The 57,671-nt window shown below is 72.8% G+C and carries 43 protein-coding genes, 1 tRNA gene and 1 rRNA gene (1 of these 45 running past the window's edge); 19 read left to right on the top strand and 26 right to left on the bottom strand.

The features are described from left to right. A protein-coding gene (locus ACIP5M_RS21105) for a TAXI family TRAP transporter solute-binding subunit (RefSeq protein ID WP_401199170.1) crosses the window boundary here: on the top strand, positions 1-776 show its 3' portion. 220 nt of this gene lie to the left of the window's left edge; the window shows 776 of its 996 coding nt (coding positions 221-996); the start codon falls outside the window, past its left edge; its stop codon occupies positions 774-776. On the opposite strand, the gene ACIP5M_RS21100 is transcribed toward ACIP5M_RS21105, so the two are convergent. Both ACIP5M_RS21100 and ACIP5M_RS21095 read right to left on the bottom strand, forming a co-directional pair. Further along, positions 766-1,854 carry an ROK family protein gene (locus ACIP5M_RS21100; protein WP_401199168.1) on the bottom strand — a complete coding sequence of 363 codons (1,089 nt, stop codon included), beginning with the start codon at positions 1,852-1,854 and terminating at the stop codon, positions 766-768. The two genes, ACIP5M_RS21105 and ACIP5M_RS21100, sit on opposite strands and share 11 nt — an antisense overlap. A gap of 21 nt (positions 1,855-1,875) precedes the next feature. After that, positions 1,876-2,913, bottom strand: a complete 1,038-nt coding sequence (locus tag ACIP5M_RS21095) for a LacI family DNA-binding transcriptional regulator (RefSeq protein ID WP_401199166.1) — start codon at positions 2,911-2,913, stop codon at positions 1,876-1,878. 586 nt (positions 2,914-3,499) lie between these two features. On the opposite strand from ACIP5M_RS21095, the gene ACIP5M_RS21090 reads away from it, so the two are divergent. After that, positions 3,500-4,768, top strand: coding sequence for a glycosyl hydrolase (locus ACIP5M_RS21090; protein WP_401199164.1), 1,269 nt, complete (start codon positions 3,500-3,502; stop codon positions 4,766-4,768). 22 nt (positions 4,769-4,790) lie between these two features. Beyond that, a complete protein-coding gene (locus ACIP5M_RS21085) occupies positions 4,791-6,998 on the top strand; it encodes an endo-beta-N-acetylglucosaminidase (RefSeq protein WP_401199162.1) in 2,208 nt (735 codons plus the stop codon). On the opposite strand, the gene ACIP5M_RS21080 is transcribed toward ACIP5M_RS21085, so the two are convergent. Continuing rightward, on the bottom strand, positions 6,995-8,407 hold the full coding sequence (locus tag ACIP5M_RS21080; RefSeq protein ID WP_401199160.1) for an ATP-binding protein: 1,413 nt from the start codon (positions 8,405-8,407) through the stop codon (positions 6,995-6,997). The genes ACIP5M_RS21085 and ACIP5M_RS21080 overlap by 4 nt on opposite strands. Positions 8,408-8,419: 12 nt before the next feature. Then, positions 8,420-9,136 (bottom strand): response regulator transcription factor, encoded by a 717-nt coding sequence (locus ACIP5M_RS21075; protein ID WP_401199158.1) that lies wholly within the window; start codon positions 9,134-9,136, stop codon positions 8,420-8,422. Between the two features lie 293 nt (positions 9,137-9,429). Here ACIP5M_RS21075 and ACIP5M_RS21070 point away from each other — a divergent pair, with 293 nt between their 5' ends. From ACIP5M_RS21070 to ACIP5M_RS21035, 8 genes are all read left to right on the top strand, one after another. Further along, positions 9,430-10,215 (top strand): amino acid ABC transporter ATP-binding protein, encoded by a 786-nt coding sequence (locus ACIP5M_RS21070; RefSeq protein ID WP_401199156.1) that lies wholly within the window; start codon positions 9,430-9,432, stop codon positions 10,213-10,215. 120 nt (positions 10,216-10,335) lie between these two features. Beyond that, positions 10,336-11,190, top strand: coding sequence for a glutamate ABC transporter substrate-binding protein (locus ACIP5M_RS21065; protein ID WP_401199154.1), 855 nt, complete (start codon positions 10,336-10,338; stop codon positions 11,188-11,190). An 83-nt stretch (positions 11,191-11,273) separates the two neighbouring features. Then, on the top strand, positions 11,274-11,948 hold the full coding sequence (locus ACIP5M_RS21060) for an amino acid ABC transporter permease (RefSeq protein WP_401199152.1): 675 nt from the start codon (positions 11,274-11,276) through the stop codon (positions 11,946-11,948). Then, the gene (locus ACIP5M_RS21055) at positions 11,945-12,838 is read left to right on the top strand and encodes an amino acid ABC transporter permease (protein ID WP_401199150.1); all 894 of its coding nucleotides are present in this window, start codon (positions 11,945-11,947) and stop codon (positions 12,836-12,838) included. Before ACIP5M_RS21060 ends, ACIP5M_RS21055 begins: the two co-directional genes overlap by 4 nt. Before the next feature lie 153 nt (positions 12,839-12,991). Next, on the top strand, positions 12,992-14,575 hold the full coding sequence (locus ACIP5M_RS21050; RefSeq protein ID WP_401199148.1) for an FAD-dependent monooxygenase: 1,584 nt from the start codon (positions 12,992-12,994) through the stop codon (positions 14,573-14,575). Positions 14,576-14,616: 41 nt separating this feature from the next. Beyond that, positions 14,617-14,703 carry a putative leader peptide gene (locus ACIP5M_RS21045; RefSeq protein WP_311318651.1) on the top strand — a complete coding sequence of 29 codons (87 nt, stop codon included), beginning with the start codon at positions 14,617-14,619 and terminating at the stop codon, positions 14,701-14,703. A 79-nt stretch (positions 14,704-14,782) separates the two neighbouring features. Further along, entirely contained in the window at positions 14,783-15,322 is a 540-nt protein-coding gene (locus tag ACIP5M_RS21040) for a cysteine dioxygenase (protein ID WP_401199146.1), read from the top strand. Continuing rightward, complete coding sequence (locus ACIP5M_RS21035; RefSeq protein WP_401199144.1) at positions 15,319-15,708, top strand: rhodanese-like domain-containing protein; 390 nt, start codon at positions 15,319-15,321, stop codon at positions 15,706-15,708. Before ACIP5M_RS21040 ends, ACIP5M_RS21035 begins: the two co-directional genes overlap by 4 nt. Before the next feature lie 781 nt (positions 15,709-16,489). On the opposite strand, the gene ACIP5M_RS21030 is transcribed toward ACIP5M_RS21035, so the two are convergent. The 3 genes from ACIP5M_RS21030 to recA all read right to left on the bottom strand — a co-directional run bounded on the left by ACIP5M_RS21030 (position 16,490) and on the right by recA (position 20,801). Further along, positions 16,490-19,036, bottom strand: a complete 2,547-nt coding sequence (locus ACIP5M_RS21030; RefSeq protein ID WP_401199142.1) for an FtsX-like permease family protein — start codon at positions 19,034-19,036, stop codon at positions 16,490-16,492. 90 nt (positions 19,037-19,126) lie between these two features. Then, positions 19,127-19,693 carry a recombination regulator RecX gene (recX, locus tag ACIP5M_RS21025; protein WP_401199140.1) on the bottom strand — a complete coding sequence of 189 codons (567 nt, stop codon included), beginning with the start codon at positions 19,691-19,693 and terminating at the stop codon, positions 19,127-19,129. Positions 19,694-19,697: 4 nt separating this feature from the next. Continuing rightward, entirely contained in the window at positions 19,698-20,801 is a 1,104-nt protein-coding gene (gene recA, locus ACIP5M_RS21020; protein WP_401199138.1) for a recombinase RecA, read from the bottom strand. 233 nt (positions 20,802-21,034) lie between these two features. Between recA and ACIP5M_RS21015 the strand changes: the two genes are divergently transcribed. Next, complete coding sequence (locus ACIP5M_RS21015; RefSeq protein ID WP_401199136.1) at positions 21,035-21,790, top strand: Clp protease N-terminal domain-containing protein; 756 nt, start codon at positions 21,035-21,037, stop codon at positions 21,788-21,790. Here ACIP5M_RS21015 and ACIP5M_RS21010 read toward each other — a convergent pair. Then, the gene (locus tag ACIP5M_RS21010) at positions 21,744-22,979 is read right to left on the bottom strand and encodes an AI-2E family transporter (protein WP_401199134.1); all 1,236 of its coding nucleotides are present in this window, start codon (positions 22,977-22,979) and stop codon (positions 21,744-21,746) included. The genes ACIP5M_RS21015 and ACIP5M_RS21010 overlap by 47 nt on opposite strands. A gap of 49 nt (positions 22,980-23,028) precedes the next feature. Next, entirely contained in the window at positions 23,029-23,223 is a 195-nt protein-coding gene (locus tag ACIP5M_RS21005; RefSeq protein ID WP_401199132.1) for a DUF3046 domain-containing protein, read from the bottom strand. 80 nt (positions 23,224-23,303) lie between these two features. Here ACIP5M_RS21005 and ACIP5M_RS21000 point away from each other — a divergent pair, with 80 nt between their 5' ends. Next, positions 23,304-24,266, top strand: coding sequence for a hypothetical protein (locus ACIP5M_RS21000; RefSeq protein ID WP_401199130.1), 963 nt, complete (start codon positions 23,304-23,306; stop codon positions 24,264-24,266). On the opposite strand, the gene ACIP5M_RS20995 is transcribed toward ACIP5M_RS21000, so the two are convergent. Both ACIP5M_RS20995 and ACIP5M_RS20990 read right to left on the bottom strand, forming a co-directional pair. Continuing rightward, positions 24,263-24,571 (bottom strand): AzlD domain-containing protein, encoded by a 309-nt coding sequence (locus ACIP5M_RS20995; protein ID WP_401199128.1) that lies wholly within the window; start codon positions 24,569-24,571, stop codon positions 24,263-24,265. The genes ACIP5M_RS21000 and ACIP5M_RS20995 overlap by 4 nt on opposite strands. Then, positions 24,568-25,269 carry an AzlC family ABC transporter permease gene (locus tag ACIP5M_RS20990; protein WP_401199127.1) on the bottom strand — a complete coding sequence of 234 codons (702 nt, stop codon included), beginning with the start codon at positions 25,267-25,269 and terminating at the stop codon, positions 24,568-24,570. Before ACIP5M_RS20990 ends, ACIP5M_RS20995 begins: the two co-directional genes overlap by 4 nt. 107 nt (positions 25,270-25,376) lie before the next feature. On the opposite strand from ACIP5M_RS20990, the gene ACIP5M_RS20985 reads away from it, so the two are divergent. Beyond that, positions 25,377-28,403 (top strand): hypothetical protein, encoded by a 3,027-nt coding sequence (locus tag ACIP5M_RS20985; protein ID WP_401199125.1) that lies wholly within the window; start codon positions 25,377-25,379, stop codon positions 28,401-28,403. Here the strand turns inward: ACIP5M_RS20985 and ACIP5M_RS20980 are convergent. After that, positions 28,339-29,244: an AraC family transcriptional regulator gene (locus tag ACIP5M_RS20980; protein WP_401199123.1), complete on the bottom strand. Its 906-nt coding sequence runs from the start codon at positions 29,242-29,244 to the stop codon at positions 28,339-28,341. The two genes, ACIP5M_RS20985 and ACIP5M_RS20980, sit on opposite strands and share 65 nt — an antisense overlap. An 80-nt stretch (positions 29,245-29,324) precedes the next feature. Here ACIP5M_RS20980 and ACIP5M_RS20975 point away from each other — a divergent pair, with 80 nt between their 5' ends. Both ACIP5M_RS20975 and ACIP5M_RS20970 read left to right on the top strand, forming a co-directional pair. Continuing rightward, a complete protein-coding gene (locus ACIP5M_RS20975; RefSeq protein ID WP_401199121.1) occupies positions 29,325-33,920 on the top strand; it encodes an ATP-dependent helicase in 4,596 nt (1,531 codons plus the stop codon). A gap of 154 nt (positions 33,921-34,074) precedes the next feature. Continuing rightward, positions 34,075-34,761, top strand: a complete 687-nt coding sequence (locus tag ACIP5M_RS20970) for a hypothetical protein (RefSeq protein WP_401199119.1) — start codon at positions 34,075-34,077, stop codon at positions 34,759-34,761. Positions 34,762-34,855: 94 nt separating this feature from the next. Here the strand turns inward: ACIP5M_RS20970 and ACIP5M_RS20965 are convergent, their stop codons facing one another. From ACIP5M_RS20965 to ACIP5M_RS20955, 3 genes are all read right to left on the bottom strand, one after another. Next, positions 34,856-35,563 (bottom strand): NADPH-dependent F420 reductase, encoded by a 708-nt coding sequence (locus tag ACIP5M_RS20965; RefSeq protein ID WP_401199117.1) that lies wholly within the window; start codon positions 35,561-35,563, stop codon positions 34,856-34,858. 156 nt (positions 35,564-35,719) lie between these two features. Continuing rightward, the gene (locus ACIP5M_RS20960; RefSeq protein ID WP_401199115.1) at positions 35,720-36,634 is read right to left on the bottom strand and encodes a PaaX family transcriptional regulator C-terminal domain-containing protein; all 915 of its coding nucleotides are present in this window, start codon (positions 36,632-36,634) and stop codon (positions 35,720-35,722) included. Further along, complete coding sequence (locus tag ACIP5M_RS20955) at positions 36,631-37,245, bottom strand: GNAT family N-acetyltransferase (RefSeq protein WP_401199113.1); 615 nt, start codon at positions 37,243-37,245, stop codon at positions 36,631-36,633. The genes ACIP5M_RS20960 and ACIP5M_RS20955 overlap by 4 nt, the downstream gene beginning before the upstream one ends. A gap of 1,116 nt (positions 37,246-38,361) precedes the next feature. Here ACIP5M_RS20955 and ACIP5M_RS20950 point away from each other — a divergent pair. Continuing rightward, positions 38,362-39,156 (top strand): Fpg/Nei family DNA glycosylase, encoded by a 795-nt coding sequence (locus ACIP5M_RS20950; RefSeq protein WP_401199112.1) that lies wholly within the window; start codon positions 38,362-38,364, stop codon positions 39,154-39,156. A gap of 36 nt (positions 39,157-39,192) precedes the next feature. Next, on the top strand, positions 39,193-39,975 hold the full coding sequence (locus ACIP5M_RS20945) for an SDR family NAD(P)-dependent oxidoreductase (protein WP_401199110.1): 783 nt from the start codon (positions 39,193-39,195) through the stop codon (positions 39,973-39,975). On the opposite strand, the gene ACIP5M_RS20940 is transcribed toward ACIP5M_RS20945, so the two are convergent. From ACIP5M_RS20940 to ACIP5M_RS20900, 9 genes are all read right to left on the bottom strand, one after another. Beyond that, the gene (locus ACIP5M_RS20940; RefSeq protein ID WP_401199465.1) at positions 39,923-40,228 is read right to left on the bottom strand and encodes a hypothetical protein; all 306 of its coding nucleotides are present in this window, start codon (positions 40,226-40,228) and stop codon (positions 39,923-39,925) included. The genes ACIP5M_RS20945 and ACIP5M_RS20940 overlap by 53 nt on opposite strands. A gap of 276 nt (positions 40,229-40,504) precedes the next feature. Next, on the bottom strand, positions 40,505-40,885 hold the full coding sequence (locus ACIP5M_RS20935; RefSeq protein WP_030389368.1) for a helix-turn-helix domain-containing protein: 381 nt from the start codon (positions 40,883-40,885) through the stop codon (positions 40,505-40,507). A gap of 109 nt (positions 40,886-40,994) precedes the next feature. Next, positions 40,995-41,501, bottom strand: coding sequence for a CinA family protein (locus ACIP5M_RS20930; RefSeq protein WP_401199463.1), 507 nt, complete (start codon positions 41,499-41,501; stop codon positions 40,995-40,997). Positions 41,502-41,579: 78 nt separating this feature from the next. Beyond that, positions 41,580-42,239, bottom strand: coding sequence for a CDP-diacylglycerol--glycerol-3-phosphate 3-phosphatidyltransferase (gene pgsA / locus ACIP5M_RS20925; RefSeq protein ID WP_401199108.1), 660 nt, complete (start codon positions 42,237-42,239; stop codon positions 41,580-41,582). Then, complete coding sequence (gene rimO, locus ACIP5M_RS20920) at positions 42,236-43,741, bottom strand: 30S ribosomal protein S12 methylthiotransferase RimO (protein ID WP_401199106.1); 1,506 nt, start codon at positions 43,739-43,741, stop codon at positions 42,236-42,238. Before rimO ends, pgsA begins: the two co-directional genes overlap by 4 nt. A 137-nt stretch (positions 43,742-43,878) precedes the next feature. Further along, positions 43,879-44,775: a helix-turn-helix domain-containing protein gene (locus ACIP5M_RS20915; protein ID WP_401199105.1), complete on the bottom strand. Its 897-nt coding sequence runs from the start codon at positions 44,773-44,775 to the stop codon at positions 43,879-43,881. Positions 44,776-45,011: 236 nt separating this feature from the next. Continuing rightward, positions 45,012-47,786, bottom strand: a complete 2,775-nt coding sequence (locus ACIP5M_RS20910) for a DNA translocase FtsK (protein WP_401199103.1) — start codon at positions 47,784-47,786, stop codon at positions 45,012-45,014. 196 nt (positions 47,787-47,982) lie between these two features. Continuing rightward, positions 47,983-48,663 (bottom strand): two-component system response regulator, encoded by a 681-nt coding sequence (locus ACIP5M_RS20905; RefSeq protein WP_401199101.1) that lies wholly within the window; start codon positions 48,661-48,663, stop codon positions 47,983-47,985. Positions 48,664-48,897: 234 nt separating this feature from the next. Further along, positions 48,898-54,405 (bottom strand): HAMP domain-containing protein, encoded by a 5,508-nt coding sequence (locus ACIP5M_RS20900; RefSeq protein WP_401199099.1) that lies wholly within the window; start codon positions 54,403-54,405, stop codon positions 48,898-48,900. Between the two features lie 168 nt (positions 54,406-54,573). On the opposite strand from ACIP5M_RS20900, the gene ACIP5M_RS20895 reads away from it, so the two are divergent. Beyond that, entirely contained in the window at positions 54,574-57,156 is a 2,583-nt protein-coding gene (locus ACIP5M_RS20895; RefSeq protein WP_401199097.1) for a SpoIIE family protein phosphatase, read from the top strand. A gap of 341 nt (positions 57,157-57,497) precedes the next feature. Here ACIP5M_RS20895 and ACIP5M_RS20890 read toward each other — a convergent pair. Continuing rightward, a tRNA-Thr gene (locus ACIP5M_RS20890) sits at positions 57,498-57,573 on the bottom strand. 5 nt (positions 57,574-57,578) lie between these two features. Then, positions 57,579-57,671, bottom strand: a 5S ribosomal RNA gene (gene rrf, locus ACIP5M_RS20885); the annotation flags it as partial.

Genomic DNA, 57,671 nt, shown 5'->3' with positions numbered 1-57,671 from the left:
TGTCGCTGGAGACCAGCGAGGGCTCCCAGCAGAACCTCCAGCGGGTGGCCGCCGGGGAGGCCGACTTCACGGTGGCGACGGCGGACGCGGTGGCCAAGTACCGCCAGGACGGCCGGCCGGGCGCGACGACGCTGCGCGGCTGCGCGCGGCTCTACGACGACTACGTGCAGCTGGTGGTGCCGGCCGGGTCCCCGGTCCAGTCGGCGCGGGACCTGCGCGGCAAGCGGGTCGCGGTCGGCCAGGCGGGTTCGGGGGTGCGGCTCATCTCCGAGCGGCTGCTGACGGCGGCCAAGCTGGATCCGGCGAAAGACGTCACCGCGGTGTCCATCGGCATCGACACCATGCCGCAGGAGCTGGAGGCGGGCCGGATCGACGCGTTCTTCTGGTCCGGTGGCCTGCCCACGAACGCGGTGCGCGAGCTGTCGGAGCGGTTCGAGATCCGGCTCGTGCAGCTCGGCGACCTGGTGGAGCAGCTGCAGGGGACGGGCAGCCCGGCGCGCTACTACCGGGCGGCGGTGATGCCGCAGGACGCGTACGCCCGGGCCCGCAACACCAGCGCGGTGTCGACCCTGGCGGTGCCGAACCTGCTGGTGACCACCGACAAGACGGACCCCGAGCTGACCGAGCGGTTCACCCGGACCGTGATCCTCAGCCGCGACCGCATCGGGCACGAGGTCCACGCGGCGCAGCTGGTGGATCTGCGGACGGCGATCTACACCGATCCCCTGGACCTGCACGAGGGCGCGCGGCGCTACTACCGCTCGGTCAAGCCGTAGCGTCCTGCGGCAGCAGCATGGTGGCCGCGGCGGCCGCGCCGATCAGTCCCGCGTGCGTGCCCAGGGTCGCCGGGACCACCTGGAGCTCCCGTACGAAGGACAGGGTGGCGTAGGCGGCGAGGTGTTCCCGGATCGGGGCGAAGAGCGTGTCGCCGGAGGCCGCGACGCCCCCGCCGATGACCGCGATGTCCGTTTCCACGAGGGTGGCGGTGGCCGCGATGGCCGCGGCCAGGGCCCGGCCGGCGCGGTCGAAGGCGGCCAGGGCGATGGGGTCGCCGGCCGCGGCGGCCGCGGCCACGCCCGCCGCCGTGGCGTCGCCCGCGTCGCCCGTGGCTCCCTCGGCGCTCTCGGTGCCGGCGCCGTGGCCCGCCCCCGCCGGGGTCCAGCCCTGGGCCAGGGCCCAGCGGGCGATCGCCGTGCCGGAGGCGATGGACTCCACGCAGCCACGGCCCCCGCAGACGCACGGCTCACCGTCGAAGGCCACGCTGATGTGGCCGATGTGACCCGCGTTGCCCGTGGGGCCGGGGTGGAGCTGGTTGTTCAGGACGAGGCCGCCGCCGACGCCCGTGGAGACCACCATGCACAGCGCGTTCGCGTGGCCCCGGGCCGCGCCCAGCCAGTGCTCGGCCGCGGTCATCGCCACGCCGTCGCCCACCAGCACCGTCGGCACGTCCGCCCCGCGCGCCGCGAGCTCCGCCGCGATCCGGGCCTGGACCGGGAACTCCCGCCACGCCCCGATGTTGACCGGGCTGACCGTGCCCCGGGAGGCGTCGACCGGTCCTGCGCTGCCGATGCCGCAGCGGACCACCGAGCTCCACAGGGGCGAGCCGGCGAGGTCGGCGATCACCTCGGTCACCGCCGCCATCACCGCCTCCGCGCCGGCGCCCGGGCCCCCGCCGTGGTCCTCGCCCGCGTCCGCGGCGCGCGGGGTCGGACGCCGCGTCGTGGCCGTCATCGTCCCGTCGGGGTGCACCAGCGCCCCGGCGATCTTCGTGCCGCCGATGTCGATCGCCACCGTCAGGCCTGCGGCCGAGGCGCCGGCGCGCGGTGCGGGGAAGGGGGCGGTGGGGGTGGTCACGGTGGCGGCTCCAGGAAGGGGTCAGGATTCAGTATGCGCCGCGGGAGGCGCCGTACTCTCGCGCGGCTCCAGCCGCGGCCTCTCGCTCTCCCGTACCCCGGGCGGGCCTCCCGCGAGCACGGCGAGGAGTTCCCCGGCGGCCAGCCGCCCGAAGCCGGCGGTGTCCCGGACGAGAGCGGTGAGCCGGGGATGGGTGACCCGGCAGAGCGCGGAGTCGTCCCAGGCGACGATCGAGAGCCGGCCCGGCACGGGGATGCCCAGCTCGGCCGCGACCGCGCTGCCCGCCACGGCCATCACGTCGTTGTCGTAGACGAGGGCCGTGGGCGGCACGGGCTCGGCGAGGACCCGCCGGGTGGCCGCCGCGCCCTCGGCGTCGGAGTAGTCGGTGACCACCGAGCGCACCCGGTCCGGTCCCAGCCCGCGCCGCGCTGCCTCGGCGCGCAGGGATTCCATCCGGCGGGCCGTGTGCGCGAGGCCGGGCAGACCAGCGATGTGGACGATGCGGCGGTGGCCGAGCCCGTGGAGGTGGTCCAGGACCTGGGCCATCGCCCCGGCGTCGTCGGCCCGGACCGAGGAGAGGGTGGCGGAGGATTCGGCCGAACCGACGGTGACCGCGGGCAGGGCGAGCTGCCCGAGGAGCTCCGGACGCGGGTCCCGGGTGCGCGGGTCGACGACGATCACTCCGTCGACCCGCCGCTCGGCCCACCAGCGGCGGTAGAGGGCGCATTCGGCGTCGATGTCCTCGACGACCTGGAACAGCAGGGCGGTCCGGGCGGCGGAGAGGACCTCCTGTATGCCCGAGACGAGTTGGAGGAAGAAGGACTCGACGCCGAGCGTGTGCGCGGGCCGGGCGAGGACGAGCCCGACGGCTCCGGAGCGCTCCCCGGAGAGGGCGCGGGCCGCGCTGTTGGGCTGCCAGCCGAGCTCCTCGGCGACGCGGCGGATCCGGGCGCGGGTGTCCCGGGAGACGCCGGGCCGGTCGTTGAGCGCGAAGGACACGGCGCTCTCGGAGACCCCGGCCTGGCGGGCGATGTCCTTGATGGTGGGTCTGCGGGCCATGGCCTGCCTCATTCATCCTTCGGCTCGGCGGGGACGTGAACGGCAATGGCCGGACCGTACGCCATCCTGCCCGGCCGGGCCGCCGCGACCACCGCCCGCCGACTCCCCTGCGAGACGGCCGGCCGGGAGCCCACCGTCTTTTGTGCGTACGAGACTTCGCGCACGGGCACCCGGCCGGCCCGTCCGCATCTCCCAGGCGGCGGGAGGCGGCCACCCCCCGGCCGAGCCGCGCCGCCGGCCAGGAGTGCGCCCGGACCGGCGAGGTGCCGGACGGCCCTCCGGATACGGGTACGGACGACGCGGGCGGGGGATTCCGGCAAGCCGGCGAAGAGCCGCCGGGCGGCCACGGACGTGACCGGAATACCCCTGCCCAATTCCTCCCCGATCCTCGCGCACCAGGGTGAGCTAAACCGCATTAGCCCGATCGGGTTCAGCGCCCACACCCCTTCCGTCAACGGGACTGAAGCACATAAGTACTGACGCCCGCGAAGGCCGAACGCCCGAGCATCGAGGCCCTGTTGACTTTACGGTGCGGTGCGCGGCAGTTTATGGGTCCGGCGAATTCCCCTGCACTCAGGGACACTTCATGCCCCACGCCTCCCGCCCGCCCCGGACCCTCCGCTTCGGCGCCAACTACACCCCGGCGCGCGGCTGGTTCCACCACTGGCTGGACTTCGACCTCGACGAGGTCAGAGCCGACCTCGACTCGATCGCCGCGCTCGGGCTGGACCATGTCCGCGTGTTCGCGCTGTGGCCGCTGTTCCAGCCCAACCGGACCCTGATCCGGCCGCGCGCGGTCGAGCAGCTCGTCGCGCTCGCCGACGCGGCCGCCGACTGCGGGCTCGACGTCAACGTGGACGGCCTGCAAGGGCACCTGTCGAGTTTCGACTTCCTGCCCGCCTGGACCCGGACCTGGCACCGGCGCAACATCTTCGGCGACCCCGACGTGATCGCCGGGCAGGAGGAGTACCTGCGCACGCTGGCCGCCGCCCTCGCGGACCGCCCCAACTTCCTCGGCATGACGGTCGGCAACGAGATCAACCAGTTCTCCGACGCCCCGCACCCCGACCCCGACCGGATCACGCGGGCCCAGGCGGACCGCTGGCTGGAGCGGATGCTGGCCGCCTGCGAGGAGGGCGCCCCCGGCAGGTTCCACCTGCACGCCGAGTACGACGCCGCCTGGTACCGGGACGGGCATCCCTTCACGGCGGCCCAGGCGGCCCGGCTCGGCGCGGCCACCGCCGTGCACTCGTGGGTGTTCAACGGCACCGCGCAGCGCCACGGCCCGGCGGGGACGGCGACCGAGCACCACGCCGCGTACCTGATCGAGCTCTCCAAAGCCTGGGCCCGCAACCCGCACCGCCCGGTCTGGCTCCAGGAGGTCGGAGCGCCCGCGCCGCTGATCGCGCCGGAGCGGGCGGCGCGGTTCACCGCGGCCACCGTCGCGAACGCCCTGGACTGCCCGGACCTCTGGGGCGTGACCTGGTGGTGCTCGCACGACGTGTCGCGGGAGCTCGCGGACTTCCCGGAACTGGAGTACGGCCTCGGGCTGCTCACCAACGGCCGCCGCGTCAAGCCGGCCGGCGCCACCCTCGCGCGGATCACCGAGCAGTGGCGCGGGCGCCCGCACGAACCACCCGTACGGACCACCGCGCTGGCGGTGGACGTCGGCGGGGCCGAGGAGGCTCCGCGACGCTCGGTGTGCGCCCCGGGCGGCGCCTTCTTCGAGGCCTGGGCGGCGCTCACCGCGCGGGGGGTGCGCCCGGCGGTGGTGCTGGCCGAGCTCGCCGAGGACCCCGCGCACCTGTCCGCGCGCGGCATCACCGAGGTGCTGTGCGTGTCCGACCTCACCTGACCGTCCCCCGCAGAGGAGCCTCATGTCCGGGACCGACAACGGAGTCGACCCTCGTACGTCCCCTGCCGACTCCGACCCCGCCCGCTCGGGGCCGACGCACTCAGGGCCGACCCGTCGCGGGGTGCTCGCCGCCGGGGCGGGGGCCGGGGCGGCCGTGCTGCTGGGCGCGGCCGGGCCGGCGTCGGCAGCCGCCGCGGCGGCCGGGGCCGGTTCCGCCACCCCGTCCGACCTGGCCCCGTACGCCTCCTACTGGTTCCCGGACTCCCTGCCGAAGGGCGTGCCCGGCCCCGGGATCGTGTGGCGCTCGCTCAGGCAGTGGACCCCCGAGGGAGATCCGGACCTGGCCCACAACACCGCGACCGTGCCCCTCGCGCCGCGCTTCACGCCGGTGCCGCCGCATCCCGGCGCACGCGCCGGTCAGGCCCGGATCGCCTCGCTGGTCTCCTTCGGGCCCACTGCGCGGAACCCTTCGCAGGGGTCCCCCACCGCCGACTACTACGCGCTCACGCACTGGGCGTACATCGACGAGCTGGTCTTCTGGGGCGGCTCCTCCGGCGAGGGGATCGTGCTCGCCCCGAACGCACCCGTGGTCGACGCCGCCCACCGCAACGGGGTGCGGGTGCTGGGCAACGTGTTCCTGCCGCCCGTGCCCTACGGCGGCGACCTCCAGTGGACGCGGGACCTGGTCCAGCAGGACTCCCTCGGCCGCTTCCCGATCGCCGAGCAACTCGCCCTGGTGGCGCGGACGTACGGGTTCGACGGCTGGTTCGTCAACGCCGAGACCGACGGCGGCGACAGCCGACTGGCCACGCGGATGCGCCAGTTCCTGCGCGCCCTGCGGGCGGCCGGCGAGCCGCACGGCCTGCGGATCACCTGGTACGACGCGATGAACTCCACGGGCCGCGTCGGCTGGCGGGGCGCTCTCGACGAGCTCAACCAGGAGTTCTTCGAGGACCGCGCCGGCAAGGTCGCGGACACGATGTTCGTGGACTTCCGCTGGACACCGCAGACCCTCGCCGCCTCCGGCGCGCTCGCGGACCGCCTCGGCCGCTCCCGCCACGAACTGTGGGCGGCCGTGGACACCGAGTCCAAGGGCTGGGATTCCACGGTCCCCTGGGACGCGATCATTCCGCGCGAGCCCGACCGCGATCACGTCGTCAGCTACGGCTTCTACCGGCCCGAGTGGACCCGCACCCACCTCACCGACCGCTCCCCCGGCGCCTTCCACCGCGCCGACGACCGGTTCTGGACGGGCGAGTCCCTCGATCCGTCCCGCCCTGCGCCCGAGGGCACGTGGCGGGCGCCGGCAACCGCCGTCGCCGACCGCTCCACCATCACCGCGCTGCCGTTCGCCTGCGCCTTCAACACCGGTCACGGCGAGCGCTGGTACGAGGCGGGCGAGGTCACCTCCGACACCCCGTGGAACCACCTCGGACTCCAGGACCGACTGCCGGGCCGCCGCTGGGTCGTGGACACCGCCGGGGAACGCCCGTCCGTGACCCTGGACTTCGCGCGGGCCTGGCGCGGCGGCTCCAGCCTGCTCGTCGCCGGGCGGCTGACCGCCCCGGCCACCGTGGGACTGCACTCCACCCGGTTGCCGCTGACCCGGTCCACCGTCCTGGAGCTGGTGCACGCCACCGAGTCGGGCCCGGTCACCGTGGAGGTGGGGGTGGCGACCCGCGAGCCGGCCACCGCCGGCGGCCCGGTCCCGTACACCTGGCTGAAGGCGGGGACCACGGCCCCGGGACCGGGCTGGCGCACGACGCGCGTCGGGCTGTCGGCCCTGCCGGGGAACACGGCCTGTGGACTGGCCGTACGGATCACAGGACGCGGAACGAGAGCCGTGGCCTGGCGGCTCGGCGCCCTGTCGGTACGCGACGACACCCAGCAGCGGCGGCCGGGTGCTCCGCGCTGCCTGACCGTGGACGCCTCGGCGCAGCGGGACGGCGAGGCCTCGCTGCGCCTGTCGTGGCGCCGGGCAGCCGGCCCGGCCGGGGAACCGGGCCGGATCCGCCACTACGAGGTCTCCCGCGTCCTGCCCGACGGCACCCGCCGCTTCCTCGGCGGCACTTGCGGCACGGCCCTCTACCTGCCCTCCGTCGCACGGGCGGCCCGGGAGCGGGCGGCGGCCTTCGAGGTCCGGGCCGTGGACGAGCTGTACGCGCTCTCCGGCCCGGCACGCACCACCCTGGACTGGGCCTGCGGGTCCTGGAGGTCCCAGGGGTCCTAGGAGGTGTGCGGGTCGGTGCGCGGGACGGCCACCGTCACCCGCAGCCCGTGCGGCGGGTTCGTCTCGTAGGCGAGGGTTCCGCCGCCCGCGGCGAGCAGGGCGCGGGAGATCGACAGGCCGAGCCCGGAGCCCTTGATGTTCTGGTGCCGGCCACTGCGCCAGAACCGGTCGCCGACGCGGAGCAGCTCCTCCTCGGTGAGACCGGGGCCGCGGTCGGCGACGACCACCTGGACGGTGCCCCCCTCGGCCGAGACCGACACCTCGACCTCCTCACCCGTCGGGGTGAACTTGAGGGCGTTGTCGATGACGGCGTCGAGCGCGCTGGACAGGGCGACGGGGTCGGCCCAGCCGGTGACGGCGGTGCGGCCCGTCCCGGTGAGCCGTACGCCCTTCTCCTCCGCGTACGGCCGCCAGGCCGAGATCCGCTCGGCGGTCAGCGCGCCGATGTCGGTGAGGCTGATCTCGGCCGAGGCGTGCTCGGCCAGCGCCAGGTCCAGCAGGTCGTCCAGGACCTGGGTCAGGCGCTTGCCCTCGGCGCGCACGGAGGCGATCTCCTCGTTCCCCTCGGGCAGTTCGAGGGCGAGCAGCTCGATCCGCAGGAGCAGCGCCGCGAGCGGGTTGCGCAGCTGGTGGGAAGCGTCCGCGACGAACGCCCGCTGCTGCTCCAGTACCTCTTCGACGTTGTCGGCCATCTCGTTGAACGACCGGGCCAGGCGTTGGAGTTCCGGCGGCCCGCCGGCGGCCGCGACGCGCGAGTTCATCCGCCCGGTGGCGATGCCGTGGGCGGCCGCGTCCAGGGTCCGCACGGGCTTGAGGACCCAGCTGGTGAGCCGCAGGGCGGCGCCGAAGGCGAGCAGCATGGCGGCGGCGAGACCGGCCGCGATGATCAGCCAGCCCTGGAGGATCCGGCCGCGCATCTGCTCGGTGGGCGACTCGGTCGCCACGACCGCGACGACGTCCCCGTCGAGGACGACCGGGGAGGCGACGAGGAGTTTGCCGTGGGTCTGCCAGGGCCACACCTGCGGCGGGTCGTGGCTGCGGCGCCCGGCCAGCGCCTCCTCGAAGGCGCGGCGGCCCTCGCCCGCTTCGGGGAGCTCCCACCAGCCGGGGGCGCGGGCCATGGCGTTGTCGTCGCGCAGGAAGATGCCGACGCGGATGCCGTACAGCTCCTGGTAGCGGGCCAGTTCGAGCTGGAGGGTCTCGCGGCGCTCGTCGGCTCCGGTGGATCCGGAGCCTTCGGCGTCGACGACGAACTGGGCGAGGGCGGCGAAGCGGGCGCTGTCGTCGATGCGGTCGACGACCACCCGCTGCTGCTGTCCGGCGGCCAGACTCACGGCGAGCGGGAAGCCGAGGGCCAGCAGTACGCCCGCCATGAGGACGACGAGCAGGGGGAGCAGCCGGGCGCGCACGGCAGGGCCCCGCTAGGGGGCGGCCGGGGTGACGAGCCGGTAGCCCACCCCGCGGACGGTCTCGATGAGGGCGGGCATGCGCAGCTTGGAGCGCAGCGAGGCGACGTGGACCTCCAGGGTCCGCCCGGTCCCCTCCCAGCTGGTGCGCCACACCTCGCTGATGATCTGTTCGCGCCGGAAGACGACTCCGGGCCGCTGCGCGAGCAGGGCCAGCAGGTCGAACTCCTTGCGGGTGAGCGGTACGTCGGTGCCGTCCACGCTGACCCGGCGGGTGGGCAGCTCGATGCTGACGGGGCCGAGCCGGACCGTGGCGGGGGCCCCGGTCCCGTTGGCCGCGGCCTCTTCGGAGGCGCCGGTGCGCCGCGCGACGGCGTGGATGCGGGCGAGGAGTTCGCCGGTGTCGTAGGGCTTGACGACGTAGTCGTCGGCGCCCATGTTCAGGCCGTGGATGCGGGAGCGCACGTCGGCCCGCGCGGTGACCATGATGACGGGCGTGGCGGTGCGCTTGCGGATCTTGCCGCAGACCTCGTAGCCGTCCTGGTCGGGCAGGCCGAGGTCGAGCAGGATCACCCCGTACGGCGCAACCTGGGCCGGGCTGCCGGCCGGCAGCAGTGCCTGGAGGGCCTCCTCGCCGTTGCGGGCATGGGTGACCTGGAAGCCGTGCCGGGCGAGGATCGCGGACAGGGCGGCGGCGACGTGGTCGTCGTCCTCGACGAGCAGCAGTCTCATGTCGTCCCCCTCTCCTTTTCTTCTCGTTTTTCGGACTCCGTCTTCGGATTCCGTACGTTGCGGGCCACCCTGCATCCACGCCGATGCGGAGTCCCACGTCAAGGGGGTTCCGGTCCGGCGCGGCTTCCGTTATCCACCCGGTACGCCCACACGGCACGCCGGACGGGCGCCGCGCACGGAGCGTATCCGGCTGAGGCCGGATCGTTATGCTCAATTCTCCCTCAGATGTAATGACGGTGTGCGCGCTTCGTCACTACTGTCCTCCCAACCGAGGAGGACGGAGCAATGAGCCGATGAGCGGAGTATCAGTGACCAAGGACGTGCAGGATGCGGCCGGTGCCGCGGACGACCTGGTCGTACTGAGCAACGTCAACAAGCACTTCGGCGCGCTGCACGTGCTTCAGGACATCGATCTGAGCATTGCCCGCGGTGAGGTCGTCGTCGTGATCGGTCCCTCGGGATCGGGCAAGTCCACGCTGTGCCGGACCATCAACCGCCTGGAGACGATCGACTCGGGCACCATCACGCTCGACGGCAAGGAACTGCCCTCGGAGGGCAGGGAACTGGCCCGGCTCCGCGCCGACGTGGGCATGGTCTTCCAGTCGTTCAACCTCTTCGCGCACAAGACGGTGCTCCAGAACGTCATGCTGGGCCAGCTCAAGGTCCGCAAGACCGACCAGGCGACCGCGCTGGAGAAGGCGAAGTCGCTGCTGGACCGGGTGGGCGTCGGCTCGCAGGCCGACAAGTACCCGGCGCAGCTCTCCGGCGGCCAGCAGCAGCGCGTGGCGATCGCCCGCGCGCTGGCGATGGAGCCGAAGGTGATGCTGTTCGACGAGCCGACGTCGGCGCTCGACCCGGAGATGATCAACGAGGTGCTGGAGGTCATGCAGCAGCTCGCCCGGGAAGGCATGACCATGGTGGTCGTCACGCACGAGATGGGCTTCGCCCGCTCCGCGGCCAATCGGGTCGTCTTCATGGCCGACGGAAAGATCGTCGAAGAGGCCGCGCCCGAGCAGTTCTTCAGCAACCCGCGCAGCGACCGCGCCAAGGACTTCCTGTCGAAGATCCTGCACCACTGACGGTTCTGTCTGGTAGTCATCCGGGGGCGGACCACTGCCGGACCGGATGCTGCCGGCCCGCGCATGCGCCCGTACGCGTCGCCCGTCGTTCAACAACGTCTCATCCGAGGGAAGTTCACCATGAAGATCTCCAAGGCCGCTGCGGCCGCGGCCGTCGCCGTCGCTCTCGCCCTGACCGCTACCGCCTGTGGCGGCAGCGACAAGGATTCCGCCAGCGACGCAGGTGCGTCGGGTGGGGCCAAGAAGGACAAGATCGTCATCGGCATCAAGTTCGACCAGCCGGGTCTGGGCCTCAAGACCCCGGACGGCAAGTACACGGGCTTCGACGTCGACGTGGCGACCTACGTGGCCAAGGAGCTCGGGTACCAGCCCGACCAGATCGAGTTCAAGCAGGCCGTCAGCGCCGAGCGCGAGAACCTGATCTCCAACGGTGACGTCAAGCTGGTCGTCGCGAGCTACTCGATCAACGACAAGCGCAAGGCGAAGGTCGACTTCGCCGGCCCGTACCTCCTCGCGCACCAGGACCTGCTCGTCCGTGCCGACGACACGTCCATCACCAAGGCCGAGGACCTCAACAAGAAGAAGCTCTGCTCGGTCACCGGCTCCACCTCGGCGCAGAACGTCAAGACCAAGCTGGCCCCCGAGGCAGACCTGCAGGAGCTCCCGGGCTACTCCGAGTGCCTGACCGGCCTGGAGAACAAGTCCGTCGACGCGCTGACCACGGACGACTCGATCCTGGCCGGTTACGCCGCGCAGGACAAGAACAAGGGCAAGTTCAAGCTCGTCGGTCTGAAGCTGAGCGACGAGAAGTACGGCATCGGCCTGAAGAAGGGCGACACCGAGCTCCAGACCAAGGTCAACGCCGCGCTGAGGAAGATGGTGGCGGACGGCGCCTGGGACGCGGCCGTGCAGAAGAACTTCGGCCCTGCCGGTTACAAGAACGAGCCTGCCCCGCAGATCACCGAAGGCAGCTGATTCATCGGTGAGGAGCGTCGCCGCCCGCCTGCCGCGGGCGGCGGCGCCCCTCGCCGGCCATCCTGGGGAGAGCGCAGGGCATCGTGTTCGATTTTCTTGAGTCCGGGCAGTACGACCTGCTCGGAGCCTTCTGGGTGACGGTTCAGCTCACCCTCTACTCGGCGGCCGGGTCCCTGGTCTGGGGCACCGTCCTGGCCGGGATGCGGGTCAGCCCGGTCCCGCTGATGCGGGGCTTCGGCACCGCGTACGTCAACGTCGTGCGCAACACTCCGCTGACCGTGCTGATCATCGCCTCGTCGTTGGGTCTCAGCCAGACCCTCGGCGTCAACCTCGGCGGCGACACCTTCAAGGAGACCGGCTTCCGGCTGGCCGTCCTCGCGCTGACCGCCTACACCGGCACCTTCGTCTGCGAGGCACTGCGCTCGGGCATCAACACGGTGCCGGTCGGCCAGGCCGAAGCGGCCCGCGCCCTGGGCCTGAGCTTCTTCCAGGTACTCACCCTGATCGTGCTCCCCCAGGCCTTCCGGGCGGTCATCGGACCGCTCACCAACGTACTGATCGCCCTCACCAAGAACACCACGGTGGCGGCGGCCATCGGCGTGGCCGAGGCGGCCCTGCTGATGAAGGAAATGATCGAGAACGAGGCGGACGCGCTCTTCGCCGTCTTCGGGGTCTTCGCCCTCGGCTTCGTCCTGCTGACCCTGCCCACCGGCCTGTTGCTGGGCTGGGTGGCCAAGCGAGTGGCGGTGAAGCGATGACCTCCGTGCTGTACGACACGCCGGGCCCCAAGGCCAAGGCGCGCAACTGGATCTACACCGTCGTCTTCCTCGTGCTGCTCGGCCTCGCCCTGTGGTGGGCGCTGTCCCTCATGGCGGACAAGCACCAGCTCGACGCCGACAAGTGGTCCCCCTTCGTGACCGACGGCCAGATCTGGTCCACCTTCCTGATCCCGGGTCTGCTGGAGACCCTCAAGGCCGGCGCGATCGCCATGGTGATCGCACTCCCGCTCGGTGCCCTGCTGGGCATCGGCCGACTGTCCGACCACGCCTGGGTGCGGGTGCCGGTCGGCGCCGTCGTCGAGTTCTTCCGCGCCATCCCGGTGCTGATGCTGATCCTGTTCGGCGTGGCGTTCTACCGGGTGTTCACCGACGTCTCCTCCGACATCCGACCCCTGTACGCGGTGGTCACGGGCCTGGTCCTGTACAACGCCGCCGTCATCGCCGAGATCGTCCGGGCCGGCGTGCTCTCCCTGCCCCGCGGCCAGACCGACGCGGCCAAGGCGATCGGCATGCGCAAGGGCCAGACCATGCTCTACGTGCTGATCCCGCAGGCCGTCACGGCGATGCTGCCGGCCCTGGTCAGCCAGCTCGTCGTCATCCTCAAGGACACGGCGCTGGGCGGCGCGGTGCTGGGCCTCACCGACCTGATGTCGATGAACCGGCAGATCTCGGCGAACTACAGCAACACCATCGCGACCCTCTTCGTGATCGCCCTGCTCTACATCGCGGTGAACTTCGCCCTCACCACCTTCGCCTCCTGGCTGGAGGGCCGGCTGAGGAAGTCGTCCAAGAGCACCGGCGCGGTCGTCGCCGGCGACGTGGCCGAGGTCGACGCGGGCGGCGCGGCCGGCGTGGGCGAGGCTCCCTGACGCCCGGTCAGTACACTGGCGTGACATGTGTGGTGCGGCGGATCTCATCCGCCGCACCACACGGCGTTGTCGCGGCCGGCGTCACTTGACGCAGGCACCTCCAGTGGGTTGCATACGTTCTGTGATCACATACCGGACATCGGGAGCCGCATCATGGACCCGGTGATCGTCGTCGGCGCGGGGCCCGTCGGACTGTCCTTGTCCCTGGCCCTGGCCGGCGCGGGCGTGCCCTGCGTCGTGCTCGACGAGGGGCCCGGCAAGGAGGAGTCCAGGCCTGCCCGGACCGTCGTCCTGCACGCCGGCACGGCGGCCATGGCGCACCGGCTGGGCTGTGCGACCCTGCGCGACGAGGGCGCGTACTTCGCCGCCTGGCGCACCATGCGGCGCGGACGGCCCGCCCAGCGGATCACCTTCGAGGACGGCCCGGCCCCGCTGCACCTGCCTCAGCACGCCCTGACGCGCGGGCTGCGCGACGCCGCCACCGCGCACCCCCTCGTCCAGCTGGTCACCGACAGCAAACTGGACTCGCTCGAACAGGACGATCACGGGGTCACCGCGCACACCCGGGGCGCCGAGACCACGTGGTGGCGCGGGAGTTACCTGGTCGGCTGCGACGGCGCCCGCTCCACCGTGCGCAAGCTCCTCGGCATCCGCTTCCCCGGCCGCACCGCCGTGGAACGGCACGCCGTGGCCGCGTTGCGCACCGAGCTGCCGTGGCCCGGCGAGGCCCTGCTGCACCGCAGCCCGCCACAGGAGGTCACCTCCCGGCCGCTGCCCGACGGGGTGTGGCGCCTGGACTGGCTGCTCCCGGCGCGCGGGGAGCTCGTCACCCCCGACATGCTCGTGGCCCTCATCCGGGACACCCTCGGGGCGTGGTGCGGGGGCACGACTCCCCCGTACGACCTGATCGACACCGGGGTGTACACCCTGCACCACCGGCTGGCCCGGCGGTGGCGCGACGGCCGCGCGTTCCTCGCCGGCGACGCCGCCCACCTGCTGGGGGCCCTCGGCACGCAGGGGGTCGAGGAGGGGCTGCGGGACGCCGAGAACCTGGCCTGGAAGCTCGCGGTGGCCTGGCACCAGGGGGCCTCCGAGGCCCTGCTCGACAGCTACGAGGGCGAGCGGCGCACGGCGGTCGCCTCCCGGCTGCGCGCGGCCGACCAGGCGATGCCGGTACTGCGCGGCGGGGGCGGTCTGCGCACCTACCTGCCAGGCGCCGCCCGTACGGGTGAGAGCCTCCTCACCGACGGGCACCTGGGGCGCGGGCCGTTGGGCGCCGAGCCGAGGTACGCCCCGCCCGTGGCCGTGCGGGAGGTCCCGACGGCCACGGAACCGGGCGGTCCGGTGGCGAACGTACCGGTGACTGCGCCCGACGGCTCGACGGTGCCGTTGCGCGACCTGCTGGGGCAGGGCCGGCTGCTGGTGGTCCTGGTCGCGCCGGGCACCGGGGTCTGGGACCGGCGCCACTGGCTCGGCGCCGGCCTGATGCCGCGCCTCGCGGCGGCGGTGAGCGCCCTGCCGGTCCGTACCGACCTGCTGGTCGCGGACGGCTACCCGGGGGCCCCGGCGCACACCGTTCTCCTGGTCCGTCCGGACGGGCATCTGGCGGCGACCTTCGCGGGGGTCCGCCCGGCCGAGCTGTACGAGGCGGCGGACACGGTCCGGGCAGGGGCCCCCGCCTCCCGGTTGCCCGCACCGACCACGGCCCCGTCCACCACACCCACACCGTCCAAGTGATCGATTGACCGTTCGCGCGGCGTCGTGGTTCACTCGCGGGCATGACCGGCAATGACGTACGCCTGTGGCGGAGGGTCCATATGGACCTGCTCCGCTATGCGGGCTGCGTGTGTCGCCCTTCCTGCTGATTCGCCCTTTCCTCCTGCGCGCCCCGTGCCGTCACCGGCCCGCGCGCACCTCCGCGAACCCAGGAACGGTCTCCACTCCATGTCTGCACCCACGCACGCGCACGCCCCTGCCCTCCCCCTGGCCGGGGGCCCCACGGCGGCGGAACTCCTCACCTTCGCCCTGGACACGGCCGCCAACTCCCGCATCATCGACTCCCTGCCGCTCGACCCTGAAGGCCGCACCTGGATCCGGCTGGACGGGCCCGCCGGCAGCGAGGCCTGGCTGATCGGCTGGCCGCCGGGCACCGGCACCGGCTGGCACGACCACGCAGAATCGCGGGGCGCGTTCGCCACCGCCCGGGGCCGGCTCACCGAGCACTCGCTCGCCGTACGCCTTCCCTCGGAGGGGTGGCGGTCGCTGGAGCTCGCCGAGGGTGTGGACCGCCGTCGCAGCCTCGGCGCGGGCGCCGGGCGGGCCTTCGGGGAGCACCACGTGCACGAGGTCCTCAACGAGTCCCCGGCCGAGCACGCGATTTCGGTGCACGCGTACTACCCGCCGCTTCCGTTGATCCGCCGGTACAGCCGCAGCGGCCCCGTGCTCCGGCTCGAGCACGTCGAGCGTCCGGCGGACTGGCAGTGAGCGGCCCGGTCGGCATCGACGAGCTGCTGGAGCGGGTCCGCGCGGGCTACACCCGCCTCGGCCCGCAGGAGGCCCTCGCCGCCTCGCGCGGCGGCGCGCTCCTGGTGGACATCCGCTACCAGGCCCTGCGGGAGCGGGACGGTCTGATCCCGGGGGCGCTGGTGGTGGAACGCAACGAGCTCGAATGGCGCCTGGACCCGTGGGGCTCCCACCGGGTCCCCGAGGCGACGGGTCACGAGCTGCAGGTGGTGGTGATCTGCAACGAGGGCTATGCGTCCAGCCTGGCGGCGGCCTCGCTCCACGCGTTGGGGCTCCGCCGGGCGACGGACCTGATCGGGGGCTTCCAGGCCTGGAAGTCCTCCGGCCTGCCCGTCACCCCGCCCTGACGCCCCCTCACCACCCGCCGCCGGGTCGCCGCTGCCCCTCCTCCCCCATCTCCGCACCTGCGCTCCAGCCCCGCCCCTCACCCTCCGGCCCGGCGGCCCGCCGCCCGGCCGGAGGCTCGGCCGGGGGCTCGGCCGGAGGCTCGGCCGGGGGCTCGGCCGGGGGCTCGGCTCGGAGCTCGGCCGGAGGCTGGACCGGGGGCTCGGCTCGGAGCTCGGCCGGGGGCTGGGCCGGGGGCTCGGCTGGGAGCTCGGTCTGCGGCTCGGGCGGGGGCCGCTGCGCGGAGCCGTCCCCTACCCGCCCTTCCACCGTTCCCCGGGCTCCGCCCGGACCCGGCCCTCAAACGCCGGCCGGGCTGAAAAGACCTGGGGCTCCGCCCCAGACCCCGCGCCTCAAACGCCGGCGAGGCTGAAGTGTGCCCCCGTCGGGCAACCCAGCCGCGCCAGGGAACGCCAGCAGCCAAACCCAGCCCCCGCGGCAATCGAGCAGCGGGACACGGGGCAGACCCCCGCCTCAAACGCCGCCGAGGCTGAATGTGCCTCGCGGGCAACCCAGCGGCGCCACGCAGACAGCAGCAGCCAAATCCAGCCCCTGCGGCGATTGAGCAGCGGGGCGCGGGGCAGAGCCCCGAACACTGACCCGCACCGGCCCACCCAGCCGCACCACCACCCAGCCCCTGCGGCGATTGAGCAGCGGGGCACGGGGCGGAGCCCCGGTCACTGGCCCGCACGGGCCCGCCCGGCCCCGCCGGGGAGCGCGGAGCAGGGCCGGCTCCGTAGGCGGTCAGGGCTTGGACGAGGCCACGTCCACCGGGCGGACCCGGAGCGCCACCCGGCCCGGGAGGGCAGTGGCGGACAGGGCCAGCAGACCGGCCACCCCCACCACCCCCGCGTAGGCGACGGGCAGCACGGCCGGCGCCGCCACCCCCGTCATGCCGACGCTGAAGGCGGTCAGTACCGCCAGGGCGATCCCCGACCCCAGCACCACCCCGATCAGCACCACGGCCACCGCCTCCGCCCGCAGCATCCGCAGTACCTGCCTGCGCTTCGCGCCCGCCAGCCTCAGCATCCCGAACTCCCGAACCCGTTCGGCGGTCGACATGGCCAGCGTGTTGGCCACCGCGATCGCCGTGAAGGCCAGTACCAGCCCCATCGCCAGCAGGTTGATCTCCGCTCCGGCGTCGGCGCGCTCGGCCCGCACCTCGTCCGCGTCCCGCGCGGACAGCACCGCCACCCCCGGGAAGCCCTTCACGGCGGCGGCCAACCGCTCCCGCCCGGTGCCCGGTTCGGCCGCCACCAGCACGCTGCCGGCCAGCGGATTGTCCACGTGCGCCGCCACCAGCCCGTGCGGCAGCGTCAGGTCACCGAAGCCCAGCCCCCGCGCGTACACGGCGCAGACCGTCAGCGTCACCGGAGTCCCGTCCCCCAGCGTCAGCTCCAGCCGGCTCCCGGGCCTCAGCCCCAGCTGGTCGGCGGCGAGTTCGCTCACCGCCGCGCTGCCGTCCCCGAAGCCGTCCAGGGTGCCGCGCGTCACCTCGGGGTCCCAGGTGCGGGTCAGCCCGGCCGGGGTCACGCCCTGCGCGCCGTACTTCGTCAGCCCCACCCGTACCGACGTGTGCACGATCTCGGTGGCCGCCGTGACCCCGGGGGTGCGGCGGATGCGCTCGGCGGCCTCCCGCGTGACGCCCGGTCCCTGCGCGGCCAGCACCCACCCGGCCCGGACCCCGTCGCGGGCCTGCGTCCGGGCGGCGTCCCCGAGCGTCGGGGTGATGAAGAGCACGGTGCAGGTCATGCCGACCAGCAGCGCGAGCGGGGTGACGGCGGAGGCCATCCGGACGGCGTTGCCGCGCAGGTTCGCGGTGGCGAGGTGACCGCCCGGGCCGGCCAGCCGCAGCGGACCGGCGAGCAGCGCGGTGGCGGCCCGTACCAGCAGCGGGCCGAGCAGTGAGACCGCCCCCGCCAGGACCACCACGGCCAGGAAGGTGACCGGGGTCGAGGCGGGCTCGGTACGCAGCGAGGCGAGCACCACGACCAGGACCGCCCCGCCGGCCAGCAGCAGCACACCGAACACGCTGCGGATCCATGCCGGCCGGCGCCCCTCCAGTGCCGCTTCGGCGAGCGCCTCGGCGGGGCGGATCCGGGCGATCCGCCGCCCGGTGATCCGCGCGGCGGCCCACGCCCCGAGCAGGCTCGCGCCGACGGCGACCACCATCGGGAAGATGCCGGCGGTGCGTTCCAGGGCGGTGGGGACGATCCCGCTGTCGACGAACCGGCCGTACAGCCACCCGGCGAGCGGCAGTCCGGCGAGCGCCCCGGCGATCCCGGCGGCCAGGCCGACGACCAGCGCTTCCCGGCCGATCATGCGCCGCAGCTGCCTGGGCGTGGCGGCGATGGCCCGCAGCAGGGCGAGTTCGCGGTAGCGCTGCTGGATGGAGAGGGCGAAGGTGCCGACGACCACGAGGATCGCGACGAGCAACGAGGTGCCGCCCATCGCGCCGCCCATGGAGACCAGCTTGATCCGGGCGCCGGCGGCGTCGAGGAACTCCACGGGCCCGCGCTCGTCGCCCGTGGTGACCTGCGCCGTGCTGCCCTTGAGCGCCTGGGTGAGCTGCCCGGCCAGCCGGCCGGCGTCGACGCCGGGTGCGGGCAGCACACCGATGGCGCTGAGCTGCCCGTCGCGGGCGGCGAGCCGCTGGGCCTCGGCGTCGGCGAAGAAGAGCGCGCTCTGCTCGGCGAGGTCACCGCGGGCGGTCTGCGCGATGCCGCTCACCCGGTACGTCTTGGGCTCGCCGGTGGACTGCACGGTGAGCTGGGAGCCGGGCTGGAGCCCCGCGCGGGTGGCCAGCGCGTGGTCGACGACGACCTCGTCTGCGCCCTGGGGGGCTCGGCCGGCGGCGAGCGTGAAGGGGGTGAGGACGGCGGAGGTCCAGGCGTGCCCGTACGAGGGCTTCGCGTCGGCCGCCGGTGCCTTGAGCAGCGGGACGGCCTGGAAGGTGAGTTCGGGCACGGCCCGCTCGACGCCGGGCACGGCCCGCACCGTGTCCAGGGTGGCGGCGGGGAGCCAGGCCCGTTCGGCGACGGGCTTGGCCTTGTGCTTCTCCTTCGTCTTGCCCTTCTTCTCCTTGACCGTCGTCTGGTGGACGTTCTGGTCGGCGGAGACGAGGACCGGCGTGGCCGCGTAGCGCTCGGTGCCGATCTTTCCGCGGAGGCCCGTTTCCAGGAGCGTGCCGCAGGCGGTGACGAGGGCGGCCGCGCACAGGAGCGCGACGAAGGCGCCGAGGAAACCGGCTTTGCGGTCCCTGACGGTCTGAAGGGCGTAACGCAGCATCATGCGGTCAACTCTGCTGCTCGGCACGCCTCCTGACATTGGCGTACTCCGGCGTCCGCACCCGGGGGCTACCCCCACCCCGGGCGCTCCGGCTCACTCCCCGGGGTACCCCGGTTCGCCGGCGTCCTCGCCCTCCGACTCCAGCGCGCGGCGGACCACCCGCAGGGCCATGCCCTCGGGGTACCCCTTGCGGGCGAGCATCCCGGCGAGGCGCCTGATCCGCTTGTCTCGCTCGAGGCCCCGGGTGGAGCGGAGCTTGCGCTCCACGAGCTCCCGGGCGGTCTGCTCCTCCTGCTCGGAGTCGAGCCGGCCCAGGGCCTCCTCCACGAGGGTGGCGTGCACCCCCTTGGTCCGGAGCTCCTGTGCGAGCGCCCGGCGTGCCAGGCCCCGGCCGCGGTGCCGGGACTCGACCCAGGCCCCGGCGAAGGCGGCGTCGTCGATCAGGCCCACCTCCTCGTACCGGGAGAGGACCTGCTGTGACACCTCCTCGGGGATGCCCCGCTTGTGCAGGGCGTCCGCGAGCTGGCGCCGGGTGCGGGGGCTCCCGGTGAGCAGGCGCAGACAGATCGCCCGCGCCTGCTCCTCGGGGCTCTGGGGCGGCAGTTCCTGGCGGCCTTCACGGCCTCCGCGGCGTCCGCCGCCCCCTTCCTGCTCCCGCACGGGTTCAGCTCTTGGCGACGGCGGCCTTGGCCGTCGTCTTGGCCTTCGTCGCCGGGGCGGGCACGGCCGCGTCGGCCGGCGCGGTGGCCGCCTCGGCGGCGGCGTCGTCCTTGCGCACGCCCACGCCCAGCTTCTCCTTGATCTTCCGCTCGATCTCGTTGGCGAGGTCGGGGTTGTCCTTCAGGAAGTTGCGGGCGTTCTCCTTGCCCTGGCCGAGCTGGTCGCCCTCGTACGTGTACCAGGCGCCGGCCTTGCGCACGAAGCCGTGCTCCACGCCCATGTCGATCAGGCCGCCCTCGCGGCTGATGCCCTGGCCGTAGAGGATGTCGAACTCGGCCTGCTTGAACGGCGGCGCGACCTTGTTCTTGACGACCTTGACGCGGGTGCGGTTGCCGACCGCGTCCGTGCCGTCCTTGAGGGTCTCGATGCGGCGGATGTCGAGACGTACGGAGGCGTAGAACTTCAGCGCGCGGCCACCGGTGGTGGTCTCCGGCGAGCCGAACATCACACCGATCTTCTCGCGGAGCTGGTTGATGAAGATCGCGGTGGTCTTGGACTGGTTGAGCGCACCGGTGATCTTGCGGAGCGCCTGGCTCATCAGGCGGGCCTGGAGACCCACGTGCGAGTCGCCCATCTCGCCCTCGATCTCGGCGCGGGGCACCAGGGCCGCCACGGAGTCGATGACGATCAGGTCGAGGGCACCGGAGCGGACGAGCATGTCCACGATCTCCAGCGCCTGCTCGCCGGTGTCCGGCTGCGACAGGATGAGGTTGTCGGTGTCGACGCCGAGGGCCTTCGCGTACTCGGGGTCGAGCGCGTGCTCGGCGTCCACGAAGGCGACGGTGCCGCCGGCCTTCTGCGCGTTGGCCACGGCGTGCAGGGTCAGGGTCGTCTTACCGGAGGACTCCGGCCCGTACACCTCGATCACGCGGCCACGGGGCAGCCCGCCCACGCCGAGGGCGATGTCCAGCGCGGTCGACCCGGTGGGGATGACCTCGATGGGGTCGTTCGGCTTGTCGCCGAGGCGCATGACCGCACCCTTGCCGAATTGCCGTTCAATCTGTGCGAGCGCGGCGTCGAGAGCCTTCTCGCGGTCGGTGCCTGCCATGGGTTCCACCCGGTTTGCTTGAGTCGATCGCTTCACGCCATTGACGCTAATGCCTGCCACTGACAATGCGCCTCCACGACCGGTTCGGCTGTGGATAACTCATCAGAATGGATGTTCGATTTCCCTGTCAAGCTCGCCACGCGAGAGCCCCGGAGGCCGCCACGCCGGGACCGGAGGCGCGAAGTGACAACCAACGGTTGACAGCCCGGGACTGTCAACCTACGGTTGCACTCATGACGAACCCATCCGTGGAACCCGTTCGCATGACCCATCCGGTACGCCTCGACGACCTCATCGAGGCCATCAAGCAGGTCCACACCGACACCCTGGAGCAGCTCAGCGGCGCCGTCGTCGCCGCCGAGCACCTCGGTGACGTGGCGGACCACCTCATCGGCCACTTCGTCGACCAGGCCCGCCGCTCCGGCGCCTCCTGGACCGACATCGGCCGGAGCATGGGCGTCACCCGCCAGGCCGCCCAGAAGCGCTTCGTCCCCAAGGCGGACAAGGAGGGCGACCCCGGCCTCGACCCCAGCGCGGGCTTCGGCCGCTTCACCCCCCGCGCCCGCAACGTCGTCATGGCCGCGCAGAACGAGGCCCGCGCCGCCGGCGGCACCGAGATCCGCACCGAGCACCTGGTCCTCGGCCTGCTGGCCGAGCTCGACGGCGTCGCCGGCCTCGCCCTGCGCGCCCAGGGGGTCGAGCCGGACCGGGTACGCGCCGCCGCGGCCGCCGTACTGCCCCCGCCGGAGGCCGAGGTTCCCGACCTCATCCCCTTCGACGCGTCCGCGAAGAAGGCCCTGGAGCTCACCTTCCGCGAGGCGCTGCGCCTGGGCCACGGCTTCGTCGGCACCGAGCACATCCTGCTCGCGCTCCTGGAGCTGGAGAACGGCGAGGGCCTGCTCAGCGGCCTCGGAGTGGTGAAGGAGACCGCCGAGGCGACGGTCACCGAAACCTTGGCAGGCGTACTCGGCGGCGGGGACGGGAAGTAGAGGTCTCCGCGTCCCGCGTGAGCTCGTACCGCTTCACGTACGCGCCGAGGAACGCCTGCAGCGTGGCGACGGCCGGGATCGCGATGAGCGCCCCGACCGCGCCCAGCAGGGCCGTGCCGGCGACCACCGAGCCGAAGGCCACCGCGGGGTGGATGTCCACCGTCTTCGAGGTCAGCTTCGGCTGGAGGACGTAGTTCTCGAACTGCTGGTAGATCACCACGAAGCCGAGGACGTACAGCGCGTACCAGGGGTTGACGGTGAAGGCCAGCAGGATCGGCAGCGCGCCCGCGAGATAGGTGCCGATGGTGGGGATGAACTGGGAGACCAGGCCCACCCACACGGCGAGCGCGGGCGCGTACGGCACTCCGAGGATCACCAGCAGGATGTAGTGCGCGATACCGGAGATCAGCGCCATCAGACCGCGCGAATAGAGGTACCCGCCCGTCTTGGTGACGGCGATCTCCCAGGCGCGCAGCACCTCGGCCTGCTTCGCGGGCGGCAGGACGGAGCACAGCGCGCGCCGCAGCCGCGGCCCGTCGGCGGCGAAGTAGAAGGAGAACAGCCCGATCGTCAGCAGCTTGAAGAGTGCGCCGAGCACGGTGGCGGACACGTCGAGCACGCCGGTCGCGCTGTTCTGCACGTACTTGCGCAGCCAGTCGGAGCGCAGCAGGCTCTCCTGGATCTCCAGCCGGGACAGCTCGGTGTGGAAGGTGCGGTTGATCGAGTCGATCACCGAGTCGAGGTAGTGCGGGAAGCCCTCCACCATCTCGACGATCTGCCCGGCGAGCATGGAGCCGAGCAGCGTCAGGAAGCCCGCGCTCGCGACGAACACCCCGAGGAACATCAGGAAGGTGGCGAGCCCGCGGCGCATCCCGCGGGCCGCCATCCGGGACACCGCGGGTTCGATCGCGAGCGCGAGGAAGAACGCGATCAGGATGTTGATGAGCAGCCCGATCAGCTGGTGGAAGGCCCAGCTGCCGAGCTGGAAGCAGGCCACCAGGGCCAGTACGAGCACCACGGCGCGCGGCAGCCACTGCGGCATCCGCGCCGCCCCTGCGCCACCGGCCGCGGGCCTGCCGCCTCCGGGCGGGCCCGCGGAGCGGCCCGGGTCGACCGGCCAGGCCGGCGTCGCGTTCCCGGCCCCCTGGGGTCCTTCGGGCCGGTCGTTCGTCTCATCAGTGGCTGCCACGCGGGCAAGTCTGGCCCACCGGCCGCCCGGACCGTAAAAGCGGCGCAGATCAGCGCAGCGAGGCCGGCACGTCCATCGCCGCACACACGGCCCGCCACACGTCCTTGGTCTCCCAGCCCGCGTCCAGCGCCTGGTGGACGGTCCGTCCGCCCAGCTCCGTCATGACGTGGTCCCGGGCGAAGGAGTCCGCGTAGGCCTCACCGAAGTGCTCCGCCATCCGCTCCCAGAAAATCGTCAACCGCATGAGGCCAGTATCGCGCCCCGGAGAGTGCACCCGTTCCGTTCGTCCCCCTGGCCCCACGACGGGCCCCTACGGTTTCTCGCATGCCTGGAGACGAAGCCCCCTCGTCGGCCGCCCCGGCCCCGCTGGCCCGCGCCGAGCAGTTCATCTGGCTCACGGCCCGCGTGCTGGAGCAGCGGCGGTTCGCGTTCCACTTCCTCGGCGGGGACGCCGACCCGGTGGACACCGCCCTGTGCTCCTACCTCAACGTCGACGGCGGCTACGGGCACGCGCTCGATCCGGACCTGCGCGGCCCGCTCAGCCAGCCCCTGCACACCGCGCACGCGCTGCGCGTGCTGGACAGCCTGGGCCGCTGCGCCGGTCAGCGCATCGAGCGGCTCTGCCGCCACCTGACCCGGGTCTCCACGGCCGACGGGGCGCTTCCGGTGGTCTTCCCGGCCCCGCGCGGCTACCCGGCGGCGCCCTACCACCCGGTCTTCGACGACCCTCCGGGCGAGCTGCTGACCACGGGTCCGGTCGTCGGCGTACTGCACCGCAACCGGATCTGGCACGCGTGGCTGTTCCGGGCCACGGACTTCTGCTGGGACCGGGTCGAGAGCCTGCGCCGCTCGCATCCGTACGAGATCCAGAGCGCGGTGGCCTTCCTCGACGGCTCCCCCGACCGGGCCCGCGCGGCGGCGGCCGCGGACCGGCTGGGGCGGCTGGTGCGCGAACAGCGGCTCGTGGTGCTGGATCCGCGGCGGCGGCACGAGTACCCGCCCGCCCCCGGCTACGCGCCGGGCGAGCAGCTGTACCCGCACGACTACGCGCGGCGGCCGGAGTCGCTGGCCAGGGGCTGGTTCACCGACGAGGAGCTGCGCCGCTCGCTGGACTTCCTGGCCTCCGAGCAGCAGGCGGACGGCGGCTGGCCGGTGCGCCGCCGGGCCTGGGCGCCGGGCAGCGCGCTGGAACGGCGCCCGATCGCGACCCTGGAGGCCCTGCTCACCCTGCGGGCGTACGGTCGCCCCCTCGGCCCGGCGGTGATCCGTACGACACCCCCCGGCTAGCCGCCCAGGGCCCGTACTCCCGCGGTGACGGCGACGGCGGCCGCGACGACCAGCAGGAACGGGGCCCGCAGCAGCAGGGCGACCGCGGCGGCCGCGAGCCCGGCGGCGCGGGCGTCGAGGACGAGGGCGTGCCCGGTGCTGAAGGTCTGTTGGGCGGTGAGCGCGGCGAGCAGCGCGACCGGCAGCAGGGCGGCGAGGCGGCGCACGAGAGGCCGTTCCAGGGCCCCGGCGGGGACGAGCAGCCCGGCGAGCTTGACGGCGTAGCAGCCGGCGACGGTGAGCCCGATGGCGATCCAGACGTTCACGAGCGGCGTCCCTTCATCCACAGCACGGCCGGGGCGGCCAGCGCGGCGACCAGTACGGGCACCCCGGCGGGCAGCACGGGCAGGAAGCCGAGCCCGAGGACGAGCGCGAGTGCGGCGACCGCCCGCTCGGTGGAGGTCTTCAGCATCGGCGCGAGCAGCGCCAGGAACACGGCGGGCCCGGCGGCGTCCAGCCCCCACGCGGAGGTGTCGCCGATGGCCTCGGCGCCGAGCGCGCCCAGCAGGGTGGTGAGGTTCCACAGCAGGTACAGGCTGAGCCCGGTGACGCCGAACCCGAGGCGGGCCGACTTCCGGTCGGGCTGCGCCAGTGCCACGGCGGTCGTCTCGTCGATGACCCAGTGGGCGGCGAAGGGCCGCACGGCCCGCGGCAGGGCGAGCAGCTGCGACAGCCGCAGCCCGTAGAAGGCGTTCCGTGTCCCGAGGAAGAAGGCGCCGGCGGCGGCCGTGAACGGGTTCCCGCCGGCCGCCAGCGCCCCGACCAGCGCGAACTGCGAGGCGCCGGTGAAGACGAGCAGGCTCAGTACGCAGGCCTGCGCCACGCTGATCCCCGCCCCCGCGGCGGTCACCCCGAACGCGAACCCGGACAGCCCGACGGCCACTCCGACCCCGAGCGCGTCCCGCACGACAGCGGCCCGCGGCCGCCCGGCGGCGACCCCGTCGGGGGTCTCTCGTATCACCATCCGATGTTCTCCCACGCCGCGAACCTACGCAGGCCGCGGCATCCGGGTCTTGTACGTTCTTGCGCGCCTGTCGCCACGCTCGGAGCCCGGATGGCTACGGTGAGTGCATGGAGAATGCTCCGACACCGGTTGCCGTACGTCCTTCACATGCCAAGTGGGCCGCGCCGGTCTCCTGGGTCCTGCTGATCCTCGGGGGCGTGTTCTGCGGCCTGTACGCCGGCAAGTACCGGGAGCTGCACGGCGAGGTGCCGCTCCAGTTCGCGGGCGGCTGGGACCGGGCCTGCGAGATCGTCTACGGGCAGAGCCTGTGGTGTCCGGTCCCGGGCGGAGGGCAGCGCGAGCCGTTCCGCAGGGCCCTTTGGCTCGACTCGTTCCACTTCATCCCCGGGTACACGCTGCTGCTGCTCGCGGTGTTCGGCTTCGGCAGCTGCTTCCTGTACCGCAGGGTGTCGCAGAGGTTCGCCTTCCGGTGCCTGGCCGCCGCCGGAATGCTGGCCGCGGCGGACATCTGCGAGAACGTCTTCCTCTACCGGGCCCTGGACGGGCTCGGCACGGGCGCCGACGGCGACTGGCAGCGGGCGTCGTGGTGTGCGCTGCTCAAGTGGTCGATCGCCGGGCCCTTGGCGGCGGCGGCCCTGTGGATCGTCCTGACTCTGGCGGCACGCTTCGTCCTGCTGCGCCGGGCCGAGGTGAAGAACGCACCGCCCACGCCGCCCTTCGCCTTCCGTGACCCCGTCGTGCAGAAGGCCCACGAGCTCGCGAACCGCGGTGTGCCGTGGAGCGCACCGGACATCATCACCCCTCCCGCCGCGCCGCACGCGACCACCCCCGTGAGCGAGTGGCCGGCCCCCTCCGCCCCGGCGGCGCCTTTGGACAGTGCCAGGGAGCGCTGGCGCACTCGCGCGCTCGAACTGCCCGGACGGGAAGCGGCGGAGGTGGGCATCTGCGTCTCCGGCGGCGGCATCCGGTCCGCCTCGGTCACCCTGGGGGCGCTGCAGGCGCTGCGCGAGGGGGACGTACTGGCCAAGGCACGTTACCTGGTGTCCGTATCGGGCGGCGGCTACACCTCCGGGGCGTTCCAGCTCGCGCTTGCCTCCGAGCGGCCACCCAGCCTCGCGGGCCCCCGCCTCGGCACCGTGCGGGACGTGTTCGCGCCCGGCACTCCTGAAGAGGACCACATCCGCCGGCACGCGAAGTACCTCGCGGACAGCCCGCGGGAGAAGCTGCTGGCCGCGGGCATCGTCCTGCGCGGCCTGTGCGTGTCGCTGGGCCTGCTGGCGCTGGCCTGCGTCGTCGTCGGCGTATGTCTCGGCGCGTTCTACCACCTCGTCCCCATGACCGCGCTCGACCGTCTGCGGACGGACTCGAACGGTTCTTTCCCGGGGCTGTCCGGCCAGCTGCACGGTGAAGTGCGTACGCCCCTCGTCGCCCTCGTGGCACTCGCCGCGGTGGTGTCCGTGGTGGCGTCCCTGAGCAGGTCGTCCCGGCGCCCGCCGTGGGTACGGACCACCGTGAAGGGCATCCTGGCCCTGGCGGCCGCCGTCACCGTGTTCGCCGTGGTCCTGCCGACGGTGCTGTGGTTCTTCGCCTGGCTGGCCAACCGTGAGGACGTCTTCCCGGAGGGACCCGAGGGCATCTCGCTCTTCGGTGCGCTGACGGCCGCCGCCACCGGACTGGGCGGGCTGTTCACCGCCGGCAAGAACCGGGTGACGAAGGTCAAACCGGACGGGGAGAAGGCGGGTTGGTTCTCGGGAGCCCGATCGATCGTGACCCGGACCGGCACCGGCTGGGTCCAGACGATCGTGGTCTGGCTGGTCCTGGCGCTGGTCGCTTTCTTCGGTGTGGCCCTGCTGTCCTGGTCCACCGTCTACGCGAACGGCTGGAGCGCATGGTGGAGGTGCGGTCTGCCGGTTCTGCTGCTCTTCTGCGGCCTCGCCGTCGACCAGACCACCTTCAGCCTGCACCCCTTCTACCGGCAGCGGCTGGCCGGCGCGTTCTCCGTGCGCCGGGCGGTGCTGCGCGACGGGTCCGTCGGCGCCCTTCCGTACGACTACAACGCGGAGGGGACCAAACTGTCCGAGCACGGCCGGCGCGTGGTGGACGGGGAAGGCGCTTTCCCACAGACCATCTTCGTCACCTCGGCGGCCCTGTCGCTGCGCAACCGCACCGCGCCGGGCCGGCCCGCGGTGCCCTTCACCTTCTCCCACGACTACGTGGGCGGCCCGGACACCGGGTGGGTGCGGACGACCACGATGGAGAGCACGGCGCACCCGCTGATCGGCCGCGACCTCACCGTGCAGTCCGCCGTCGCGGTGTCCGGCGCCGCCTTCGCCTCGGCGATGGGCACCCAGTCGATGGCCGCGCAGCGGTTGCTCGCCCTGTCCAACCTGCGGCTGGGGACATGGGTGCCCAACCCCCTGTACCTCGCGAAGCTGGTCGAGCGGGGCCCGGACTGGGTCATGCCGCGGCTTCCGCGCGTCCGCCGGCTGCGCTATCAGCTCCAGGAGCTGGTCGGCCGGTACTCGGACACCAGCCCGATGCTGTTGTGCACCGACGGCGGGCACTTCGACAACCTGGGCCTGGTGGAACTGCTGCGGCTGCGCTGCCGCACGGTGTACGTGATCGACTCCTCGGGGGACTCGCCACCGTTGGCCACGACCCTGGCCCAGGCGGTGACGCTCGCGTACGAGGACCTGGGCGTGCAGATCACCTTCGACCAGGAGGACGTGCTGAAGCTGGTGCCCGGCAGCGCCGAGAAGGTGGAACCGACGGAACCGATGGCCGCCCTCAACACGCGGCTCTCCGCGAGCTGCCTCGTCAAGGGAGTCATCAAGTACCCGGAGGACGTGGAATTCGAAGCGGGCAAGCCGGGCACGAGGCTCGGCACCATCGTCTTCGCGAAGGCGAGCCTGACGCCTGACATGCCGTACGAGCTGCTGAGCTACGCGCTCAAGGAGAAGGCGTTCCCCCGCCAGAGCACCATGGACCAGTGGTTCGACCACACCCAGTTCGACGCGTACCGCGAACTGGGCTACCACCTCGGCGCCGCGGCCGTGTGGCCCACGCCGGTCAAGCGGCAGCGCCTGTTCGACCGCGCCGATAGGCGCCCGGGGGCACGCCCACGATCCGGGTGAAGTGCCGGTTGAGATGCGGCTGGTCGGTGAAGCCGACGGCGACGGCCGCCTCCGCCGGCGGGGTGCCGGCGTCGAGCAGCCGGCGGGCCCGCCGGACGCGGGCGTCGGTCAGCCAGGTGTGCGGCGGCATTCCGTACCGCTCCCGGAAGGCCCGCAGCAGGGCGAAGGGGCTCGTTCCCAGCTCCGCCGCCAGCTGTTCCAGCGAAGGCGGCTCGGCCATCCGCCCCTCCAGTACGGACCGGGCCCGCTCGGCGTCGGCGGCGCCCGCGCGCCGTACCGTACGGGTGGGCAGCGGGCCCGCGTGCCGGCTGAGCATCCGCGCCACCACACCCCGCAGCAGCGTGTCGGCGGCCAGCGCGTTCCCGGCCTCGGCGGCCCGGTGGACCTCGGTGATCACCCGGGAGCCCTGGGGGTCGGCGACCATGTCGGAGGTGAAACCGGGAGTGCCGCGCAGGGTGCCGATCTCGGCGGCGACCTCGGTGATCAGCTCGCGGGACGGGTAGAGGGTGGAGTACGCCCAGCCCTCGGGCGCTCCCGCGCGCGCGGTGTGCGCCACCTCGGGGTTGATCAGGACCACGCTGCCGGGCCCGGCCCGCAGGGTGGCGCCGGGGAGCCCGATCTCCTCGATGCCGCCGGTGACGGCCGCGATGACGTAGCCGTCGTGGGCGTGGCGCGGGAAGGTGTGGCGTACGTAGTGGGCGCGCAGCAGGTCCAGGCCCGGCAGTTCGGGGTACTGCCAGTGCCGGGCCCACTCCCGGCCCTCCCGGCCCTCCCGGCCCTCCCGGCCCTCCTGTTCCTCCCGGCCCTTCCGGCGCGCCTGGTCCTTCCCGCTCGTCCCCATCTCCCCATTCTGCGCCCCTGCGGTCAGGGGTGTTCCCGCAGGTCCGGCCCATTGTCAGTGCCGGGGTGCAGGATGGGGGCATGTCCGGCTCCGCGCTCGAATCGTTCTCCCCCGCGACCCGCTCCTGGTTCACGGGGGCCTTCGTCAAGCCCACCTCCGCGCAGGAAGGCGCCTGGCGGGCGATCGGGGCGGGCTCGGACGTGCTCGTGGTGGCGCCCACCGGCTCCGGCAAGACCCTGGCCGCCTTCCTCGCCGCCCTCGACCAGCTGGCCTCGACCCCACCGCCGGCCGAGCCGAGGAAGCGCTGCCGGGTGCTGTACGTATCGCCGCTGAAGGCCCTGGCGGTGGACGTGGAGCGCAATCTGCGCAGCCCGCTGACCGGCATCCGCCAGGAGTCCGTCCGGCTCGGGCTGCCCGAGCCGGAGATCCGGGTCGGCATCCGCTCCGGGGACACCCCGCCGGCCGAGCGGCGGGCGCTGGCCACCCGGCCGCCGGACATCCTCATCACCACCCCCGAGTCCCTGTTCCTGATGCTGACCTCGGCCGCCCGGGAGGCCCTGGCCGGGATCGAGACCGTGATCCTGGACGAGGTGCACGCGGTCGCCGGGACCAAGCGCGGCGCCCACCTCGCGCTCTCCCTGGAACGGCTGGACGAGCTGCTGCCGCGCCCGGCCCGCCGGATCGGCCTGTCGGCGACGGTCCGGCCGGTGGACGAGGTGGCCCGCTATCTCGCGCCGCGCGGCAAGGTCGAGATCGTCCAGCCCCCGTCGTCCAAGGAGTTCGACCTGTCGGTGGTCGTCCCGGTACAGGACATGGGCGAGTTGGGCGGTTCCCCCGCCACCGAGGGCAAGGAGGGCGGCGACAAGCCGTCCATCTGGCCGCACGTGGAGGAGCGGATCGCCGATCTGGTCCAGGCCCACCGCTCGACGATCGTGTTCGCCAACTCCCGGCGCCTCGCCGAGCGGCTGTGCAACCGGCTCAACGAGATCGCGTACGAGCGGGCCACCGGCGAGCAACTGGCCGACGGGGCGCCGCCCCCGGCCGAGATCATGGCCCAGTCCGGCGCCGCCCAGGGTGCCCCGCCGCTGCTGGCCCGTGCGCACCACGGCTCGGTGTCCAAGGAGCAGCGGGCCCTGGTGGAGGAGGATCTCAAGGCGGGCCGGCTGCCCGCCGTGGTCGCCACCTCCAGCCTGGAGCTGGGCATCGACATGGGCGCCGTGGACCTGGTGGTCCAGGTGGAGTCCCCGCCGTCGGTGGCCTCCGGGCTCCAGCGCGTGGGCCGGGCCGGGCACCAGGTGGGCGCGGTCTCCACCGGCGTGGTCTTCCCCAAGTACCGGGGCGACCTGGTGCAGGCGGCCGTGGTCACCGAGCGGATGCGCACCGGGTCGATCGAGTCCCTGCGGATCCCTTCCAACCCCCTCGACGTCCTCGCCCAGCAGCTCGTGGCGATGACCGCCATGGACACCTGGCAGCTGGACGACCTCCTCGCCCTGGTCCGCCGGGCGGCGCCCTTCGCGGCGCTGCCGGAGTCGGCGTTCACGGCGGTCCTCGACATGCTGGCGGGCCGATACCCCTCGGACGCGTTCGCCGAGCTGCGACCCCGGGTGGTGTGGGACCGCGTCGCCGGGACGATCACCGGCCGGCCCGGGGCGCAGCGGCTCGCCGTGACCTCGGGCGGCACCATCCCGGACCGGGGCCTCTTCGGCGTCTTCCTCGCGGGCTCGGACCCGAAGAAGGGCGGCGGCCGCGTCGGCGAGCTGGACGAGGAGATGGTCTACGAGTCCCGCGTCGGGGACGTCTTCACGCTGGGCACCACCTCCTGGCGGATCGAGGACATCACCCGCGACCGCGTCCTGGTCACCCCGGCGCCCGGGGTGCCGGGACGGCTGCCGTTCTGGAAGGGCGACCAGCTGGGCCGCCCGCTCGAACTCGGCCGCGCCGTCGGCGCCTTCCTGCGCGAGCTCGGAGCCCTCACCGAGGAGGACGGCCGGCTGCGCCTGCTGGCGGCCGGCCTGGACGCCTGGGCCGCCGAGAACGTGCTGGCGTACCTCGCCGAGCAGCGCGAGGCCTGCGGGCACGTGCCGGACGACCGGACCATCGTCGTCGAGCGGTTCCGCGACGAGCTCGGCGACTGGCGGGTCGTGGTCCACTCCCCCTTCGGTGCGCAGGTGCACGCCCCGTGGGCGCTGGCGCTGAGCGCCCGCCTCGCGGAGAAGTACGGCATGGACGCGCAGGTCATGCACGCCGATGACGGGATCGTGCTCCGTCTCCCCGACGCCGACCTGCTCAGCATGGACCTGCTGGACCACGACCCGGCGGCCACGCAGTCCTTCGAGTTCGACGACGAGCAGGCCCCGATCGGGGCGGCGGATGTCGCCTTCGACCACGGCGACGTCAACCAGCTCGTGACCGACCAGGTCGGCGGCTCCGCGCTGTTCGCCTCCCGGTTCCGCGAGTGCGCGGCCCGCGCCCTGCTGCTGCCGCGGCGCAGTCCGGGCAAGCGCACCCCCCTGTGGCAGCAGCGCCAGCGCGCCTCCCAACTGCTCCAGGTCGCCTCGGAGTTCGGTTCGTTCCCGATCGTGCTGGAAGCCGTACGCGAATGCCTCCAGGACGTCTTCGACGTGCCCGGCCTGACCGAGCTGATGGGCGACATCGAAGCGCGCCGGGTCCGTCTGGTCGAGGTCACCACCCCCGAACCGTCCCCCTTCGCACGGTCGTTGCTCTTCGGGTACGTCGCCCAGTTCCTGTACGAGGGGGACTCGCCCCTCGCCGAGCGCCGGGCGGCCGCGCTCTCGCTGGACTCCCGCCTGCTGGCCGAGCTGCTCGGCCAGGCGGAGCTGCGCGAACTTCTGGACGCGGAGGTGCTGGAGGAGCTGGAGCGGGAGCTGCAGTGGCGCACCGAGGACCGCCGGGCCAAGGACGCCGAGTCGGTGGCGGACCTGCTGCGGCTGCTGGGCCCGCTGACGGACGCCGAGCTGGCCGAGCGCGGGGCGGATCCGTCCTGGGTGCGCGAGCTGTCCTCGGCCCGCCGCACCATCCGGGTCCGGATCGGCGGCACCGACCACTGGGCGGCCATCGAGGACGCGGGCCGGCTACGCGACGCGCTGGGCACGGCGCTCCCGGTCGGTGTGCCGGAGGCCTTCACCGAGCCCGTCAAGGATCCGCTGGGCGATCTCCTCGCCCGGTACGCCCGTACGCACGGACCGTTCACCACGGCCGCCGTGGCCGGCCGCTTCGGCCTGGGGGCGGCCGTGACCGAGGGCGCCCTGCACCGCCTGGCGGCGGCCGGCCGCGTGGTCCAGGGCGAGTTCCATCCGGCGGGCATCGGCCAGGAGTGGTGCGACGCGGCGGTGCTGCGCAGGCTCCGCCGCCGCTCCCTGGCCGCGCTGCGCCAGGAACTGGAACCGGTCCCGCCGACCTCTCTGGCCACCTTCCTGCCGCAGTGGCAGCACCTGGGCGGAGCGCTGCGCGGCATCGACGGCCTGGCCCGGGCGGTCGAGCAGCTCCAGGGCGCGCCGGTCCCGGCGTCCGCGCTGGAACGCCTGATCCTTCCCTCGCGGGTAAGCGGGTACTCCCCGGCGCTGCTGGACGAGCTGACCACCACGGGCGAGGTGGTGTGGGCGGGCGCCGGGGCCCTCCCGGGCAAGGACGGCTGGGTCTCCCTCTACCTGGCGGAGGCGGCCCCGCTGCTCCTGCCCCCGCCGCACCCCTTGGAGCAGAGCCCGCTCCACCAGGCGGTCCTGGCGTCGCTGGAGGGCGGGTACGGCCTGTTCTTCCGCCAGATCGCCGACTCCGTCCGCGCCGGCGGGCTGCCCGAGGCCTCCGACATGGCCCTCGCCGAGGCGCTGTGGGACCTGGCCTGGTCGGGCCGGCTGACCAACGACACCCTGTCCCCCCTGCGGTCGCTGCTCGGCTCGGGCCGTACCGCGGGGTCCACCGCGCACCGGGCCCGGCGCACCATCCCCCGCGGGCGGTACGGCACGCTCGGGGCGACCGTGTCCCGCACCGGCCCGCCCACGGTGTCGGGCCGCTGGTCGGTCCTGCCGTCGCAGGCGCCCGACCCGACCCACCGGGCGCACGCCCTGGCCCGGACGCTGCTGGACCGGCACGGCGTGGTGACGCGGGGCGCGGTGGCGGCGGAGGGGATCGAGGGCGGCTTCAGCGCGGTCTACCGCGTCCTCTCGGCCTTCGAGGACAGCGGCCAGGCCCGTCGGGGCTATGTGGTCGAGGGGCTGGGCGCGGCCCAGTTCGCGATGGACGGCGCGGTGGACCGGCTCCGGGCCGCCGAGCGGACCCCGCCTCCGCTGGCGGCGGTGGTACTGGCCGCCGCCGATCCGGCGAACGCGTACGGCGCGGCGCTGCCCTGGCCGGAGCCCCCGGCCGGGGCCACCCACAAGCCGGGCAGGAAGGCGGGCTCCCTGGTGGTCCTGGTCGACGGGGAACTCACCCTGTACCTGGAGCGCGGCGGCAAGACCCTGCTGGCCTGGCCGGAGGCCGGTGACCCCCGCCTGGTCTCGGCCGTGACGGCCTTGGCCGCAGCCTCCCGAGCGGGCACCCTCCCGGCCCTGACGGTGGAGCGGATCAACGCCGCGGCCTCGCTCACGTCCCCCCTGGGCCCCTCCCTGGAGGCGGCCGGTTTCCACGCCACACCGAGAGGGTTGCGCCTGCGCTCCTGAGGCCACGAAACGGCATCGTCTGTTCCGCTCATGTCTTGGGCATGTCACGAAGCCGTCGCCACCGGCCGCTGGACTGGAACGGGCACTTACTCATCCCTTATCAAGATGATCACAGCCATCGCACAGACGATGCACAGTCATGGGGGAGAGAAGAGTGAGCACCATCAGCATGCGTGGAACCACCCTGGGCGCGGTCGCCCTGGCAGTCGCCGGCACCCTGGCCCTGACGGGCTGCAAGAACGGCAACGAGGAGGTGGCCCCGGCGCCGACCGGCTCGGCCTCGGGCGGCGCCTCGACCGCCCCCAGCGAGGCCCCGGCCAGCCCTTCGGCGGGCGGCAGCGGCTACAGCAGCGAAGCCCCCTCCGGGGCGGCGGGCACGGCCAAGTCCGGCCAGGCGTTCAAGCTCGGCGAGACCGCCACGGTCCCGTTCGACTACGGAAGCAACAAGGGCGGCACCATCGCCCTCACGGTCACCACCGTCGAGCAGGGCAACCCCGCCGACCTCGACTCGCTCAACCTCGGCGACAAGGTGAAGGGGATGATCCCCTACTACGTCCGCTACACGGTCAAGAACGTCGGCACCACGGACCTGTCGTACTCCTCGGTGGGCCACATCAAGGGCCTGCTCCCGGACGGCAGCGAGGCGCAGGGCGTCTCGGTCATCGGCAAGTTCGAGAAGTGCAAGGACGACTCGCTGCCGAAGGGCTTCACGAACGGCCAGACCCAGGCCGGCTGTGCGATCGCCCTGGCCCCGTCCGCCCAGACGAAGGTGGTCGGCGCCCAGTACTGGGGCAACCCCTACAACAACCTGAGCAACGGCAAGCCCCTCACCTGGAAGTAGCGGGCGGCCCACCGGGCCCTTCTCCCTTCCCACCGCGAGCCCCTGCGACGGCACCCCGTCGCAGGGGCTCGCCCCTTCCCGGCCGCACTCCCCGTCAGCGCATCACCTTCATCCCGAAGCGGGCGCCGCCGAGCGCGAACTGGATCGCGCTGTGCATGTGGGAGTACATCTCCATGCCCCGGGAGCTGACCAGCGGACCGAGGTCGAGGATGTCCTGCCAGCCGTAGGACCGCAGGAGCGCGGTGACCTCCGCCTTGGCATCGTCGTGCTCCCCCGCGATGAACATCGTGTGGTCGCCTCCGGCCACGGCCTTCGGATTGACGACGGTCTCCTGCTCCTGGGTGACGCAGGCCTTGACGACCTTCACCCGGGGCAGGGCGCGCTGGATCCGCTCCCCCAGGCTGTCGTGGTCGACGGGGTCCAGGGCCGGCATCACTCCCCAGGGGGTGGGCCAGGGGTGGGCCTGTTCCGGGTTGTAGACGAACGGGACCGCGTAGTCCATCAGCGTCTTGCCCGCGAGCTGCTCGCCGAGGCCGCCGAGCACGCGCACCGCGTTGGCGCCGTCGATCCCGTTGATCACGAAGTCGGCGGCCGCCGCGGCCTCGCCGAAGCTGCCGAGCCCGATGTCCGGGTAGTTCGCGAACCACTGACCGAAGGGTTCGATGCCCATGAAGTCCGGTTCGGTGCGGCCGAGGGTGGCCTGGGAGTCGCGGGTGCCGACGTACACGTCGTGCCCGAGTTCCAGCAGCTTGGCGGCGTGCGCGCGGCCTCCCGCGCCGGTGCCGAGGACGGCGACCTTCATTGCGTTGCTCCGTTTCGTGGTTCCCGACCCGGGGCTGACCCCGTGCACGCAGACACTCACGAGGAGGCCGCCCACCGGCGGCGGACGCGCAGGCACGGCCCGAACCGGCGCGAGCGGATCGCCCGGGTGGCGCAGGGGCGTCCACCGGGCCGCCCCCTACGCCCCGTCCGCTGACTCCTCATCAGCGACGGCCCGGTCCGCCGCCTCTCGCGCGATGTCGGCGTAGAGGCGGAAGAGGGCCGGGCGCGCTTCGCCGTGGTCGCGTTCCCGGAGGGCCGCCCAGCACCGGGCGACGAGCTGCCGGGCCAGGGTGCCGGGCCAGGGCCGGGGCAGGAGCTGAGGGGGCAGCAGCGGGTCGGGGTCCATGGCGCGGGTGAGCTCGGCGGCCAGCTCGGCCGCGATGGTGAGCAGTTCGGGCGGGGAGAGCGCGGCAGGGCCGGTGAGCCGGTCGAGGCGGGGCCGGGCGATCCGCGCGAGGCGGTGGTAACGCCCGGCGATCTCCGGCAACGGCCACAGCCGGCGGGCGAGTTCGGCAGGCTCCCGGATGCCGCCCCTGCGCAGGTCCGTCGTGGTGAGGAGGGTGAGTGCGCCGTCGGCCCCGAGGAGGCGGTGGGCCGCGTCTTCGACGTACGGTTCCCAGGCGTTGGCGCAGACGTACAGTCCCCCCTGGAGCGGGGCGCCGCCGAGGTGGACGAGCGTGTCGCGCAGGGCGTCGCGGGCCGGGCGCGCCGATTCGGGCACCGCGAAGGCGGCCAGGTGCCAGACACCGTCCCAGGGGGCGAGGCCGGCGTCCTGGCGGAACGCGTACTTCAGGAAGTCCGCGTGGGGGGCCAGGGCGTGCGTGGTGTCCTCGGTCGCGTGCAGCAGTGCTTTGCGGCCGCGGCCCTCGTGGGTGAACCGGCCTTCGGCCACGAGCCGTTTGACGCACAGCCGCACCTGCTGGTCGCTCATGCCAAGGGTTCCGGCGACGGTGTAGAGCTCGTCCGCGGCGACCGTACCGTCCTCCCGGATCAATGCGTGGACGAGCATGCGGGTGGGGATCTCGACGCGGTCGGTCACCTCGTCCGTCATGCCCACCGCCCTCCCGGCCCGTTCGCCTCCACGGGGCGGTGCATGGTGGTGACCGCGCCGAAACCCATCAGTCTGCGCAGGTAGGGCGTCTGCTCGGTCCGTACGGCCGTGAAGCCGCGGCGCTCGTACAGGGCTCTCGCGCGCGGATTGGTGTCGATGACGTCCAGCCTGATCTCCCGGCAGCCCTGCTCGGCCGCGACGGCGGCCACTTCATCGAGGAGCAGGCTCCCGACGCCGCGACCGCGCAGGCCCGCGTCCACGGCGATGCCGTCCATGACGAGCTGGCCGGGGGCCGGGTGGCGTTCGAACAGGGCGAGGAGCAGGAGCCGGTGCAGTCCTCGCAGCTGTCCGTACGTGCGCAGTACGTCGGAGGCCGATCCCCCGGTCAGGGCTCGGCCGCCGAGCTGGTAGCCGGCGAGGCCGACGAGCCGCCCGTCGAGGAGCGCGCAAACGGCGCGGTCGGCGTTGAGGTGGGCGGCGATGAAGGGCACCGCCTTGTCGGGCGGGTTCAGGGCCGGCCCGAGCTTCCGCCCGAAGGCCCCCCAGTACAGCCCGGCCGCCTGCAACTCGGCGCCGCCCGGAATCCCCCGCCGAACCGTTACCCCTGCCATGCCGCTCCCCTCCCGCTCACCGAAACTATCACCCACCCAACGACCGTACGCTGAACGATAGTTCCCCACCCGGCGAAACAGACGGCCGGATCCACGGCCCCAGCCCCACCCCGCTGACGCGCCCAGCCACGCCCCCGCGGGCCCGACCCACCCGAAACGAGGGCAGAGGCCAGGGGGAGGGGCGGGGGCAAGGGCCGGTCTGGGGCCAGGGCCAACGGCCGGAGGGCGGAAGCCGGCGGCCGGGCCATAGGCCAGGGCCGGGGCCGGACCGGGACCAAGGATCAGCGGCCAGGGCCGGGGGCAGGGACGGCCAGCGGGCGGGATGCGGGAGCCAGATGCCAAGCCGGGGGCCGGGACCGGGGGCCCGGGGGCCAGAGGGCGGCCGGGGGCTGGGAGGCGGGGGGGCCAAGGGCTCGGCCAGAGGAGAGCCGGGTGACGGGGCCCGGCACCGGGGCTGGCCCACGGTCGCGGCCAGACAGGTACCGAGGCCAGCTACCGGCCGAGGTTAGCGCGGGACCGGTAGGCCGGGGGCCGGTGTCAGACATGCACCGGGAACAGCTGTCGAGGCCAGGGGGCGGGGCAGCGGCAAGGACAGTGCGGGGACAGCGCGAGCACGGCCAAGGCGGGCCGAGGGCACGGCAGCCCAGGACCGGGGCGAGGACAGACCAACACCCTGACCCCAGAACGGGCCGAACGCACCGCAGCCCAGGACCGGGGCGAGGACAGACCAACACCCTGACCCCAGAACGGGCCGAAGGCACCGCAGCCCAAGGCCGGACAAAGGCAGGCCAACACCCTGGCCGCAGAGGCCAGCGCCGGGGCGGGGCGGCCAGGGCAGGGCAGGGCAGGGCAGCGCCCTGGGGCCAGAGGCCAGGGCCGGGGCCAGAGCGGGCCGGGGGCACGGCGGGTCAGGGCCGGGGCGAGCCCAGGGCCAGGTGGAGCCGGGGCCGGCGGCCCGCTGTGGCCCCGGCAACCGCACGCCGGGACCCCGCCCCGCCGCGGGACCCCGCCCCGCCGCCGGACCCCCGTCCCGCCGCCGCAGGACCCCGCCCCGCCGAGGGACCCCCGCCCCGCCGCCGGGGCCCGCGGTCGCCGCGGGGCGCGCACAATGGGGCCATGCCCGAAGGAGACAGCGTCCTGCGCGCCGCGGCCCGCCTGCACACCGCCCTGGCCGGCAAGCCCCTCACGCGCAGCGACCTGCGCGTCCCCCGCTTCGCCACCGCCGACCTCACGGGCCGTACCACCCTCGACGTCACCCCCCGGGGCAAGCACATCCTGGCCCGCTTCGAGGGCGGCCTCACCCTCCACAGCCACCTCCGCATGGACGGCGCCTGGCACGTGTTCCCCGCGGGCGCGAAATGGCACGGCGGCCCCGTCTACGAGATCCGGGCGATCCTCGCCACCGCCGACCAGACGGCCGTCGGCTACCGCCTCCCCGTCCTGGAGCTGATCCGCACCGCGGACGAGGACCGGGTCGTCGGCCATCTCGGCCCCGATCTGCTCGGCCCCGACTGGGACCCCGACCGCGCCGCCGCGAACCTCCTGGCCGCCCCCGAGCGCCCGCTCGGCGAGGCCCTGCTCGACCAGCGCAACCTCGCCGGCATCGGCAACATCTACAAGGCCGAGCTCTGCTTCATGGCCCAGGTCAGCCCCTGGACCCCGGTCGGCGCGCTCCCCGAGGCAACGCTCCCCCGCCTGGCCGCCGCCGCGCAGCGCCTGCTGGCCGCCAACGCCGGCGTCCGGCCCGGCCCCCGCAACACCACCGGGAGCCGCGGCCGCGGCCAGGACCTCTTCGTCTACGGCCGCGCCCGCCGCCCCTGCCTGCGCTGCGGCACCCCCATCCGCGAGGCCCCCCAGGACGGCCGCCCCACCTACTGGTGCCCCCACTGCCAGCCGGGCCCCACCCCCTAGTTGACGCTCCGTCAGGTGCGGTCGTACCGTCCCCGCATGCCCCTACCCACCGGCACCGCCTCAGCCCCGTACGACCTCACCGGACGCACCGCCCTCATCACCGGCGCCGGCAGCGGAATCGGCCGCGCCACCGCCCTCCTCCTCGCCGAGGCGGGGGCGCACGTGCACTGCGCCGACCGCGACGCGCAGGGCCTCGCCGAGACGGCCGCCCTCATCGCCAAGGCCGGCGGAGCCGCGACCGTCCACTCCCTCGACGTCACCGACCGCACCGCCCTGCGGGCCGCCGTCGCGGCCGCTGGCCCGCTCGACATCGCCGCCGCCATCGCCGGGATCATGCACACCAGCAGCGTGCTGGACACCGCCGACGAGGACCTGGACCGGGTGCTCGACATCAACTTCAAGGGGGTTCTGCGCACCTGCCAGGAGGCCGCCCGATCCATGATCGCCGCCGGCCGGCCCGGGTCGATCGTCACCATGGCCTCCGGCGCCGTGGACGCCGCGCAGCCCGGCCTGCTCTGCTACAGCGCCGCCAAGGCCGCCGTCGTTCAGCTCACCAAGACCCTCGCCACCGAGGCCGGACCGCACGGCATCCGCGTCAACGCCGTCGCGCCCGGCTGGATACGCACCCCGATGACCGGCCGGCACACCCCCGAGGTGCAGGAGCAGACCGAGGCGATGATGGTCCGGATGTCGCCCCTGCGCCGGGTCGGCGAGCCCGAGGACATCGCCCAGGCCGTGCTCTACCTGGCCTCGGACGCCTCGTCCTTCATGACGGGCCAGATCCTTCGCCCGAACGGCGGAGTGTCGATGCCCTGGTAGCCGCGGTGGCCGCTGCCACACCGGCAACCCCGGCAACCCCGGCAGCCACGTCCGCCGCCCGCCGCCGGGCCCTGCGCTTCGGCTCCGGTACGCAGTGCACGGGCAGCAGCCCCAGCCCCCAGCCGCCCACGGCCACCGCGCCCTCCACGGGCCCGGACTCCGCGGGCGCCAGGGCCAGCCGCAGCACGGCCCACCACCACAGCACCCCCACCGCCAACGCGAGAGCCACCGGCGCAGGTATGCGCGAGCGCAGACCCTCCCGCGGGCGCAGACCCTCCCGCCGGCTCAGACCCTCCCGCCGGCTCAGACCCTCCCGCCGGCGCATCCCCACCCAGGGGCGCAGACCCAGACGCGTACGCGCGCGCAGGCGCAGTAACCGCCGCACGGCTGCCTCCCAGGGGGCCGGGACCCGGACGGCCCCATCCTCCCGCACACCCCCCGGCCCCGCACCCAGAACGGCCGGGAGCCCCGGCCGGCGCTCGACGCACCGGCCGGGGCTCCGGCCACACTCACACGCTCACGTGCTCGCTCACGCGGCTACGACATTCACCGCTTCCGCAGGCGCCTTGATGGTCACCCGCTCCGGCCCACCCGCGACCGAAGCCATGGAGACCGAATTGAGCATCGGGCGGACCGGCACGCTGACCGGTTCGCTTGCCGCGGCCGACTGTGCCAGCTCGGCCAGCGACAGTTCATCGCTGACTTCGCGCATCAGCTCGGACATCCGTACGTCCAACGCGTCGCAGATCGCGGAGAGCAGCTCGGAGGATGCCTCCTTCTGCCCCCGCTCCACCTCGGAGAGATAGCCGAGCGAAACTCGAGCCGACGAGGAGACTTCGCGCAGAGTACGGCCCTGGCGCTGGCGCTGCCGACGCAGCACGTCACCCAGCAGGCGACGGAGCAGAATCATCGGTGGCTCCCTCCTCTGACCGTGTAGCCGCATCCTTCACGCCCCACCGTACCGCCTCGCGCCGCGGCCGTGCGGGGAGCGATGTCGTGTTCACTCAGGGCTGTAAACATCAAATCCCCCCGTCCTGTTCCGTATCCTGCCCCCGCAGATTCTCGCGGAGTTCGCTCGAGAGGAGTTCGAGCACTGTCCGTGCACTCTCCCTACGGATTTCCTCCCGGGAGCCGTTCAACCGCAGCCGGGCCGTTTTCCTGGCCCCCGGACCGGCCACGGCGACGAAAACCGTCCCCACCGGCTGCCCGTCCTGGGGGTCCGGACCGGCCACTCCCGTGGTCGCGATGCCCCAGGAAGCGCCCATCACCCGCCGTACTCCGGCCGCCATCTCCTCCGCGACCTGCGCGTTCACCGCGCCTTCGGCCGCGAGCAGCCCGGCGTCCACGCCCAGGATCCGGTGCTTGAGCTCCGTCGCGTACGCCGTGACCGAACCGCGGAAGGACCGGGACGCGCCCGGTACGGCCGTGAGCTCGGCGGCCACCATGCCGCCGGTCAGGGATTCCGCGACGGCGAGGGTCTGGTCACTCTCCGCGAGCAGCCGTAGCACTTCCGCAGCCGCGTCCACCGCGTCCACCGCGGCGCCCGCCGCTTCCGCCACACCGGATGCACCTTCAGACACCGGAAGAATCCCCCGCCGCATATGTCACCTCGCCGCGGCCCGCTCCGCGGCGAGACCCTTGCGGCGCAGTACGACCGCCTGCCGGATGTAGTCCAAACCGGTGACGACGGTCAGCACGACGGCGAGCGCCATCACCCAGAAGCGCAAGGTCGCCAGCGGGCCGGTCAGCGCGAGCACGTACATCCCCACGGCCGTGCCCTGCGCCAGGGTCTTCAGCTTGCCGCCCCGGCTGGCCGGGATCACTCCGTAGCGGATCACCCAGAACCGCAGGAGCGTGATCCCGAGCTCCCGCCCCAGGATCACCCCGGTCACCCACCAGGGGAGGTCACCCAGCCAGGAGAGGCAGATCAGCGCCGAGCCCATGATCGCCTTGTCGGCGATGGGGTCGGCGATCTTGCCGAAGTCCGTGACCAGGTTGTACGTCCGGGCCAGGTGCCCGTCGAAGATGTCCGTGATCATGGCGACGGCGAAGGCCGCCCATGCCCACGCCCGCCAGGCCGGCTCGTAGCCGCCCTCGGCGAGCAGCAGGAAGACGAATCCCGGCACCAGGACGAGCCGGATCATCGTCAGGATGTTGGCGATGTTCCACAGGCTGGCCTGGTTGACCGCGGCGGCTCCCAGCTTCGCGCCGGGCGCGGGCCGGCGGCCGGTCCCGCCCGCCGCCGATGCCGGGACTCCGGTCATCCGGCCGCCTCCTCAAGATCCATGCCCAGGGGCTCGGCCACGAGGTCCACACCGAGGGAACCGACCACCTTGGCGGTGACGATACGGCCGGGGACCAGCCCCGTGCCGTCCGTGAAGACGACCTGTCCGTCGGTCTCGGGGGCCTGGTGGGCGGCGCGCCCGTAGGCACCCTCGCCGTCCTCGGCCTCGTCCAGCGGCACGACCGTCTCGACGAGTACCTCCAGGGTCTCCCCGATCCGCTCCTCCGCGCGCTGCGAGGTGAGCTCCTCGGCGAGGCGCTGCATGTGGGCGAGCCGCTCGGCGATGGTGTCCTCGTCCAGCTTGTCCTCGTAGCCGGCGGCCTCGGTGCCGTCCTCGTCGGAGTAGCCGAAGACGCCGATGGCGTCGAGGCGCGCGTGGGTGAGGAAACGCTCCAGCTCGGCGAAGTCCGACTCCTTCTCGCCGGGGAAGCCGACGATGAAGTTGGACCGCACGCCGGCCTGCGGGGCCTTGCTGCGGATGGTGTCCAGCAGCTCCAGGAAGCGGTCGGTGTCACCGAAGCGGCGCATGGCACGCAGCACGTCGGGGGCCGAGTGCTGGAAGGAGAGGTCGAAGTACGGGACGACCTTGGGGGTCGAGGTCAGTACGTCGATCAGGCCGGGCCGCATCTCCGCGGGCTGGAGGTAGCTGACGCGGACGCGCTCGATGCCGTCCACCGCCGCGAGCTCCGGCAGCAGGGTCTCCAGCAGGCGGATGTCGCCGAGGTCCTTGCCGTAGGAGGTGTTGTTCTCGGAGACCAGCATGATCTCCTTGACGCCCTGCTCGGCGAGCCAGCGGGTCTCGCCCAGTACGTCGCTGGGGCGGCGGGAGATGAAGGAGCCGCGGAAGGACGGGATGGCGCAGAAGGAGCAGCGCCGGTCGCAGCCGGAGGCCAGCTTGACCGAGGCCACCGGGCTCGTGTCGAGGCGGCGGCGCAGCGGTGCGCGCGGCCCGGAGGCGGGCGCGAGCCCGTCGGGCAGGTCGGCGGGGGCCGCGGCCGGCTCCTCGGCGGAGGTCTGGGCGTGGCCGGGGAGGGCGACCTCGGCCTTCTGGCGCTCCGCCGGCGTGATCGGCAGCAGCTTGCGCCGGTCGCGCGGGGTGTGGGCCTCCACGCTGCCGCCGCTCAGGATGGTCTGCAGGCGGTTGGAGATGTCGGCGTAGTCGTCGAAGCCGAGGACTCCGTCGGCCTCGGGGAGCGCTTCGGCGAGTTCCTTGCCGTAGCGCTCGGCCATACAGCCGACGGCGACGACGGCCTGGGTCTTGCCGTGATCCTTCAGATCATTGGCTTCCAGCAGGGCGTCTACGGAGTCCTTTTTGGCGGCTTCGACGAAGCCACAGGTGTTGACGACGGCGACGTCCGCATCGGCGGCGTCCTCGACGAGCTCCCAGCCATCCGCCGCCAAGCGGCCTGCGAGCTCCTCCGAGTCCACCTCGTTACGGGCGCAGCCAAGAGTGACAAGGGCGACGGTACGGCGTTCGGGCATGGACTCAAGACTACTTCGTCCCGGCGCCGGCCCCCGCCCCAAGTCCCCCCACGGCAAGATCCCCGGGGCCGGCGGCAGGTGCCGCACCGCGCCCCGGGGATCCGGATTCGCACGTTCCGCCCTAGGGCGGCCCCGCCTCAGCCCGCTTGGGGCTGGTTCTGGAGGGGGTCTTCCTTGGTGTATGTGAGACGTTCCACCTGTCCCGGCTGGAAGTCGTCCTTGATCTCCTTGCCGTTCACGAAGAGCTTCACGGCCCCGGCGTCGCCGAGCACGAGGTCGACGGACTCCTTGTCCGTGAAGGTCTTGGACTCGCCCTGCGCGAGGGTGCCGTCGAAGAGCAGCCGGCCACTGTGGTCCTTGGCGGAGACCCAGCTCTCCCCGGTGTCGGCCAGCAGGACCACCGTGACGAGGTCCTTGGGGGCCGCCGCGATGGCACTGTCGGAAGGTTCCGGCTTCGGCGGCTGCGGGGTCTGCTGGGGCTGGGCGGCCGGCTTCCCGCCGGTCTGCTTGGGGGCGGGCTTGGGCGCGGCGGAACCTTCCGCCACCGGTCGCTTCTCGTTGCCGTCACCGCCGCTGAAGGCGGTGAAGCCCACGAAGCCGATCACGGCGACGATGGCGGCGACCATGGCAGCGGTCCAGTTGGGCCGCTGCCGCTCGGGGCGGATGCGCTCGGCATCGAACATCGGCGCGGCGGGGGTGGGTGCCGGCCGGCCGCCGTGGGCCGCGTCGTAGGCATCGACCAGGGGTGCCGGGTCGAGGTCGACGGCGCGGGCGAGCGTACGGATGTGACCGCGGGCGTACACGTCGCCGCCGCACCGCGTGAAGTCGTCCTCTTCGATCGCGTGCACGATCGGGATGCGCACGCGGGTGATGGAACTGACCTCGTCGACGGTGAGCCCGGCGGCGATCCGGGCCTTCTTGAGGGCCGTCCCGATGGACGGTCCTTCGACGGGACGTTCGACGATGTGGTCCTCGGACCGGTCGTCGGTCGAAGGCCGCTCTTCTTCGGGGGAGTTGGAGTTGCCGATGGACACGTGGGCGCCTTTCGAGCGTGTAGCCACCTGCTGGAAGTCCAGTCTAGGGGGGTGACGAAAGGGTGGAGCAACCGGAGGGTGCACTTCCTACGCCATCCGAATGGCGAGGGGAGGTCGGTCCGGTGCGGCGGCCCGACGCCGTGCGCGATGCCGTGCGCCGTGCCGCCACCTCCGTTCAACTGGACGCGGGCTCAGGGGAAACGGTTGCCCGGAAAATCGCCGGGAACACGCACCCGTCACGGATGGGCCTCCCCTCGGATGACGGCGAGCACTCCGTCCAGCTCATCTGCCTTCAGCAGGACGTCGCGTGCCTTGGAGCCCTCGCTCGGTCCCACGATCCCCCGCGACTCCATGAGGTCCATGAGCCGGCCGGCCTTGGCGAAGCCGACCCGCAGCTTGCGCTGGAGCATTGAGGTGGAGCCGAACTGCGTGGACACCACCAGCTCCGCCGCCTGGCACAGCAGGTCGAGGTCGTCGCCGATGTCCTCGTCGATCTCCTTCTTCTGCTTCTGCCCGACCGTGACGTCGTCCCGGAAGACCGGGGCCATCTGGTCCTTGCAGTGCCGGACGATCCCGGCGATCTCGTCCTCGGTGACGAAGGCGCCCTGGAGGCGGACCGGCTTGTTCGCACCCATCGGCAGGAACAGCCCGTCGCCCTTGCCGATCAGCTTCTCGGCGCCCGGCTGGTCGAGGATGACCCGGCTGTCGGCGAGCGAGGAGGTGGCGAAGGCAAGCCGTGAGGGCACGTTCGCCTTGATCAGGCCGGTGACCACGTCCACCGAGGGCCGCTGGGTGGCGAGCACCAGGTGGATGCCGGCCGCGCGGGCCAGCTGGGTGATGCGGACGATCGAGTCCTCGACGTCCCGCGGGGCCACCATCATCAGGTCGGCCAGCTCGTCGACGATCACCAGCAGGTACGGGTACGGATTGAGCTCCCGCTCGCTGCCCGGCGGCAGTTTGATCTTGCCGTCACGGATGGCCTGGTTGAAGTCGTCGATGTGCCGGTAGCCGAAGGCGGCCAGGTCGTCGTAGCGCAGGTCCATCTCGCGCACGACCCACTGGAGCGCTTCGGCGGCCCGTTTGGGGTTGGTGATGATCGGCGTGATCAGGTGCGGGATGCCCTCGTACGCGGTCAGCTCGACGCGCTTGGGGTCGACCAGCACCATCCGGACGTCCTCCGGGGTGGCCCGGACCATGATCGAGGTGATCAGGCAGTTGATGCAGGAGGACTTGCCGGAGCCCGTGGCGCCGGCGACCAGCACGTGCGGCATCTTGGCGAGGTTGGCCATGACGTAGCCGCCCTCGACGTCCTTGCCGAGCGCGACGAGCATCGGGTGGTCGTCCTCGGCCGCGTCCGCGAGGCGCAGCACGTCGCCCAGGTTGACCATCTCGCGGTCGGTGTTCGGGATCTCGATGCCGACGGCGGACTTGCCGGGGATGGGGCTGATGATCCGGACGTCCGGCGAGGCCACGGCGTAGGCGATGTTCTTGGTCAGCGCGGTGATCCGCTCGACCTTGACCGCGGCCCCCAGCGTGACCTCGTACCGGGTGACCGTCGGCCCCCGGGTGAAGCCGGTGACGTCCGCGTCGACCTTGAACTCGGTGAACACGTTGCGCAGCGAGGCGACCACCGCGTCATTGGCGGCGCTGCGGGTCTTGCCGGGGCCGCCCTTCTCCAGCAGGTCGAGCGAGGGCAGCGCGTACGTGATGTCCCCGCGCAGCTGGAGCTGCTCGGCGCGCGGCGGCAGCGGCTGGGTCTCCGGCGGCGCCTTGGTCAGGTCGGGCACGGACAGCGTCCCGGAGGCCGCGGCCGTGGTGGCGTGCGGGGGCTCGGCGGAGTCAGCGGGACCGGCCGCCGGTACGGGACGCTCCTCGCGGGCGGGCGGCACCGGCGCGGTGATCTCCACGCCCTCCCGGCCGACGGCGATGCCCTGGGTGAGGTCGGCGACCAGCGGCGAGGGCGGCAGCCCCCCGTAGACCGCCCCGTCCAGGGAGGCGGCGGCCGCGGCGGCCACGTCGACGGCGTCCATCCCGCGGTCCATGCCGGGCCGGGGCGCGGACCGCCGCGGCCGGCGCCTGCGGGCGAGGGCCTCCTCCTCGGCGGCATCGGCCGGGACGGCCGGTCCCGCGCCGGCGCCGGTACGGGCCCGCCACCGCTCGGGGTCGTGCCGGTCGGCGGCGGCGCCCGCCGGGGCCGTCTCCCCGTACCCCTCGTCGTATGCGTTCGGGGCGATGACCCCGAGCCTGATGCCGAGCCTGCGCAGCCGCTGCGGGATCGCGTTGACCGGGGTCGCGGTGACCACGAGCAGGCCGAAGACCGTCAGGAGCAGCAGCATGGGCACGGCCAGCGGCGCGCCCATGGTGAAGATCAGGGGCTTGGAGGCGCCCCAGCCGATGAGCCCGCCCGCGTTCTGCATCGCGGTGGTGCCCTCGTCGCGGCCGGGTGCTCCGCAGGCGATGTGGACCAGGCCCAGCACTCCGATGACGAGGGCGGACAGCCCGATGCCGATGCGGCCGTTGGCGTCGGGCTGCTCGGGATGGCGGATGAAGCGCACCGCCATGACGCCGAGCAGGATCGGCACGAGCAGGTCCAGGCGCCCGAAGGCACCGGTGACCAGCATGGTCACCAGATCACCGACGGGACCGCTCAGGTTCGACCACGTCCCCGCGGCGACGATCAGCGCGAGGGCGAGCAGCAGCAGGGCCACGCCGTCCTTGCGGTGCGCGGGGTCGAGGTTCTTGGCGCCTTGGCCGATCCCGCGGAACACCGCGCCGACCGCGTGCGCGCAGCCGAGCCACACGGCGCGCACCAGCCGCACCACGCCCCCGGTCGGGGACGGCGCGGGCTTGGGCGCGACCTTCTTGACCGGGCGTTTGGCGGCCGCGGCCTTCTTCGCCGGGGGCTTGCGCGCGGGAGCCGCCTTCTTGGCCGGCCCGGGCGTACGGCCGGTGCGGCTCTTCGCGGTGCCCGCGGTGCTCGGGGAACCCTTGCCGGACGTACGTGAGGCCATGGGGCCGAGGTTACCGGTGACCGCGCCGGTGGACACGCGTGCCCACCCCTTCACCCGTTCGTGTCGCCCGCCACATACCGGCTTTGACGCCCCACCAGACCTGACGGCCCGCCAGGCGGCCGTCAAACCGGGGCATCTCCACCTGCCCGGCCCCGCTCAGGCGGGCACGACCCCACCGGCAGGCACGGCTGGCGGTTCAGCCCTGCGCGGGCAGTACGGCTCCGCCGCCCGCCCCGGGCTCCAGCGCGTCGAGCGCCCGCCTCAGGCCGGTCAGCTTGCGTTCCAGATGGGCCGCGGTCGCCACCACTCCGGCGTCGGCCGAATCCTCGCCGAGCTGCTTGGTCAGCGCCTCGGCCTGCTCCTCGACCGCCGCGAGCCGCGCGGAGAGCTCGGCCAGCAGTCCGGCCGTCTCCTTGCTGCCGTCCACGCCGCTCGTACCGCCGCCCTCCAGCTGGAGGCGCAGCAGCGCCGCCTGCTCCCGCAGCTGGCAGTTCTTCGTGTACAGCTCCACGAAGACCGAGACCTTGGCCCGCAGCACCCACGGGTCGAAGGGCTTGGAGATGTAGTCCACCGCGCCCGCCGCGTAGCCGCGGAAGGTGTGGTGCGGACCGTGGTTGATCGCGGTGAGGAAGATGATCGGGATGTCCCGGGTCCGCTCCCGCCGCTTGATGTGCGCGGCCGTTTCGAATCCGTCCATGCCCGGCATCTGCACATCCAGCAGGATGACCGCGAAATCGTCCGTCAGCAGCGCTTTGAGCGCTTCCTCCCCCGACGACGCCCGGACCAGTGTCTGATCGAGCGCGGAGAGGATGGCCTCCAGCGCCAGCAGATTCTCCGGCCGGTCGTCGACCAGGAGGATCTTGGCCTTCTGCACCATGCCCTGTCCTCCTCGCCCCGGCATGGGGCCTCCCCGGCTCCAGGCGCCGGCCTGTACGCCGGGCCCCGCCCCAGAGGACGGCATCCTTGCGCCGTCCGTCCTTGTGCCGGTCATCGTAGCCCCAGTCCCGAGATCGCCACACCCTGTCACCAGGATGTCACTGTGCACGAAGCAGAAACGCGGTGGCAGAGCAGAAGGTTCCCTCCGCGCCGCCCGATCACACGTGTCCTGCGATTACTTGCCCCGCATATGCCCCTCCATGACCGACAGGAGGTAGTCGGGCTCCACCGGCTTGGTCACATAGTCGGACGCACCGGACTCGATCGCCTTCTCCCGGTCACCCTTCATCGCCTTGGCGGTCAGCGCGATGATCGGCAGCCCCTCGAACTGCGGCATCCGCCGGATCGCCTCGGTGGTCGCATATCCGTCCATCTCGGGCATCATGATGTCCATCAGCACGACCGCCACGTCGTCGTGCTGCTCCAGGACCTCGATGCCCTCCCGCCCGTTCTCGGCATAGAGCACCGCCAGCCCGTGCTGCTCGAGCACGCTCGTCAGCGCGAAGACGTTGCGCACGTCGTCGTCCACGATCAGCACCCGCTCGCCGTGGAAGTCGTACGTCCGCGGCGCGGCCGGGAGCGCCTCCTCCGCCGCCCACGCGTCGGCGTGCGGCTGGCCCGGCACCTCCACCCGCGGCAGGGGATCGGTCAGGGCCTTGCGGCGCCGCCGGAACAGGGCCGAAGGGGCCCCCTGCCCCGCCGGCTCCCCGCCGCCCACCGGGGCAGCCGACGGCGGCAGCGCCGGTGGTACGGGCGCCGCCGGGGCCTCCGGCAGTGCCTGCCGCGGCGCCCCGTCCGAGGGCCTGCGGTACAGCTCGGCGCGGCCGCCGCCGGGCGTGGGCGGCGCGTAGCCCTGCGGGGGCAGCTCGCTGGGGTGCAGCGGCAGGTACAGCGTGAAGGTGGACCCGCGGCCGGGTTCGCTCGCCGCGTGGATCTCCCCGCCCAGCAGCCGGGCGATCTCCCGGCTGATGGACAGGCCCAGGCCCGTGCCGCCGTACTTGCGGCTGGTGGTCCCGTCCGCCTGCTTGAACGCCTCGAAGATCACCAGCATCTTGCTCGCCGCGATCCCGATCCCGGTGTCGGTCACCGAGAAGGCGATCAGGTCGGCGTCGGCCTCCTGCAGCGAACCGGCCTCCAGCAGCTGCTCCCGGATCGCCGCGGGCACATCGGCCCCGGCGGGCCGGATCACCAGCTCCACGGCCCCGTTGTCCGTGAACTTCACCGCGTTCGACAGCAGGTTGCGCAGCACCTGCAGGAGGCGCTGCTCGTCGGTGTGCAGGGTCGCCGGAAGCTCCGGGGAGACCCGGACCGAGAAGTCGAGCCCCTTCTCGGCGGTCAGCGGCCGGAAGGTCGCCTCCACGTAGTCCACGAGCTGGACCAGCGCGATCCGCGTGGGCGAGACGTCCATCTTGCCCGCCTCGACCTTCGACAGGTCGAGGATGTCGTTGATCAGCTGGAGCAGGTCCGAGCCCGCGCCGTGGATGGTCTCGGCGAACTCCACCTGCTTCGGAGAGAGGTTCCCGTCCGCGTTGTCGGCGAGCAGCTTGGCCAGGATCAGCAGCGAGTTGAGCGGGGTCCGCAGCTCGTGCGACATGTTCGCCAGGAACTCGGACTTGTAGCGCATCGAGACCGCGAGCTGCTCGGCGCGCTCCTCCAGGACCTGCCGCGCCTCCTCGATCTCGGTGTTCTTCACCTCGATGTCCCGGTTCTGCCGGGCCAGCAGCTCGGCCTTCTCCTCCAGCTCCGCGTTGGCGGCCTGGAGGGCCTTCTGACGGTTCTCCAGCTCGTCGGAGCGCTCGCGCAGCTGCTCGGTCATCTCCTGCGACTGCTTCAGCAGCATCTCCGTCTTGGAGTTGACGCTGATCGTGTTGACGCTCGTGCCGATCATCTCGGCGATCTGGCTGAGGAAGTCCTTCTGGATCTGCGTGAAGGGCGTGAACGACGCCAGCTCGATGACGCCGAGCACCTTGCCCTCGAAGAGCACCGGCAGCACGATCACGTGCGCCGGCGGCGCCTCGCCGAGCCCCGAGGAGATCTTCAGGTAGCCGGGCGGGGTGTTCTCGACCAGGATCGTCCGCTTCTCCTCGGCGACGGTCCCGATCAGCCCCTCCCCCGGCCGGAAGGAGATCGGCATCTGGCCCCCGGCGTACGCGTAGCTCCCGCGCATCCGCAGCTCGTACGAGCCGTCCGGACCGCCCTCCGTCCCGATCTCGGTGGAGCCGCCGGTCGGCAGCGCCAGGAAGAACGCGCCGTGCTGCGCGGAGACCACCGGGGTCAGCTCGCTCATGATCAGCGAGGCCACGTCGTCGAGTTCCCGGCGGCCCTGCATCAGGGCGGAGATGCGCGCGAGGTTGCCCTTGAGCCAGTCCTGCTCCTTGTTGGCCAAGGTGGTGTCGCGCAGGTTGACGATCATCGTGTTGATGTTGTCCTGGAGGACCTGGATCTCGCCCGCCGCGTCCACGTCGACCTTCAGGCTCAGGTCACCGCGGGTCACCGCGGTGGCCACGGCCGCGATCGCGCGCACCTGCCGGGTCAGGTTCCCGGCCATCTCGTTCACGGACTCGGTCAGGTCCCGCCAGGTGCCGTCGACGTCCCGGACGCGCGCCTGGCCGCCCAGGATGCCCTCGGTACCCACCTCGCGGGCCACCCGCGTCACCTGGTCCGCGAAGGAGGACAGCTGGTCGACCATCGTGTTGATGGTCGTCTTGAGCTCCAGGATCTCGCCCCGGGCATCGATGTCGATCTTCTTGGTCATGTCGCCCTTGGCGATGGCGGTCGTGACCATGGCGATCTGCCGCACCTGGCCGGTGAGGTTGGACGCCATGAAGTTCACCGAGTCGGTGAGGTCCTTCCACGTCCCCGAGACGCCCGGCACGTGCGCCTGACCGCCCAGGCGTCCCTCCGTACCCACCTCGCGGGCCACGCGCGTGACCTCGTCGGCGAAGGACGACAGGGTCTTCACCATCGTGTTGACGGTGTCGGCGAGCTGCGCGACCTCGCCGCGCGCCTCGACGGTGACCTTCTTCGTCAGGTCGCCGTTGGCGACGGCCGAGGAGACCTGGGAGATGTTGCGCACCTGCGACGTCAGGTTGTTCGCCATCAGGTTGACGTTGTCGGTGAGGTCCTTCCAGATGCCGGTGACCCCGCGCACCCGGGCCTGGCCGCCGAGGATGCCCTCGGAACCGACCTCGCGGGCCACCCGGGTCACCTGCTCGGCGAAGGAGGACAGCTGGTCGACCATCGTGTTCACGGTGGTGACGAGTTCGAGGATCTCGCCCTTCGCGTCGACCGTGATCTTCTTCGACAGGTCACCGGTCGCGACCGCCGTCGTCACCTCGGCGATGTTGCGCACCTGGGAGGTCAGGTTGTTCGCCATGAAGTTGACGGACTGGGTGAGGTCCTTCCAGGTGCCGGAGACTCCCTTGACCTCCGCCTGACCGCCCAGGATGCCCTCGGTGCCCACCTCACGGGCCACCCGCGTGACCTGCTCCGCGAAGTTCGAGAGCTGGTCGACCATCGTGTTGAGGGTGTTCTTCAGCTCCAGGATCTCGCCCCGGGCGTCCACGTCGATCTTCTGGGACAGGTCGCCGCGGGCCACCGCGGTCGCGACCTGCGCGATGTTGCGCACCTGCGAGGTCAGGTTCCCGGCCATGCCGTTCACCGAGTCCGTCAGGTCACGCCATACGCCGGCCACCCCGGGCACCTGCGCCTGACCGCCGAGCCGGCCCTCCGTGCCCACGTCCCGGGCCACCCGGGTCACCTGCTCCGCGAAGGCCGAGAGCTGGTCGACCATCGTGTTGATGGTGTTCTTCAGCTCCAGGATCTCGCCCCGGGCGTCCACGTCGATCTTCTGGGACAGGTCGCCGCGCGCCACGGCCGTGGTCACCTGGGCGATCTGCCGCACCTGTGAGGTCAGGTTCCCGGCCATGAAGTTGACGGAGTCGGTGAGCTCCTTCCAGGTGCCGGACACCCCCTCGACCCGGGCCTGACCGCCGAGGCGGCCCTCCGTGCCCACGTCCCGCGCCATCCGCGTGACCTGGTCGGCGAAGGAGGACAGCTGGTCGACCATCGTGTTGACGGTGTTCTTCAGCTGAAGCATCTCGCCGGAGACGTCCACGGTGACCTTCTGCGACAGGTCACCGTTCGCGACCGCCGTCGTCACCTGCGCGATGTTGCGGACCTGGCCGGTCAGGTTGCGGAAGGCGGTGTTCACCGAATCGGTGAGGTCCTTCCACGTCCCCGCGGCCCCGGGCACCTGCGCCTGGCCGCCCAGCTCGCCCTCGACGCCGACCTCACGGGCCACGCGCGTCACTTCCGCACCGAAGGACTGGAGCTGGTCCACCATCGTGTTGACGGTGTTCTTCAGCTCCAGCATCTCGCCGGCCACATCGACGGTGACCTTCTGCGAGAGGTCGCCGTTGGCCACGGCCGTCGTCACCGTCGCGATGTCCCGCACCTGCGTGGTGAGGTTGCGGAAGACCGTGTTCACCGAATCGGTGAGGTCCTTCCACGTCCCCGCCGCACCGGGCACCTGCGCCTGGCCGCCGAGCGTTCCCTTGGCCCCGACCTCGCTGGCCACGCGCGTGACCTCGTCCGCGAAGGTCCGCAGCGTCTCGGTCATCTGGTTGATCGTTTCGGCCAGCTGCGCCACCTCGCCGCGCGCGCTGACCCGCACCTTCTGCGACAGGTCGCCGTTCGCGACGGCCGTCGTGACCTGGGCGATGCCCCGCACCTGGGCCGTCAGATTGCCGGCCATGGTGTTGACGGAATCGGTCAGGTCCTTCCACACACCGGCGACCCCGGGCACCTTGGCCTGGCCGCCCAGCTCGCCCTCCGTGCCCACCTCGCGGGCGACGCGGGTCACCTCGGAGGAGAAGGAGGACAGCTGGTCCACCATGGTGTTCACGGTGTTCTTCAGCTGGAGCATCTCGCCGGCCACGTGCACCGTGACCTTGCGCGAGAGATCGCCCTTCGCCACCGCCGTCGTCACGAGAGCGATATCACGCACCTGAGCGGTGAGCCGGTACGCCATCGTGTTGACGGAGTCGGTCAGATCCTTCCAGGAACCGGACATTCCGCGCACCTGGGCCTGACCGCCGAGCTTCCCCTCGGTGCCCACCTCCAGCGCCACGCGCGTCACCTCGTCGGTGAACGCGGACAGCTGGTCGACCAGGTTGTTGACCGTACGCCCGACCTTCAGGAACTCCCCGCGCAGCGGGTGCCCGGCCCCGTCGGCCGCCTGCGTCCGCAGGTCCATCCGCTGGTCCAGATCGCCCTCGGCCACCGCCGACAGCACCCGGCCCACCTCGGACACCGGCCGCGCCAGATCGTCCACCAGCTGGTTCGAGGCATCGATCGCGGCCGCCCAGGAGCCCTCACAGGCACCTGTTTCCAGCCGTTCGCTCAGCTTCCCCTCACGGCCCACCATCCGCCGGACCCGGGACAGCTCCCCGGTCAGGTGGAGGTTGCGGTCGGCGACCTCGTTGTAGACGGCGGCGATCTCCGCCATCACGCCCTCGCCGGACACCGTCAGCCGCTTGCGGAAATTGCCGTCCCGCATCGACACCAGGGCCGTGAGCAGCCTGTTCAGTGCGGCGGTATCGACCTCCGTCGTGCTACCGCGCCGGGACCGTCCGCCCTTGGGCCGCGTTCCCGTACGCCGCACCGCTGCGCCAGACTCCACCGTGTCCCTCCCGAAAGGGTCGACCGCTGTTCCACCGGACACCTGACTCGTCACAAGCCGGTCCTACAAGCCTGCCCAGTGTTTCACCCTGGCCGAACCCGGCCATAACACTTCGGCACCATCGCACACCGGCCGTACCCTGCGGGTGGATTCCCCGACGACGGCACCATGCCGACCGTGAAGGTAAGTAACCTGGCAACCGATGTCCAACCGCGTCGAAGGAGAATCGTGATCACGGCACGGGCGGCTGCCAGCTTCGATCCCCTCGGGCGCTCGGTCGCCGCCGCTCGCGCGTTCGTCCGCGACACCCTGCAAGGATGGGGCTTCGCGGACATCATCGACGACGCGGTGGTCCTCACCAGCGAGCTCGTCACCAACGCCGTGGTCCACGCCGGAACCCGGGCCGAGGTCCTGTGCCTGCGCGCCGAGGACGGCGTACGGGTCGAGGTCGCCGACCGCTACCCGGAACGTGAGCTTCCTCTCCAGCACCCCGGTGAGCGCCCCTACGCCGACCCCGACCGCGAGAACGGCCGCGGCCTGATGCTCTGCGCCGCCCTCGCCACCCGCTGGGGCGTCGAGTACACGGCCACCCACAAGCACGTGTGGTTCCGCCTCGACCTCCCGGACCGGCCGGTCGGTACCCGCTCCGCGGGCCCCGTCGTCCCCGACCAGCTGCTGCCGCTCGCCGACAGCCGGGTCCGCGTCCCCGTCCTCCAGATCGACTCCGCCGACGCGATCTCCGCCTGGAACGAGGACGCCGAGCACGTCTTCGGCTACGCGCCCGAGAAGGTCATCGGCCGCCCGCTCGCCGAGCTCGCCGCCTGGCCCCAGACCCCCGGCACCGGCACCGGCATCGCCGAGGCCCTGCGCCTGTCCCGCTGGGAGGGCAGCTACGGCATCCGCGGCGCCGACGGCCGAGTGATCCCCGTTTACGCCTCACACCTGCGGGTACGCGATGCCCACGGCGAGCCCTCGATCGTCTGCCTCCTCGTCCACGACGACGAGCGCGCCCTGCTCCAGACCCCCGTACGCGTCCCCGCCACCGACATCGGCCACCTGACCGAAGCCCGCCCCGACCCCTTCGAAGTCTTCATCGGCTCCCCCGCCCCCGACGACCTCGACGGCCTGCTGCAGCGCACCGTCGAACGGGCCCGCGACTTGCTCGACGCCGATTCCGCCTTCCTGCTGCTGGCCACCGACGACGAGACCGAGCTCGAGGTCCGCGCCACCACCGGCCTGCCCTCCACCCGACAGCGCTTCGCCCGGGTCCCCGTCGAGGCCGGCACCAACCGGTACGGCTCCGCCCGCATGCCCGCCGTCCACGACGACCTCGCGGCCGTCCCCGGAGCCGTCCCGCTCCTGGAGTCCACCGGGATGCGCTCCGCGGTCACCGTCCCGCTCAAGGTCGAGGGCAGGCTCACCGGTTCCCTCGGCGTCGCCGCCGAAGTACCCGGCCGGTACTCGAACGCGGAGGCCCTGCGCCTCCAGTTCGCCGCCGACCGCATCGCCCTCGCCGTCGAGTCCGCCCGCCTCGGCGAGCTGGAACGCCTGCGCCGCGGCTCCCTCTCCTTCCTCGTCGAGGCCTCCGACCTGCTCGCCGGCACCCTCGACCGGGACCAGACCCTGGCCCTCATGGCCCAGATGACCGTCCCGACCCTCGCCACCTGGTGCGCCGTCTACACCATCGCCGACCAGTCCTCCGACCCGTACCTCTCGTACGTGCTCCACGAGGACGAGGAACGCATCGACGCCCTCAAGGCCCTCCTCTCCCGGGTCAGCCCGCCGGAGCCGGTCCGCGAGGCCGGCGCCCGCCTCTGGCCCTCGACGGCCACGGCGGTCGGCGGCGAGACCGTCGTCCTCCCTCTCCTCGCGCGCAACCGGGTCATCGGCATGCTGACGCTCGGCAAGCCCAGCGAGGAGCACTTCCGACAGGAAATCCTCGAACTCGCCGAGGACCTCTCCCGCCGGGCGGCCCTCGCCCTGGACAACGCCCGCCTCTACTCGGAGCGCACCGCGATCAGCCGCTCCCTGCAGCGCAGCCTGCTGCCGCCCGGCTCCCCCGCGATCCCGGGCATGGAGGTCGAGGTCATCTACCGCGCGGCCGGCGAGGGCAACGAGGTGGGCGGCGACTTCTACGACGTCTTCCCGATCCGCGACGGCGCGTACGGCTTCGCCATCGGCGATGTCTGCGGCACCGGCCCGGAGGCCGCCGCGGTCACCGGCCTCGCCCGGCACGCCCTGCGCCTCCTGGCCCGCGAGGGCCTCGGCGGCCCGGCTGTCCTCGAACGCCTCAACGCGGCCATCCTCGACGAGGGCGCCCGCAGCCGCTTCCTCACCCTCCTCTATGGAGAGCTCCACCCCCAGCCCGACGGTGGCGCCCTGATGAAGGTCGTCTGCGCCGGCCACCCGCTCCCGCTCCGCCTGCGCCCGGACGGCGAGGTCACCGCCGCCGCGGATCCCCAGCCGCTGCTCGGCGTCCTGGAAGACCTGGAACTCTACGAACAGACCCTCACCCTCGAACCGGGCGACGTCCTGCTCTGCGTCACGGACGGCGTGACCGAGCGCCGCGAGGGCTCCCGCATGCTCGGTGACGACGGCCTGGCCGAGGTCCTCACCACCTGCACCGGCCTGACCGCCGGCGCGGTGGCCTCCCGCGTCCTGCGCGCGGTGGAACGCTTCGCGGCCGAACCGGCCTCGGACGACATGGCCATCCTCGCCTTCCGGGTCCCCCACCAGCGCGAAGGCGACTGACGGGCGCCCCGATCTCCGAAACGAGGCGTCGGAGCCCTGCGACCTCAGGTGACGTCGCCTTGCAGCAGGGCCTCCACGATCCTCAGAACGATGCGTCGAATCCTTGCGATGGTCATGAGCGGGTCCTTTCGCCGGCTCGGGGTGGGGATGCGGCCAGGAGGCTGTGCGCCTCCCGCTCCGTCATCAGTGATCCCATTGCGCCCCACGCCGCGACGACGGTCACGACCCTGAAAGTCGGGACTTGACAGCAGGTGCCCACCGGCAGGCGCAGGCAGCCGCCCGACGGATCCTGCGCCCGAAACGCAAAAAGGCCCCCGCCACGAGGCGGGGGCCTTTTTCATTGGAGCCCTTTAACGGAATCGAACCGTTGACCTTCTCCTTACCATGGAGACGCTCTACCGACTGAGCTAAAAGGGCGGGTTGTTCGGCGGCGTCCTACTCTCCCACAGGGTCCCCCCTGCAGTACCATCGGCGCTGAAAGGCTTAGCTTCCGGGTTCGGAATGTAACCGGGCGT

This window comes from Streptomyces sp. NPDC088762 (assembly GCF_044750905.1).
In the GTDB taxonomy this organism is placed as follows: Bacteria; Actinomycetota; Actinomycetes; order Streptomycetales; family Streptomycetaceae; genus Streptomyces.
The sequence above is the reverse complement of the archived record's forward strand: the minus strand, read 5'-3'. Positions and strand labels throughout refer to the sequence as shown.

Bases quoted from the DNA above. Each gene is read 5' to 3' on its own strand.
- ACIP5M_RS21095 (WP_401199166.1), bottom strand. From the start codon at position 2,913: ATGGCCCGCAGACCCACCATCAAGGACATCGCCCGCCAGGCCGGGGTC.
- ACIP5M_RS21090 (WP_401199164.1), top strand. From the start codon at position 3,500: ATGCCCCACGCCTCCCGCCCGCCCCGGACCCTCCGCTTCGGCGCCAAC.
- ACIP5M_RS21085 (WP_401199162.1), top strand. From the start codon at position 4,791: ATGTCCGGGACCGACAACGGAGTCGACCCTCGTACGTCCCCTGCCGAC.
- ACIP5M_RS21075 (WP_401199158.1), bottom strand. From the start codon at position 9,136: ATGAGACTGCTGCTCGTCGAGGACGACGACCACGTCGCCGCCGCCCTG.
- ACIP5M_RS21070 (WP_401199156.1), top strand. From the start codon at position 9,430: ATGAGCGGAGTATCAGTGACCAAGGACGTGCAGGATGCGGCCGGTGCC.
- ACIP5M_RS21065 (WP_401199154.1), top strand. From the start codon at position 10,336: ATGAAGATCTCCAAGGCCGCTGCGGCCGCGGCCGTCGCCGTCGCTCTC.
- ACIP5M_RS21055 (WP_401199150.1), top strand. From the start codon at position 11,945: ATGACCTCCGTGCTGTACGACACGCCGGGCCCCAAGGCCAAGGCGCGC.
- ACIP5M_RS21050 (WP_401199148.1), top strand. From the start codon at position 12,992: ATGGACCCGGTGATCGTCGTCGGCGCGGGGCCCGTCGGACTGTCCTTG.
- ACIP5M_RS21045 (WP_311318651.1), top strand. From the start codon at position 14,617: ATGACCGGCAATGACGTACGCCTGTGGCGGAGGGTCCATATGGACCTG.
- ACIP5M_RS21040 (WP_401199146.1), top strand. From the start codon at position 14,783: ATGTCTGCACCCACGCACGCGCACGCCCCTGCCCTCCCCCTGGCCGGG.
- ACIP5M_RS21030 (WP_401199142.1), bottom strand. From the start codon at position 19,036: ATGATGCTGCGTTACGCCCTTCAGACCGTCAGGGACCGCAAAGCCGGT.
- recA (WP_401199138.1), bottom strand. From the start codon at position 20,801: ATGGCAGGCACCGACCGCGAGAAGGCTCTCGACGCCGCGCTCGCACAG.
- ACIP5M_RS21015 (WP_401199136.1), top strand. From the start codon at position 21,035: ATGACGAACCCATCCGTGGAACCCGTTCGCATGACCCATCCGGTACGC.
- ACIP5M_RS21005 (WP_401199132.1), bottom strand. From the start codon at position 23,223: ATGCGGTTGACGATTTTCTGGGAGCGGATGGCGGAGCACTTCGGTGAG.
- ACIP5M_RS21000 (WP_401199130.1), top strand. From the start codon at position 23,304: ATGCCTGGAGACGAAGCCCCCTCGTCGGCCGCCCCGGCCCCGCTGGCC.
- ACIP5M_RS20990 (WP_401199127.1), bottom strand. From the start codon at position 25,269: ATGGTGATACGAGAGACCCCCGACGGGGTCGCCGCCGGGCGGCCGCGG.
- ACIP5M_RS20985 (WP_401199125.1), top strand. From the start codon at position 25,377: ATGGAGAATGCTCCGACACCGGTTGCCGTACGTCCTTCACATGCCAAG.
- ACIP5M_RS20980 (WP_401199123.1), bottom strand. From the start codon at position 29,244: ATGGGGACGAGCGGGAAGGACCAGGCGCGCCGGAAGGGCCGGGAGGAA.
- ACIP5M_RS20975 (WP_401199121.1), top strand. From the start codon at position 29,325: ATGTCCGGCTCCGCGCTCGAATCGTTCTCCCCCGCGACCCGCTCCTGG.
- ACIP5M_RS20965 (WP_401199117.1), bottom strand. From the start codon at position 35,563: ATGAAGGTCGCCGTCCTCGGCACCGGCGCGGGAGGCCGCGCGCACGCC.
- ACIP5M_RS20960 (WP_401199115.1), bottom strand. From the start codon at position 36,634: ATGACGGACGAGGTGACCGACCGCGTCGAGATCCCCACCCGCATGCTC.
- ACIP5M_RS20955 (WP_401199113.1), bottom strand. From the start codon at position 37,245: ATGGCAGGGGTAACGGTTCGGCGGGGGATTCCGGGCGGCGCCGAGTTG.
- ACIP5M_RS20950 (WP_401199112.1), top strand. From the start codon at position 38,362: ATGCCCGAAGGAGACAGCGTCCTGCGCGCCGCGGCCCGCCTGCACACC.
- ACIP5M_RS20945 (WP_401199110.1), top strand. From the start codon at position 39,193: ATGCCCCTACCCACCGGCACCGCCTCAGCCCCGTACGACCTCACCGGA.
- ACIP5M_RS20935 (WP_030389368.1), bottom strand. From the start codon at position 40,885: ATGATTCTGCTCCGTCGCCTGCTGGGTGACGTGCTGCGTCGGCAGCGC.
- pgsA (WP_401199108.1), bottom strand. From the start codon at position 42,239: ATGACCGGAGTCCCGGCATCGGCGGCGGGCGGGACCGGCCGCCGGCCC.
- rimO (WP_401199106.1), bottom strand. From the start codon at position 43,741: ATGCCCGAACGCCGTACCGTCGCCCTTGTCACTCTTGGCTGCGCCCGT.
- ACIP5M_RS20910 (WP_401199103.1), bottom strand. From the start codon at position 47,786: ATGGCCTCACGTACGTCCGGCAAGGGTTCCCCGAGCACCGCGGGCACC.
- ACIP5M_RS20905 (WP_401199101.1), bottom strand. From the start codon at position 48,663: ATGGTGCAGAAGGCCAAGATCCTCCTGGTCGACGACCGGCCGGAGAAT.
- ACIP5M_RS20895 (WP_401199097.1), top strand. From the start codon at position 54,574: ATGCCGACCGTGAAGGTAAGTAACCTGGCAACCGATGTCCAACCGCGT.